Annotated in this window: 55 protein-coding genes (1 of these 55 cut by a window edge); 28 read left to right on the top strand and 27 right to left on the bottom strand. The window is 68.4% G+C overall.

Features of this window, described 5'->3' with window-relative positions:
• A protein-coding gene (gene ndk / locus K2Y56_RS05840; RefSeq protein ID WP_292506031.1) for a nucleoside-diphosphate kinase crosses the window boundary here: on the bottom strand, nt 1-290 show its 5' portion. It extends 133 nt beyond the left edge of the window; 290 of the gene's 423 nt are visible here — the first part of the coding sequence; the start codon lies at nt 288-290; its stop codon lies beyond the left edge, outside the window.
• A 217-nt stretch (nt 291-507) separates the two neighbouring features.
• Between ndk and K2Y56_RS05835 the strand changes: the two genes are divergently transcribed.
• From K2Y56_RS05835 to K2Y56_RS05820, 4 genes are all read left to right on the top strand, one after another.
• Nucleotides 508-975: a DUF2147 domain-containing protein gene (locus K2Y56_RS05835; RefSeq protein ID WP_292506029.1), complete on the top strand. Its 468-nt coding sequence runs from the start codon at nt 508-510 to the stop codon at nt 973-975.
• Nucleotides 976-1,128: 153 nt separating this feature from the next.
• The gene (locus tag K2Y56_RS05830; protein ID WP_292506330.1) at nt 1,129-2,244 is read left to right on the top strand and encodes an ABC transporter permease; all 1,116 of its coding nucleotides are present in this window, start codon (nt 1,129-1,131) and stop codon (nt 2,242-2,244) included.
• Nucleotides 2,241-3,161: an ABC transporter permease gene (locus K2Y56_RS05825; protein ID WP_292506027.1), complete on the top strand. Its 921-nt coding sequence runs from the start codon at nt 2,241-2,243 to the stop codon at nt 3,159-3,161. Before K2Y56_RS05830 ends, K2Y56_RS05825 begins: the two co-directional genes overlap by 4 nt.
• A gap of 45 nt (nt 3,162-3,206) precedes the next feature.
• Complete coding sequence (locus tag K2Y56_RS05820) at nt 3,207-4,226, top strand: formamidase (RefSeq protein WP_292506329.1); 1,020 nt, start codon at nt 3,207-3,209, stop codon at nt 4,224-4,226.
• Between the two features lie 9 nt (nt 4,227-4,235).
• Here K2Y56_RS05820 and K2Y56_RS05815 read toward each other — a convergent pair whose 3' ends face one another.
• Complete coding sequence (locus K2Y56_RS05815; protein WP_292506025.1) at nt 4,236-4,550, bottom strand: BrnA antitoxin family protein; 315 nt, start codon at nt 4,548-4,550, stop codon at nt 4,236-4,238.
• A complete protein-coding gene (locus K2Y56_RS05810) occupies nt 4,525-4,752 on the bottom strand; it encodes a BrnT family toxin (RefSeq protein ID WP_292506328.1) in 228 nt (75 codons plus the stop codon). The genes K2Y56_RS05815 and K2Y56_RS05810 overlap by 26 nt, the downstream gene beginning before the upstream one ends.
• A 124-nt stretch (nt 4,753-4,876) precedes the next feature.
• Here K2Y56_RS05810 and K2Y56_RS05805 point away from each other — a divergent pair, with 124 nt between their 5' ends.
• Together K2Y56_RS05805 and K2Y56_RS05800 are read left to right on the top strand one after the other, a co-directional pair.
• On the top strand, nt 4,877-5,596 hold the full coding sequence (locus K2Y56_RS05805; protein ID WP_292506024.1) for an isochorismatase family cysteine hydrolase: 720 nt from the start codon (nt 4,877-4,879) through the stop codon (nt 5,594-5,596).
• A 59-nt stretch (nt 5,597-5,655) separates the two neighbouring features.
• The gene (locus K2Y56_RS05800; RefSeq protein ID WP_292506327.1) at nt 5,656-7,149 is read left to right on the top strand and encodes an ABC transporter ATP-binding protein; all 1,494 of its coding nucleotides are present in this window, start codon (nt 5,656-5,658) and stop codon (nt 7,147-7,149) included.
• Nucleotides 7,150-7,165: 16 nt separating this feature from the next.
• Here the strand turns inward: K2Y56_RS05800 and tatC are convergent, their stop codons facing one another.
• The 6 genes from tatC to argS all read right to left on the bottom strand — a co-directional run bounded on the left by tatC (nt 7,166) and on the right by argS (nt 13,421).
• Nucleotides 7,166-7,966, bottom strand: a complete 801-nt coding sequence (gene tatC, locus K2Y56_RS05795) for a twin-arginine translocase subunit TatC (protein WP_292506022.1) — start codon at nt 7,964-7,966, stop codon at nt 7,166-7,168.
• A gap of 2 nt (nt 7,967-7,968) precedes the next feature.
• Nucleotides 7,969-8,457, bottom strand: coding sequence for a Sec-independent protein translocase protein TatB (gene tatB, locus K2Y56_RS05790; protein ID WP_292506020.1), 489 nt, complete (start codon nt 8,455-8,457; stop codon nt 7,969-7,971).
• A 110-nt stretch (nt 8,458-8,567) separates the two neighbouring features.
• Nucleotides 8,568-8,834, bottom strand: coding sequence for a twin-arginine translocase TatA/TatE family subunit (locus tag K2Y56_RS05785; RefSeq protein WP_292506018.1), 267 nt, complete (start codon nt 8,832-8,834; stop codon nt 8,568-8,570).
• Between the two features lie 135 nt (nt 8,835-8,969).
• Nucleotides 8,970-9,974 carry a beta-N-acetylhexosaminidase gene (gene nagZ, locus K2Y56_RS05780; RefSeq protein WP_292506016.1) on the bottom strand — a complete coding sequence of 335 codons (1,005 nt, stop codon included), beginning with the start codon at nt 9,972-9,974 and terminating at the stop codon, nt 8,970-8,972.
• A gap of 176 nt (nt 9,975-10,150) precedes the next feature.
• A complete protein-coding gene (locus tag K2Y56_RS05775) occupies nt 10,151-11,644 on the bottom strand; it encodes an SPOR domain-containing protein (protein ID WP_292506014.1) in 1,494 nt (497 codons plus the stop codon).
• Nucleotides 11,645-11,672: 28 nt separating this feature from the next.
• Nucleotides 11,673-13,421 (bottom strand): arginine--tRNA ligase, encoded by a 1,749-nt coding sequence (gene argS / locus K2Y56_RS05770; RefSeq protein WP_292506012.1) that lies wholly within the window; start codon nt 13,419-13,421, stop codon nt 11,673-11,675.
• A 150-nt stretch (nt 13,422-13,571) separates the two neighbouring features.
• On the opposite strand from argS, the gene K2Y56_RS05765 reads away from it, so the two are divergent.
• The 4 genes from K2Y56_RS05765 (at nt 13,572) to K2Y56_RS05750 (ending at nt 15,084) form a co-directional block, all read left to right on the top strand.
• Nucleotides 13,572-13,829: a BrnT family toxin gene (locus tag K2Y56_RS05765; protein ID WP_292506010.1), complete on the top strand. Its 258-nt coding sequence runs from the start codon at nt 13,572-13,574 to the stop codon at nt 13,827-13,829.
• A 2-nt stretch (nt 13,830-13,831) separates the two neighbouring features.
• The gene (locus K2Y56_RS05760) at nt 13,832-14,185 is read left to right on the top strand and encodes a helix-turn-helix domain-containing protein (RefSeq protein ID WP_292506009.1); all 354 of its coding nucleotides are present in this window, start codon (nt 13,832-13,834) and stop codon (nt 14,183-14,185) included.
• Entirely contained in the window at nt 14,182-14,493 is a 312-nt protein-coding gene (locus K2Y56_RS05755) for a hypothetical protein (protein WP_292506007.1), read from the top strand. The genes K2Y56_RS05760 and K2Y56_RS05755 overlap by 4 nt, the downstream gene beginning before the upstream one ends.
• 63 nt (nt 14,494-14,556) lie before the next feature.
• Nucleotides 14,557-15,084 (top strand): hypothetical protein, encoded by a 528-nt coding sequence (locus tag K2Y56_RS05750; RefSeq protein ID WP_292506005.1) that lies wholly within the window; start codon nt 14,557-14,559, stop codon nt 15,082-15,084.
• Between the two features lie 11 nt (nt 15,085-15,095).
• On the opposite strand, the gene hpxZ is transcribed toward K2Y56_RS05750, so the two are convergent.
• From hpxZ to K2Y56_RS05720, 6 genes are all read right to left on the bottom strand, one after another.
• Nucleotides 15,096-15,479: an oxalurate catabolism protein HpxZ gene (hpxZ, locus tag K2Y56_RS05745; protein ID WP_292506003.1), complete on the bottom strand. Its 384-nt coding sequence runs from the start codon at nt 15,477-15,479 to the stop codon at nt 15,096-15,098.
• Nucleotides 15,480-15,484: 5 nt separating this feature from the next.
• The gene (locus K2Y56_RS05740; RefSeq protein WP_292506001.1) at nt 15,485-16,879 is read right to left on the bottom strand and encodes an AtzE family amidohydrolase; all 1,395 of its coding nucleotides are present in this window, start codon (nt 16,877-16,879) and stop codon (nt 15,485-15,487) included.
• A gap of 4 nt (nt 16,880-16,883) precedes the next feature.
• Nucleotides 16,884-17,087: an AtzG-like protein gene (locus K2Y56_RS05735; RefSeq protein ID WP_292505999.1), complete on the bottom strand. Its 204-nt coding sequence runs from the start codon at nt 17,085-17,087 to the stop codon at nt 16,884-16,886.
• 60 nt (nt 17,088-17,147) lie between these two features.
• Entirely contained in the window at nt 17,148-18,740 is a 1,593-nt protein-coding gene (locus K2Y56_RS05730; protein ID WP_292505997.1) for a regulator, read from the bottom strand.
• A 67-nt stretch (nt 18,741-18,807) separates the two neighbouring features.
• Nucleotides 18,808-19,482 (bottom strand): isochorismatase family cysteine hydrolase, encoded by a 675-nt coding sequence (locus K2Y56_RS05725; RefSeq protein ID WP_292505995.1) that lies wholly within the window; start codon nt 19,480-19,482, stop codon nt 18,808-18,810.
• A gap of 167 nt (nt 19,483-19,649) precedes the next feature.
• Nucleotides 19,650-20,384, bottom strand: a complete 735-nt coding sequence (locus tag K2Y56_RS05720; protein ID WP_292505993.1) for a GntR family transcriptional regulator — start codon at nt 20,382-20,384, stop codon at nt 19,650-19,652.
• A 467-nt stretch (nt 20,385-20,851) separates the two neighbouring features.
• Here K2Y56_RS05720 and K2Y56_RS05715 point away from each other — a divergent pair, with 467 nt between their 5' ends.
• From K2Y56_RS05715 to xdhC, 9 genes are all read left to right on the top strand, one after another.
• On the top strand, nt 20,852-21,814 hold the full coding sequence (locus K2Y56_RS05715; RefSeq protein WP_292505991.1) for a hypothetical protein: 963 nt from the start codon (nt 20,852-20,854) through the stop codon (nt 21,812-21,814).
• 70 nt (nt 21,815-21,884) lie between these two features.
• Entirely contained in the window at nt 21,885-23,249 is a 1,365-nt protein-coding gene (locus K2Y56_RS05710) for an 8-oxoguanine deaminase (RefSeq protein WP_292505989.1), read from the top strand.
• Between the two features lie 2 nt (nt 23,250-23,251).
• A complete protein-coding gene (locus tag K2Y56_RS05705; RefSeq protein ID WP_292505988.1) occupies nt 23,252-24,844 on the top strand; it encodes an ABC transporter ATP-binding protein in 1,593 nt (530 codons plus the stop codon).
• A complete protein-coding gene (locus K2Y56_RS05700; protein WP_292505986.1) occupies nt 24,834-25,910 on the top strand; it encodes an ABC transporter permease in 1,077 nt (358 codons plus the stop codon). Before K2Y56_RS05705 ends, K2Y56_RS05700 begins: the two co-directional genes overlap by 11 nt.
• Before the next feature lie 253 nt (nt 25,911-26,163).
• The gene (locus tag K2Y56_RS05695; protein WP_292505984.1) at nt 26,164-27,090 is read left to right on the top strand and encodes an ABC transporter permease; all 927 of its coding nucleotides are present in this window, start codon (nt 26,164-26,166) and stop codon (nt 27,088-27,090) included.
• A gap of 33 nt (nt 27,091-27,123) precedes the next feature.
• Nucleotides 27,124-28,209, top strand: coding sequence for a BMP family ABC transporter substrate-binding protein (locus K2Y56_RS05690; protein WP_292505982.1), 1,086 nt, complete (start codon nt 27,124-27,126; stop codon nt 28,207-28,209).
• A 214-nt stretch (nt 28,210-28,423) separates the two neighbouring features.
• The gene (gene xdhA / locus K2Y56_RS05685) at nt 28,424-29,896 is read left to right on the top strand and encodes a xanthine dehydrogenase small subunit (protein ID WP_292505980.1); all 1,473 of its coding nucleotides are present in this window, start codon (nt 28,424-28,426) and stop codon (nt 29,894-29,896) included.
• Complete coding sequence (xdhB, locus tag K2Y56_RS05680; protein WP_292505978.1) at nt 29,889-32,249, top strand: xanthine dehydrogenase molybdopterin binding subunit; 2,361 nt, start codon at nt 29,889-29,891, stop codon at nt 32,247-32,249. Before xdhA ends, xdhB begins: the two co-directional genes overlap by 8 nt.
• Nucleotides 32,246-33,049: a xanthine dehydrogenase accessory protein XdhC gene (xdhC, locus tag K2Y56_RS05675; protein WP_292505976.1), complete on the top strand. Its 804-nt coding sequence runs from the start codon at nt 32,246-32,248 to the stop codon at nt 33,047-33,049. The genes xdhB and xdhC overlap by 4 nt, the downstream gene beginning before the upstream one ends.
• Here the strand turns inward: xdhC and K2Y56_RS05670 are convergent, their stop codons facing one another.
• From K2Y56_RS05670 to uraD, 4 genes are all read right to left on the bottom strand, one after another.
• A complete protein-coding gene (locus K2Y56_RS05670; protein ID WP_292505974.1) occupies nt 33,050-33,322 on the bottom strand; it encodes a hypothetical protein in 273 nt (90 codons plus the stop codon).
• Nucleotides 33,323-33,474: 152 nt separating this feature from the next.
• On the bottom strand, nt 33,475-33,621 hold the full coding sequence (locus tag K2Y56_RS05665; protein ID WP_292505972.1) for a hypothetical protein: 147 nt from the start codon (nt 33,619-33,621) through the stop codon (nt 33,475-33,477).
• Nucleotides 33,622-33,704: 83 nt separating this feature from the next.
• Nucleotides 33,705-34,958, bottom strand: coding sequence for an allantoate amidohydrolase (locus tag K2Y56_RS05660; protein ID WP_292505971.1), 1,254 nt, complete (start codon nt 34,956-34,958; stop codon nt 33,705-33,707).
• A gap of 2 nt (nt 34,959-34,960) precedes the next feature.
• Nucleotides 34,961-35,842 carry a 2-oxo-4-hydroxy-4-carboxy-5-ureidoimidazoline decarboxylase gene (gene uraD / locus K2Y56_RS05655; protein ID WP_292505969.1) on the bottom strand — a complete coding sequence of 294 codons (882 nt, stop codon included), beginning with the start codon at nt 35,840-35,842 and terminating at the stop codon, nt 34,961-34,963.
• A 223-nt stretch (nt 35,843-36,065) separates the two neighbouring features.
• Here uraD and K2Y56_RS05650 point away from each other — a divergent pair, with 223 nt between their 5' ends.
• The 3 genes from K2Y56_RS05650 (at nt 36,066) to pucL (ending at nt 39,275) form a co-directional block, all read left to right on the top strand.
• Nucleotides 36,066-36,857, top strand: a complete 792-nt coding sequence (locus tag K2Y56_RS05650) for a calcium-binding protein (RefSeq protein ID WP_292505967.1) — start codon at nt 36,066-36,068, stop codon at nt 36,855-36,857.
• A gap of 150 nt (nt 36,858-37,007) precedes the next feature.
• Complete coding sequence (locus K2Y56_RS05645; protein ID WP_292505965.1) at nt 37,008-38,384, top strand: nucleobase:cation symporter-2 family protein; 1,377 nt, start codon at nt 37,008-37,010, stop codon at nt 38,382-38,384.
• A 42-nt stretch (nt 38,385-38,426) separates the two neighbouring features.
• Nucleotides 38,427-39,275 carry a factor-independent urate hydroxylase gene (gene pucL / locus K2Y56_RS05640; protein ID WP_292505963.1) on the top strand — a complete coding sequence of 283 codons (849 nt, stop codon included), beginning with the start codon at nt 38,427-38,429 and terminating at the stop codon, nt 39,273-39,275.
• Nucleotides 39,276-39,291: 16 nt separating this feature from the next.
• Here the strand turns inward: pucL and K2Y56_RS05635 are convergent, their stop codons facing one another.
• The 3 genes from K2Y56_RS05635 to K2Y56_RS05625 form a co-directional block, all read right to left on the bottom strand.
• The gene (locus K2Y56_RS05635; RefSeq protein ID WP_292505961.1) at nt 39,292-39,972 is read right to left on the bottom strand and encodes a hemolysin III family protein; all 681 of its coding nucleotides are present in this window, start codon (nt 39,970-39,972) and stop codon (nt 39,292-39,294) included.
• Between the two features lie 188 nt (nt 39,973-40,160).
• Nucleotides 40,161-40,319, bottom strand: coding sequence for a hypothetical protein (locus K2Y56_RS05630; RefSeq protein WP_292505959.1), 159 nt, complete (start codon nt 40,317-40,319; stop codon nt 40,161-40,163).
• 149 nt (nt 40,320-40,468) lie between these two features.
• A complete protein-coding gene (locus K2Y56_RS05625; protein WP_292505958.1) occupies nt 40,469-41,611 on the bottom strand; it encodes a COX15/CtaA family protein in 1,143 nt (380 codons plus the stop codon).
• A 188-nt stretch (nt 41,612-41,799) separates the two neighbouring features.
• On the opposite strand from K2Y56_RS05625, the gene K2Y56_RS05620 reads away from it, so the two are divergent.
• Together K2Y56_RS05620 and K2Y56_RS05615 are read left to right on the top strand one after the other, a co-directional pair.
• Nucleotides 41,800-42,018 (top strand): DUF2842 domain-containing protein, encoded by a 219-nt coding sequence (locus K2Y56_RS05620; RefSeq protein ID WP_292505957.1) that lies wholly within the window; start codon nt 41,800-41,802, stop codon nt 42,016-42,018.
• 129 nt (nt 42,019-42,147) lie between these two features.
• Complete coding sequence (locus tag K2Y56_RS05615; protein WP_292505955.1) at nt 42,148-42,534, top strand: hypothetical protein; 387 nt, start codon at nt 42,148-42,150, stop codon at nt 42,532-42,534.
• A gap of 10 nt (nt 42,535-42,544) precedes the next feature.
• Here the strand turns inward: K2Y56_RS05615 and K2Y56_RS05610 are convergent, their stop codons facing one another.
• Nucleotides 42,545-43,603 carry a polysaccharide deacetylase family protein gene (locus K2Y56_RS05610; protein ID WP_292505953.1) on the bottom strand — a complete coding sequence of 353 codons (1,059 nt, stop codon included), beginning with the start codon at nt 43,601-43,603 and terminating at the stop codon, nt 42,545-42,547.
• Between the two features lie 203 nt (nt 43,604-43,806).
• On the opposite strand from K2Y56_RS05610, the gene K2Y56_RS05605 reads away from it, so the two are divergent.
• Nucleotides 43,807-45,027 (top strand): GNAT family N-acetyltransferase, encoded by a 1,221-nt coding sequence (locus K2Y56_RS05605; RefSeq protein ID WP_292505951.1) that lies wholly within the window; start codon nt 43,807-43,809, stop codon nt 45,025-45,027.
• A 7-nt stretch (nt 45,028-45,034) separates the two neighbouring features.
• On the opposite strand, the gene K2Y56_RS05600 is transcribed toward K2Y56_RS05605, so the two are convergent.
• Complete coding sequence (locus K2Y56_RS05600; protein ID WP_292505949.1) at nt 45,035-47,446, bottom strand: exopolysaccharide transport family protein; 2,412 nt, start codon at nt 47,444-47,446, stop codon at nt 45,035-45,037.
• A 201-nt stretch (nt 47,447-47,647) separates the two neighbouring features.
• On the opposite strand from K2Y56_RS05600, the gene K2Y56_RS05595 reads away from it, so the two are divergent.
• The 3 genes from K2Y56_RS05595 to K2Y56_RS05585 all read left to right on the top strand — a co-directional run bounded on the left by K2Y56_RS05595 (nt 47,648) and on the right by K2Y56_RS05585 (nt 51,176).
• The gene (locus K2Y56_RS05595) at nt 47,648-48,220 is read left to right on the top strand and encodes a polysaccharide biosynthesis/export family protein (RefSeq protein WP_292505948.1); all 573 of its coding nucleotides are present in this window, start codon (nt 47,648-47,650) and stop codon (nt 48,218-48,220) included.
• Nucleotides 48,221-48,396: 176 nt separating this feature from the next.
• Nucleotides 48,397-49,569, top strand: a complete 1,173-nt coding sequence (locus tag K2Y56_RS05590; RefSeq protein WP_292506326.1) for a glycosyltransferase family 4 protein — start codon at nt 48,397-48,399, stop codon at nt 49,567-49,569.
• Between the two features lie 83 nt (nt 49,570-49,652).
• Entirely contained in the window at nt 49,653-51,176 is a 1,524-nt protein-coding gene (locus tag K2Y56_RS05585) for an undecaprenyl-phosphate glucose phosphotransferase (protein ID WP_292505946.1), read from the top strand.
• 24 nt (nt 51,177-51,200) lie between these two features.
• On the opposite strand, the gene K2Y56_RS05580 is transcribed toward K2Y56_RS05585, so the two are convergent.
• The 3 genes from K2Y56_RS05580 to K2Y56_RS05570 form a co-directional block, all read right to left on the bottom strand.
• Nucleotides 51,201-51,554 carry a hypothetical protein gene (locus tag K2Y56_RS05580; RefSeq protein WP_292505944.1) on the bottom strand — a complete coding sequence of 118 codons (354 nt, stop codon included), beginning with the start codon at nt 51,552-51,554 and terminating at the stop codon, nt 51,201-51,203.
• Between the two features lie 104 nt (nt 51,555-51,658).
• Nucleotides 51,659-52,063, bottom strand: a complete 405-nt coding sequence (locus K2Y56_RS05575; RefSeq protein WP_292505943.1) for an EF-hand domain-containing protein — start codon at nt 52,061-52,063, stop codon at nt 51,659-51,661.
• A gap of 318 nt (nt 52,064-52,381) precedes the next feature.
• Nucleotides 52,382-54,874: a TonB-dependent receptor gene (locus tag K2Y56_RS05570; protein ID WP_292505941.1), complete on the bottom strand. Its 2,493-nt coding sequence runs from the start codon at nt 54,872-54,874 to the stop codon at nt 52,382-52,384.
• Between the last annotated feature and the right edge of the window lie 39 nt (nt 54,875-54,913).

The following is a 54,913-nucleotide window of genomic DNA, read 5'->3' as shown; positions in this document are numbered from 1 at the left end:
TGGGCCGGGTTCGTCGCGCCCATGATCTCGCGGTACTTGGCGACGGCGTTCTCGCCTTCGAGCACCTGCACGACGACCGGGCCGGAGGTCATGAACTCGACGAGCTCGCCGAAGAACGGGCGCTCCTTGTGGATCTCGTAGAACGTCTCCGCCTGCTGGCGGCTCATCTGGATGCGGCGCTGGCCGACGATGCGCAGGCCCGCCTTCTCGATCAGCGCGTTCACCGCGCCGGTGAGGTTCCGCTTGGTCGCATCGGGCTTGAGGATGGAGAAGGTACGCTCGGTGGCCATGGTCGATCCGGTTCTGGTCGGTCAGCCGAAACGGCTTCGGCGCCGGGCTTATAGCCGGCACATCCCAGGGTCTCAACCCGAGCCCGATTTCCCGCCGACCATGGCATGAACGCAACACCGCCGAAAAATCGCCTGAAACTCGCGCTTTCCTCAGGGCTCGACGACGGTCCGGCTGATCGGGCCGTTCCCCCCTTACGTCCCCAAGGAGATCCGAGCCATGCGTGTCGCTCTGACAGCCGCCCTCCTCCTCTCCGGCATCGGTGCCGCGGCCGCGGCACCCGCCCAGGACCCGTCGGGAACCTGGCTCACCGAGGATGGCCGCGCCAAGATCCGCATCGACCGTTGCGGGCCCGGTGCCGCCAATGTCTGCGGCAAGGTCGTCTGGCTGAAGGTCGCGACCACTGAGAGCGGGGCGCCTCGCACCGACATCAAGAACCCCGACCCGAAGAAGCGCACCCGTCCTGTGCTCGGACTGCCGCTGATCGAGGGGCTGAAGCCCGACGACGACAAGTTCTCGGGCGACATCTACAATGTCGAGGAAGGCAAGATCTATCAGGTCAGCCTCGCCCGCGAGAGCGGCACCGAGCTCAGCGTCTCCGGCTGCCTGCTCAAGGTCCTGTGCGGATCGCAGACCTGGACCCGGGTGCCGGACGTGAACCAGCAGGCGGCCAACGCGCCTCGCTGACTCACGCAGTGCTTCAACCGCCGGGCGACGCTTCGACTCGGCGGTTTTCCTGAGGTCGTGCCGCCGGCTTGGCACGGATTTCGCCCCGGCCTCCTCCCACTTTGACCGGGGAGAGAGACCGAATTGGCTGCCGACGCCGCACCATCCGAGGCCATCGTCTCCGACGTGCGGCTGTCGCCGACACGGGAGGCCCGCGCCTGGATCGCGCAACGGGCCGAAGCCTTCGTCATCCCGCTCTGCGCGGCGGCGCTCGGCCTCCTGCTGTTCAGCCTCTTCCTCCTGAGCCTGGGAAAGTCGCCCGCGACCTTCCTCGACCTCGTCCAGCGCGGCGGCTTCGGCTCCGCCTTCGCCCTGCAGAACAGCCTGCAACGGGCGGCTCCTATCCTTCTGGCGGCGCTCTGCGTGGCATTGCCGGCGCGGCTCGGCCTCGTGATCATCGGCGGCGAGGGCGCGATCGTGCTCGGCGGTCTCGCCGCCGCGGCGGCCGCTCTTCCGCTCGCGGGTGGTCCGTCCCTCGTCGCCGTGCCGGTCATGGCGCTCGCCGCCGCGCTCGCCGGTGCGCTCTGGATCGGGGCGGTGGGTTGGCTCAGGGCCTATCGCGGGGTCAACGAGACCATCGCCAGCCTGCTGATTTCCTACATCGCCATCGCCCTCGCGAACCACCTCATCGAGGGCCTGCTGCGCGATCCGGCCAGCCTCAACAAACCCTCGACGAAGCCGATCGACGAGGCCTTCCGGATCGGACCGATGCCGGGGCTCGACGTGCATTGGGGCCTCGGCATCGGCATCATCGCATGCCTCCTCGCCTGGGATCTGACCGAGCGCACCACCATCGGCTTCGCCGCCCGCGTCGCCGGCGGAAACGTGCGCGCGGCGCAGATCCAGGGACTGCCGGTCGGCCGGCTCGTGGTCGGCTTCACGGCGCTCGGCGGGGCCTGCGCGGCGCTGGCCGGCTTCTTCGAGGTGGCGGTGGTGCACGGCAACGCCAACGCCTCGCTGATCGCCGGCTACGGGTATACCGGCATCCTCGTCGCCTTCCTCGCCCGCCAGAACCCGCTCGCCATCATGCCGGTGGCCTTCCTGCTCGGCGGGATCGAGGCGTCGAGCGGGCTGATCCAGCGGCGGATGCACCTGCCGGACGCCACGGTGCTGGTCCTCGAAGGCCTGCTCTTCGTCGTCGTGCTGGTGAGCGAGACCTTCTACGGGCGCTTCAAGGCCTTCAACCCGCATCTGTGGTCGAATGCGCCAAAGGGAGCCGCCGCGTCATGACCGATCTCGGCCTCTGGAGCGTGCTCCTCGCGGTGATCGGCGGCGCCATCCGCGTCTCGACGCCGTTCCTGTTCGTCAGTCTCGGCGAGACCATCACCGAGCGCTCGGGCCGGATCAATCTCGGCCTCGAAGGCACCCTCGTGTTCGGGGCGATGTCGGCCTACGCCACCGCCGTCCTCACCGGCTCGCCCTGGGCCGGCGTCGCGGTGGCTGGCCTGTGCGGGGCCGGATTCGGCCTCCTGCACGGCTGGATCTGCCGGTTCCCCCGCGTCAACGACGTCGCCGTCGGAATCAGCCTGATGCTGCTGGGCTCCGGCCTCGCCTTCTTCTTTGGCAAGTCCTTCATCCAGCCCTCGGCCCCGCCGCTGCCGGCGATCCCGTTCGGGTTCTGGTCCGACCTGCCCCAGGTCCAGGCCGCGCTGCAGGTGAATGTCCTGTTCCTCGTCGGCGCGGCGCTGGCCCTGTTCCTGTGGTGGGCGTTCCGCAACACGAGGATCGGCCTCGTCGTGCGCATCGTCGGCGACAGCGCCGATGCCGCCCGCGCCATGGGCTACGACGTCGACCGGGTACGCCTGCTCTCCACCGCCGCCGGCGGCGTGCTCGCCGGCATCGGCGGCGCCTACCTGTCGCTGTATTATCCGGGTTCCTGGAACGAGGGCATCTCGTCGGGCCAGGGCCTGATGGCGGTGGCGCTCGTGGTCTTCGCCCGCTGGAACCCGCTCGCGTGCTTCGGAGCGGCGCTGCTGTTCGGCGGCGCCGGGGCGCTGGGGCCGGCCCTGCAATCGGTCGGCGTGGCCCAAGGCTACTACCTGTTCTACGCCGCTCCCTACGTCCTGACGCTGGCGCTTCTCATCGCGACCTCATCCCCCGACAGGGCGCTCGCCGGCGCGCCGGGGGAACTCGGCCAGAGCAAATAGGGACGCCACACATGAATGGACTTCTCCAATGAACGGGCTCTCCCAATGAACGGACTTGGCGGCCTCAACAAATCCGAGCACGGCGTCGTCATCGGCCTCGTCCAGCTCAAGAACCCGACCGTCGTGACGAAGGCCGATCTTGCCGCGCAGACGCAGCGCGTGGTCGACCTTGTCGCCAAGGCCCGGCGCAATCTCGGGACGATGGACCTCGTGGTCTTCCCCGAATACGCCCTGCACGACCTCTCGATGGACATGAACCCCGAGATCATGTGCCGGATGGATGGGCCGGAGGTTGCGGCCTTCCAACGGGCTTGTATCGACTACCGGATCTGGGGCTGCTTCTCCATTATGGAGTTCAACCCCGACGGAAACCCGTTCAATACCGGGATCATCATCGACGACCACGGCGCGGTGAAGCTCTATTACCGCAAGATGCACCCCTGGGTGCCGGTGGAGCCGTGGGAGCCGGGCGATATCGGCATTCCGGTGATCGAGGGGCCGCGCGGTGCCAGGCTCGCGCTCATCATCTGCCACGACGGCATGTTCCCCGAGATGGCACGGGAATGCGCCTACAAGGGCGCCGAGATCATGATCCGCACGGCGGGCTATACCGCGCCGATCCGCGAATCCTGGCGCTTCACCAACCAGTCGAACGCCTTCTGCAACCTGATGGTGACCGCCAACGTGTGCCTCTGCGGCTCGGATGGCTCGTTCGATTCCATGGGCGAAGGCATGATCGTCAATTTCGACGGCAGCGTCATCGCCCACGGCACCACCGGCCGGGTCGACGAGATCATCACGGCGGAGGTGCGGCCGGACCTCGTGCGCGAGGCGCGCCTCGGCTGGGGCGTCGAGAACAACATCTACCAATTCGGGCATCGCGGCTACACGGCCGTGAAGGGCGGCGCCCAGGATTGCCCCTACACCTACATGCACGACCTCGCCGCCGGCCGTTACCGTCTGCCCTGGGAAGATGCCGTGAAGGTCACCGACGGGACCTCCTGTGGTTTCCCGGCGCCGGAACGGGCGTTCGGCGAGGCGCAGACGCGAGAGGCTGCGGAGTAGATGCCAGGCTCACCCCTTCTTGAGGGCGGACAGCATCTCGCGGCGCAGGATCGCGTTGATCCGCGTCTGGTAGCCGCGCCCCTGCGAGCGCAGCCAGGCCAGGACGTCGGAATCGATGCGCACCGTCGTCGAGGTTTTCGTCGGCCGGTAGAAGCGCCCGCGAACCGCGTTGTCCCAGAACTCATCGGTGAGGGGCGGGATGTCGCTGTAGTCGATCGCCTCGTCCGGCATCGCGGCAAGGGCTTCGAGTTCGGCTTTCTGCTCGTCGGTCAGGGGCGGAAGGTTCGCAAGATCGAGTTCAAAACTCACGAGATTCTTCTTCATAGCGGCGTCTCTCCGTTCGGTCGGCCGGACGGGCTGAAATGATGCGGATGATCTCGGTCTCCTCTCCATCATCGTTCACCTCGCGGATGGTGTGGACGACGAGCAAGATTTTCATCCCACCCATCGATCCGATCGCCTGCCAGCGCAGCTCGCCGTCCTCGACCCGTTCGGGAGCCATGTTGACGAATGGATCGGCGAAGATGCGTGCCGCCGACTCGAAACGAATTCCAAGCTTGCGCAGCCTTTGCCGGATCCCATTCGAAGCGGATCGTCACGACAAATTCGTTACAACAAATCCGTCCCGCAAGCCAGCATCGGGAGGCAGCATGAGCGTGATCCCCTTTCCCCTCGCCGAGCCGTCTGCGAGCGGTACCTTCGTGGTGGCCGAGCCCTATCCCTGGCCTTTCGACGGCCAACTGCGGCCAGGCAATACCGCCCTCGTGATCATCGACATGCAGACCGATTTCTGCGGCAAGGGCGGCTACGTCGATTCCATGGGCTACGACCTCGCCCTCACCCGTGCGCCGATCGAGCCCATCAAGCGCCTCCTCGCGGCAGCACGGGCGGGCGGCTACCATGTCATCCACACCCGAGAGGGTCACCGGCCCGACCTCGCCGACCTGCCGGAGAACAAGCGCTGGCGCTCGCGCCGGATCGGCGCCGGCATCGGCGATCCGGGGCCGTGCGGGCGCGTTCTGGTGCGCGGCGAGCCGGGCTGGGAGATCATCCCGGAACTGGCGCCGGTCGAGGGCGAGCCGATCATCGACAAGCCCGGCAAGGGCTCGTTCTGCGCCACCGACCTCGAACTGATCCTGACACAGCGCGGCATCCGCAACCTGATCCTCACCGGGATCACCACGGATGTCTGCGTCCACACCACCATGCGCGAGGCCAACGACCGCGGCTACGAATGCGTCATCGTCTCGGACGCCTGCGCCGCCACCGACCGCGGCAACCACGAGGCCGCCCTCAAGATGGTGACGATGCAGGGCGGGGTGTTCGGCGCCGTGGCCGACACGAACGCGATCCTGGCGGCGCTGACGTGAGCGTGATCCCGCCCCCTCCCCCGCTGCCGGCCGGTGCCATCGCGGTCGAGACCATCGGCATGACGAAGCGCTTCGGCAGCTTCGCGGCCCTCGACGACGTCTCGATGCGCATCGAGGCCGGCGGCTTCCATGCGCTGCTCGGCGAGAACGGGGCGGGAAAATCCACCCTGGTGAAATGCATCATGGGCTTCTACGCGCCGACCTCGGGCAGCGTGCTCGTCGACGGCCGCGAGGCGGTGATCACCAACCCGAAGGGCGCTCAAAACAACGGCCTCGGCATGGTCTACCAGCACTTCACGCTGGTGCCCTCGCTCACCGGTGCGGAGAACCTCGTCATCTCGCGGGCCGAGGTGCCGATGGTGATCGACTGGGGGACCGAGCGCGACGCGCTCTCGACCTTCATGGCCGGCATGCCGTTCCGGCTGAACCTCGACCGGCCGGTCGCGGAACTGGCGGCGGGCGAGAAGCAGAAGCTCGAGATCGTCAAGCAGCTCTACCTCAAGGCTCGGTTCCTGATCCTCGACGAACCGACCTCGGTGCTGACTCCGGCCGAGGCCGAGGAGGTGCTCGGGCTCCTGCGCGCCATGACGGATCGCGGCGACCTCACCGTCCTGATGATCAGCCACAAGTTCCGCGAGGTCGAGGCTTTTGCCAGGACCCTCAGCGTCCTGCGCCGGGGGCGGCTCGCAGGCGGCGGCGCGGTCGGCGAGCTCTCGCGCGACGACATGGCGGCGATGATGATGGGCGCGAAAGCCATCCGCACGGTGGCCGAGCGCAATGGCGTGCCCGACCTCTCGCGCGACGTCCTGCGCGTCGAGGGCCTGCGGGCGACCGACGTCTCGGGTCTTCGCCACATCGAAGTGGCGAATCTGACGGTTCATGCCAACGAGATCGTCGGCGTCGCCGGGGTCTCGGGCAACGGCCAGAAGGAACTCGCCGACGTGCTCGGCGGCCAGATCCGCGCCCGGGGCGGCCGCGTCGTGGTGAAAGGCAAAGCCTATGCCGGCACCCGCGCCGAGAGCCGGGCGCACCGGGTCCGCTTCATCCCCGAGGAGCCGCTTCGCAATGCCTGCGCGCCGCGGATGTCGGTCGCCGAGAACCTCGCCTTCCGCGCCTTCGACCGGCGCGGCGAGAACGAGGGCCGGGCGCCGACCCTGTGGCTCGACAAAGGCGGCATGGCAAAGCGCGGCCGCGATCTCATCGCCCGCTTCAAGGTCAAGACCGCCTCGGCCGCGGCGCCGATCGCCACCTTGTCCGGCGGCAACGTCCAGCGCGCGGTGCTGGCGCGTGAGCTCACCGATCCGGTCGACCTCCTGATCGTCGCCAATCCCTGTTTCGGGCTCGATTTCTCCGCGGTCTCGGAGATCCGCGCCCGGATCGTGGCGGCCCGCAACTCAGGCGCGGCAGTGCTCTTGATCAGCGAGGACCTCGACGAGATCCTGGAACTCGCCGACCGCATCGTCGTCATGTCGGACGGCCGCATCGTCCATGAGACGCCCGCCGCGCAGGCCGATGTCGGAATCATCGGCCGCCACATGGCGGGGCATCATTGAACGCGTCATTACGTTCCTAAGGCTCCAGCCCCTCGGCCTTTCGCTGGGCCGCGCGACGGCGCTCGACATGACCGACGGAGAAGATCGAGGCCTCGTAGAGCAGCAGCATCGGCAGGGCGAGGGAGAGCTGCGAGATCACGTCGGGCGGGGTCAGGATCGCTGCGGCGACGAAGACCAGCACGATCGCATAGCGCCGCTTCTCGCGCAGGAAGGCCGTGTCGATGATGCCGATCTGGCCCAGCAGTGTCAGGATGACCGGCAGCTGGAAGGCGAGGCCGAAAGCGAAGATCAGCGTCATGATCAGCGACAGGTACTCGTCGACCTTCGGCAGCAGCGAGATGGTCGCCTCGCCCGGCTCGCCGATCTGCTGCAGGCTCACCGAGAACTGGATGAGCAGCGGCATCGCGAGGAAGAACACCACCAGCGCGCCGAGGAAGAAGAAGATCGGCGTGGCGACGAGATAAGGCAGGAAGGCCTTGCGCTCGTTGCGATAGAGGCCCGGCGCGACGAAGGCGTAGATCTGCGTCGCGATCACCGGGAAGGCCAGAAAGCCGGCACCGAAAACGCTGAGCTTGATGTTGGTGAAGACCTGCTCGAGAAAATGCGTCGCGATCAGCTTGGCATTGGCCGCCCCGACGACGGTGACGTAGGGATAGACCAGGATGTTGTAGATGTGCTTCGAGAAGAAGAAGCATCCGAAGAACATCACGATGAAGGCGGCAAGCGACTTGATCAGCCGTGAGCGCAGCTCGATCAGGTGCTCGATGAGCGGCGCGCGCGAGGCTTCGATATCGGCCTCGTCGGTGGGGGTGCTCATCGTCACGCGCCTGGAGTGGTGGAGCGGGGCTCGGCGGCCGGTTCGCGGGATGGAGGCTCCTGCACGCCGAAAACCGGAGGCGATGGAGGCGTGATCTCGTCGTCCGGCGGAGGACTTGGCGGCGGGGCGGCCTTCACCTCCGCCTCGGCGAGCTGCTCCGCCACGTTCGCTAGGGGCTGCGTGCTGGACTGGGCGGAAGAGCGGCCGTCCACCGCGTCCTTGATCTCGTTGCGGATGGTCTCGACCGGGTCGAAGACCGGCCCCATCGTTCCCGTCGATTGCTTGATGCCGTCGACTTCGCGGCGGACCTCATCGAGCTCGGCCTCGCGCACGGCTTCCTTGAACTGATACTGGAACTCGCCGGCCATGCGCCGCATCTTGCCCGTGACCTGGCCGACGGTGCGCAACGCCTTGGGCAGGTCCTTCGGGCCGATCACGATCAAAGCGATGCCGCCGATGAGCATCACTTCGCCCCAACTCATGTCAAACATGGCGTCGTTCGTCCCGTGGGCCCTTTTCGCGGTCCGGCCGTGCCGGTCCCGCCCGCAGCCCTATGCTCCCGCTCGCCGGCGCCGTCTACCGCCAAACAAAGCGGGGGACCTCAGCCGACCTTGCGGTCGGCGGCGACGGTGTTGGCGGTGGCCGGCTCGCCCTGGTGCGGCAGCGTGCGGACCGGATCGGTGGCGCTGACGGGCGGGGCAGCCTGCGGCGGCTGAGCCGCGGGAGCCTCGTCCTCGGCCATGCCCTTCTTGAAGGCCTTGATGCCCTTGGCGACGTCGCCCATCAGGTCCGAGATCTTGCCGCGGCCGAACAGCAGCATCACGATGCCGGCGACGATGATCCAGTGCCAGATACTCATGCTGCCCATGGCAACCTCCTGCGCCTCGGGATCTTTCCCGGATGCGGCGCTTCATGCGGACGGATTGAACCGAACCTAAGGATCGCATCGCGCGAACACAAGAAGTCGCCGCCGTCGCAGTCACGATCCTGTGGGATGATGTCATCAGGCCGCTTGATGAAGGGCCGCCGCGAAGGTGGCGCGGGCCTCGGCGAGATCGAAATCCGCCGCCGGCTTGAGCAGGGCGAGCGCGGCCTCGGCCCGGCGCAATGACGCGTCGAGGAGTTCCGGCGTGCCCTCGACGACGCCGATCATCTCGGCGATCTCGCCGTTGCAGTGGAGCGCCACGTCGATGCCGGCCGCGAAAGCGGCCTCCGTCCGCTCACGGAACGAGCCGCTGAGCGCGTGCATCGAGAGGTCGTCGGTCATCAGGAGCCCGTCGAAGCCGATGGCACCTCGGACGACATCCGCGATGACACGGGAGGATTGGGTCGCCGGACGCGCAGGATCGATGGCCGCGTAGACGACGTGGGCGCTCATCGCCATCGGCAGGTCGGAAAGCGCCCGGAACGGCGCGAAATCCTGGGCCGCCAGGGCGGCGAGCCCCGACTCGACCACCGGAAGGCCCTTGTGGCTGTCGCAGCCTGCCCGGCCGTGACCCGGGATATGCTTCATCACCGGAAGCACGCCCCCGGCCATCAGGCCCTCGGCCACGGCACGGCCGATCCGGGCGACGGTCTCGGCGCGATCACCATAGGCCCTGTCGCCGATGACGTCGTGGGCACCGGCCACGGGCACGTCGAGGACGGGAGCGCAATCGACGTTGATGCCGACATCGGAGAGGTCATGCGCCATCAGCCGCGCACCGAGCCGGGCGACGGCTTCCGCCGAGCCGTCGAGCCGGCCGAAGACGCGGCCCGGCGGATAGGCCGGCCAATGCGGCGGTCCCATCCGCTGCACGCGGCCGCCCTCCTGGTCGACGAGGACCGGCGCGTCGGCGCGGCCGACGATGTCGCGCAGGGCTCGCGTCAAGGCGCGGACCTCCTGCGGCGTGCCGATGTTGCGCTTGAACAGGATGAAGCCCCAGGGCTGCACATCCTTGAAGAACGCGACCTCCTCCGCCGACAGGGTCCGGCCGGCACAGCCGAGGATGAGGGCGCGGGTGGTCATGAGGCTCGAGGCTCGCGTCGGAGTGGCAAGGCGGTCGGCATGGTCTTCAGAACGGATATCCGCCCATCCCATGGAGGCCGCAACAGCGATCTCCGGCTTGGATGTCGGGCCACGCCGCGGCGTGACCTGGAAGGCTCAGGTCACCGCCGCCTCGCTGACGGCGGATCAGGTCCGTCTCAGTTCTTGGCCACGAAGCACTGGCCGCCCGCGCCCTGGAGCTGGCTGCACAGGCTGGTCGCCTCGTCCTTGCCGAGGGGCCCGACGCGGACGCGGAAGATCGTCTTACCGTTGACCTCGGCCTGGCGGATCAGCGCCGCCTGACCGTTGAGCTGGCCGTACTTGCCCTGCATCTGCTTGAACGCCGCCTGCGCCTCGGCCTGGCTGGCACGTACGCCGAGCTGCACCGAATAGCCGCCGACGGGACCGGACGTGACGGCCGGAGCCTGTGGCGGCTCCTCCGCCGGAAGTGCCGCGACCTTCTGAGGCGGCTTCGGCTTGGCCGCCGGGGGCGTCACCGGCGCCGGAGGAGCAACCGCAGCGGCGGCGACGCGATTCTCAGCCACGGCATCGGCAGCAGGCGTGGTGATCGGCGGGGGAACCTTGGCGGCGCGGGGCCGGAGCGACGCGGTGGTGGCGGTGCCGTCGTTGCCGGCGCCGGGCATCACCATGTTGGGAATCACCGAGGGCGGAGCGGCGTCGGCCGCGTCGGCGGAAGCCTCGCGCTGCGGCGGCACCGGCGTGTCGGGTTTCACCGAGACGGTGCGGACCCGGCGCGGCTCACCGAGGGACTCGTTGAGCGTGCCTTGAGACGCGCTCTGGGGCGTGCTCGGCGTCGCCGTCGTCCCGCCATCGGTCGGCTTGGGGGCCGCGCGGGCAGCCTGGGACACGTCGAGCGGCTGCTCCTCGCGGTTGACGATGCGGATCTGACCTTCCTTCGGATTGCGGTCGTAGATCTGTTTGTTCTGGTCGGGGATCTCGACGCCGTCTGCGGTCTTGGGTGCGATCTTGAGCGGGGCCTGATCGGCCATGATGGTGGGAACGCCGCCCGCACTCGAACCGCTTTGGAGGCCGCGCCAGGTCAGGGCGCCGGTGACGCACAGGACGAGGACGCCGAGGCCGGCTCCGACCGAGACCAGGCGGCTGCGCTGACGCGGCTTCTCGATGCCAGGATTACGATAGGCGGTGGCGTCATCCGCGAAATCGGGCTCGACATGGCCGTCGCGCCCTACACCCTGTGCGTCGTAACGGCCCTGTTCGACGGAAGCGAGATACTGGTTGAAGGCATCGGCGGGAGACGTCTCCGTCGCCGGATCGTAGGACGCCTCGTAGGACTGCGTCTGCGACGGCTGGTGGCCGCTCTCGCTGCCTGAGCGGGGTCGATCGTGGTGGACGTCCCGGTAGGTTTCATGTCCGTGGTCCCGGCGATCGTCCTGGACGGAGGCTCCGTCGCCGAAGGTCGGCTCGATGCGTGCGCCGGCCGGCGAGCCCGCATTGGCGGTCCGCGCATCCCGCGCCTGCAGCAGAGCGCGGAAGGGATCGTCCTGTCCGACGATCCGGGCAAGCTCGGCCAGCGGATCCGCTTTCTGCTGAGCCGGCTTCGAGACCGGCTGCTGCAGGTCGCGTTCAAACGCATCGAAGTCGACAGTCGCCCGCGAAGCGTTCGGCGTCATGGCAGCATTCCTCTACACGCGGCGATCCTCACCGCATCTCGTTCGGCGCGGTGACGCCCAAGACCGCGAGACCCGATGCGAGAACACCCCGCAAAGCCTCGACGAGGGCCAATCGCGCCCGAGTCGAGTTTCGGTCGGTTAGATTAACGAACCGTAATTGCGGCAAGTCTTTGCCCTTGTTCCAGAAACCATGCAGGGAACTGGCGAGGTCGTAGAGATAGAACGCCACACGGTGGGGCTCGTGCGCCGCGGCCGCCGCCTCGACGACCCGCGGGTACTGGGCGATCAGCCGCATGATCTCGATCTCGCCTGGATCGCCGAGGAGCGAGAGGTCGGAATCCCGCAGAAGCGCCGCGGATGAGAAATCCTCGTCCGGCATCGCTTCCCTGGCCTGCCGGAACACCGAGGCGCAGCGGGCATGGGCGTATTGCACGTAGAAGACCGGGTTGTCCTTCGATTGCTCGACCACCTTGGCGAGGTCGAAATCGAGCGTCGCGTCGTTCTTGCGGTAGAGCATCATGAAGCGGATGGCGTCGCGGCCGACCTCGTCGACGACCTCGGCGAGGGTGATGAACTCCCCTGCCCGCTTCGACATCTTCACGGGCTCGCCCGCGCGCAGGAGCCGCACGAGCTGGCAGAGCTTGACGTCGAGGCTGGCCTCTCCGCCGCTCACCGCCTTCACGGCCGCCTGCATACGCTTGACGTAGCCGCCATGGTCGGCGCCGAGCACGTCGATGAGGTCGGTCGCCCCGCGCCGCCACTTGTCGCGATGGTAGGCGATGTCGGAGGCGAAGTAGGTGTAGGAGCCGTCCGACTTGAGCAGCGGCCGGTCGACGTCGTCGCCGAACTCCACCGTGCGGAACAGGGTCTGCTCGCGATCCTCCCAATCCTCCGGCGGCTGGCCCTTCGGCGGCGGCAGCCGGCCCTCGTAGACGAGGCCCTTCTCCCGAAGCTCGGCGAGCAACTCGGCGACCGCATCCTTCAGCGTCGCCTCGGAGAAGAACACGTCGTGGTGGATGCCGAGCCGGGCAAGGTCGCCCCGGATGAGGTCCATCATCGCGCCGATCGCCGCCTCTCGGACCACAGGCAGCCATTCGGCCTCGGGCCGGTCGAGGAGGTCGGCGCCGTGCGTCCGGGCGAGGGCCTGCCCGACCGGCACGAGGTAGTCGCCCGGATAGAGCCCTTCCGGCACCGGCCCGACCGACTCGCCGAGCGCCTCGCGGTAGCGCAGATGAGCGGACCTGGCGAGCACGTCGACCTGCGCGCCGGCATCGTTGATGTAGTATTCGCGCGTCACGTCGCGGCCGGCGAAGACGAGGAGGTTGGCGAGCGCATCGCCGAACACCGCGCCGCGGCCATGGCCGACATGCATCGGCCCGGTCGGATTGGCCGAGACATACTCGATATTGACCGGCCCGCCCGCCATCGCGGCGCGGCCGTAGCCCTCGCGATCCGACAGGGCGGAGCGCAGGACATCCTGGAAGATGCCGGGCGCGAGGCGCAGGTTGATGAAGCCCGGCCCCGCGACGCTGGCCTCGACGATCCGGGGATCGGCGCGCAGCTCCGCCGCCAGGGCTTCTCCCAGCGCCTTCGGGTTCGCCTTGGCCTCCTTGGCGAGCACGAGGGCGGCATTGGTGGCGAGGTCGCCGTGGCTCGGGTCCCGCGGCGGCTCGACGACGACGCGGGAGAGATCGAGACCCTCCGGCAGGTGGCCGGATCGGGAGAGCGCCTGCAACGCCTCGCGGACGCGCGCCTCGAAGGTGGCGAAGATGTTCATGGAATGGAGCCGGGGCATGCAACGCGACGGCCGCGCCGTCATCTCAAGTGCGCGGCATAGCAAGGGCCGGCGGGGGTGTCACGGGAGACGCGGAACGCTGGAGGCATGCTCCTATCTGGCGGAAGGGGCGCTGTGAGCGTATAAGGCTGCATGGAGTTTGGTTGGGATCCGGCCAAGTCCGAGAAAGTGCGATCCGCGCGTGGCTTCGGGCTCGGCACCGCAGCCAGGATCTTTCTCGGGCGCGTGGTGACCTGGCAGGATACCCGCCGCGACTACGGCGAGATCCGAATGATGGCCGTTGGTGAGTACGAGGGGCGTTTCTACACCGTCGTCTACACCGATCGAGGCGACGTCCGTTGGATCATCACCGCTTGGCTTTCGAACCGCAAGGAACGCGCGCGATGGTAAGGATGACCCTGGCAGAGCTCGCTTCCCAGCCCGCCGACGTGGATCACGCCAAGCTCGACGCCACCACGGAGGACGACATCCGGCGCCACATGATCGAGGACGGCTACGATCCGGACGATCCGTCCTACATGGAAGGCGCCGTCGTCGTTCGTCCCCCGCAGATGATCCGCGAGCGCCTCGGCATGACGCAGGTCGAGTTCGCCAAGCTGATCGACGCGCCGCTGGCGACCCTCAAGAATTGGGAGCAGGGGCGCACGGCGGTGCCGCCCTATGTCAGGGTGTTGCTCAACATCATCGATCGCGAGCCGGAGGCGGCCCTTCGCGCCCTCGGGCTCTCACGTCCGCTCGCTGCGTGAGTGGACCGCGCGTCCTTCCGTTGAATCCCGCTCAGGCGGCGAGACGGGCACTCGAACGGCTCGCCGAGCAGGGCTTCGTCGAGACCGCGCGCAACACCCGCGGCGATTCCGTCTACCTCAAGACGGAAGGCTGCGACCTCGCCCTGCGCGTCTCCAACCACGCCCGCACGCCCAAGCAGCGGCGCAATCATCCCGACGCGGTGACGAGCCTCGTCCTGCGTGAGCCGAAGAGCCCTGCCCAGGTCGACGACCTCGTGGCAGCGGCCCTGCGCAACTTCACCGCCGAGCGCGTCCGGCGCGGTGCGTGAGGCTGCCGCGTTTCGGACTCATCGGTCCCCCATCCTGATGGCGACATGCGGGGATAAAGGACGATGACGGCGATCGAGATCGCGGGCGGCGCCTGCGGCCGGGGCGGCGGAACCTACGAGGACGGGCTCTTCACGATGCCCGACGGGACCACGCGCGGCGTCGAGACCGTGCTGAGCCTCGACCTGCCGGAGGCGACTGCGGCTTCCTCACACTGGACCGGCGACCTCCTTCGCGGTCTCCAAGGGGCGCTCGCCAGCGCGCGCACCCTTCCGCGCCCCGTGAGCGTGGCCGCCTCCGCCGTGGGTTTCGGACTCGGCGCATTCGAAGCGAAGCCGCCCACCGTCCTCCTCCGCGTGAGCTTCGCGGACGGGGCCGATGCCGAGATCGAGGCCGCAGCCGATCTGGCGACGCTGCTCGCACGGGACCTCGCCTTCGCCCGCGCCCTTCTCGCCCGTCAGGCGCTGCATGCCCCGCCGCCGGTCTTCGGCGGCGATGACGACGCGGATCGCGCCATGACGGCGATGTTCGAGTACGAGAAGCGCAACGGGCGCCTGCGCCGCAAGGCGCGCAAGGACCCGGTCGAATCCTGATCAGTTCTCGATCAAACTGCCGCGATCAGGCTCACATGGGCTGCGACCACCTTCCAGCCTTCCGGAAAGCGCACCCAGGTCTGGCTCTGGCGCCCGAGCTTGCCGGGGGCGCCCTCGCGCCGGAACAGGGTCATGGCCGTCGCCATGTCGCTGCCATAGGTGGTGATGACCGTCTCGAAGATCGTCCGCGCCAGCCCCTGCGGCGCCCGCGCCCGGCGGAAGGCGCGGATCGCGTCCATGCCATAGAGGTTCTCTCCGATCCCGTAGCGGATCGTGCGGGGGTCGTCGCGAAACAGGTCTTCGAGCACCGGCACGTCGTTCGCATTGAGCGCGACCTCGTAGGCCGCGAAGGCCGCCTCGACCTCGGCCTTCACCCCAGGATCGTCGATCACCATCGTGCTCACAACTCCGCCGACGGCGCGCTGACGACGCCTTCGCGTTCAAGATAGCGCGCCACGCGCAGGGCCACAGCCTCGTTCCAGGGGGCGGCGATGACCTGGACCCCCAGCGGCAGGCCGGCATCGACCCGCACCGGCACCGCCACCACCGGCAGGCCGATGAAGGAGATCGGCTGCGTGAACACGCCGATATTCGCCCGTACCGGCAGGGTCACGCCGTCGAGGACGAAATGCGTCTGGCCGGATTTCGGCGCCCGGCACGGCGTCGACGGCGCCAGGATCACGTCGACGTCCCGGAAAAGTTCGGCCACCGCATCCCGGTACCAGCGGCGAAAACGCTGCGCCCGCTCGATCCAGGGTGCCGGGATCATGGCGCCCGCAAGGAGGCGGTCACGTACGGCCGGATCGAAATCGTGGGAGCGCGTCCGCAGGCGGTCGAGGTGCAGGGCGGCGCCCTCGGCCGCGGTGATGAGATAGGCGGCCGAACGGGCGCGTGCGGCCTCCGGGATCTCGACGCGCCGGTCGCAACCGAGAGCGTTTGCGAGGATCTCCACCGCGGCGAAGGCCTCGGGGTCGCCGCCGGTGGCGAAATAGCCACCCGCCATCGCGATGCGAAGGTCGCCGAGTCCGTTCTCGAGGTTCAGAAGTGAAGGCTCGGGCGGCCTTGTGGTTGCCGCCGCATCCTCCGGGTCGGGACCCTGCATGGCGTCGTAGGCGAGCGCGAGGTCTGTGATGCTGCGCGCCATGGGCCCGAGATGATCAAAGCTTCCGACGAAGGGAAAGCTGCCGGCCCGCGTCAGCCGCCCATAGGTGGGCTTGAGCCCGAAGCAGCCGCAGAAGGCGGAAGGCACCCGGATCGACCCGTTGGTGTCGGAGCCGAGCGCGATCGGAACGAGACCGGCGCCGACGGCGCCGCCCGAGCCGCCGGACGAGCCCCCCGACATGTGGCCGAGATCGTGCGGGTTGCGGGTGGCGCCGTCATGGACGTTCTCGCCGGTGAAGTCGTAGGCGTATTCGCCCATGTTGAGACCGCCGACGAGGATGGCGCCGGCATCCTCCATCCTGCGCAGGACCGCGCCGTCGCGAGAGGCGGGTGCCCGCTCACGGTTGATCTTCGACCCGGCGCGGGTCGGAAGGCCCTCGATGTCGATCAGGTTCTTGACCGCGAAGGGGGCTCCGGCGAGCGGCCCCAGGGCGTCGCCGCGCTTGCGGGCCGCGTCCACATCCGCGGCCCTGGCAAGGGCGCGCTCGGCGACCACGTCGGTGAAGGCGTTCACGCTGCCGTCGACACGCTCGATGCGGGAGAGGGTGGCGGTGATGACCTCGGTCGCGCTCAGGTCCCCGTCCCGCACGGCAGCGGCGATGGCATGGCCGTCCATCAGGCTCGGATCAGGCATCGGCTCAGGCCTCGAACACGGGTGCCGGCTCCGCCTCGTCCGGCAGCGGGAAGGCGGCAACGCGGGCTGCTGCTGCGGTGAGCACGGCGAGGTTGTCGCTGACGCTCGCCGTCCAGGACGCATCGATCGTCAGATCGAGGAGCTTGGCCGCGGCAGCGATGTAGGCGGCGCGATCGCCGGTGGTCGGCGGGTTCGGTGGCTCTGCCATGGGACACTCTCGAAACGTGGGGTGCTGCCCTTGCGAGAACGATGCCGCGGCAGCGCAGCGCTACTCGGCCGGTACGGTGGCAGCGTGCGGCAGCGAAGGGGCGACCTCGCCGGAACGGGAGGCCGCGTAGAGGAGGCCCGACACCATCAGGTAGGCGACGGCAAGCGAAGGCGAGACCGCAAAACCCACCGCCGGCCCGTGCATGAAGCCGAAAAAGGTCATGACCCCGCCGGCAGCCGCGAAAGCCGCCGCCTTCGCGAACTGGCGCTCGATGATGAAGACCGCGATGGCGCCGAGGATCAGGCCGCCGAGGATGGCGCCCTCTCCGAGGACTTCGAGGCCGTGATAGAGAACCCCGACCTGTCCGAGCTTGTCGAACCCCACGGTCGCCGCGTTGGTGCCGGCTGCGCCGAGTGCCCCGTCGATCAGGGTCTTGGCCCAGGCGGCGAGATGCGGCGCGAAGGCCAGCACGATGGCCGGAGCGTGGCTGTGCGGCGTCTCCTGGAACGCCTGCGCCCCGATGAGCATGCCGATGTAGAGCAGGATCGGCGCGATCGCGACGATCGGCACGAGGCTCGACATCAGCGAGATCAGGTTCAGCCAGGCGAGCAGCAGCACGACGACGCCCGTGGCGAGGGAATAGCCGATGCGCCCGCCCATCGCCTTCCAGCCGGGATGGCCGATATAGACCGCGTTGATGAAGGGGTTGCCCATCAGGCAGCCGATGAGACTCACCACTCCGTCGGCGGTGAGCACGCGCGTCGTCGGATACGCATCTCCGGCGACCTCGGCGCTCTCGACGTTGTCCATGGCCTCGACGAGGTCGTAGATCCCGAACGGGATCGCGGTGACGAGGATGATGCCGAGGAAGGCGAATCCACCGAAGACGTGGTCGACGGCCGGCAGCGGCACCGAGAAGCCGATGCCCGAGATCGCCGCGAGAAAGCCCGGGCCGCTGACACCGCCGATATCGAAGCCGACGAGCTTGGCACCCCAGGCGACCACCATGCCGAACAGGATCGCGACGAGGCCGGCCGGCAGGCGGCCGGGATAACGCAGGCCGCCGAACCAGGACAGCAGGATGATGGCGAAGGCGACGACCCCGATGATCGGCGTGGTGATGAGTTCGAGCGCCGGGCGCATGGCGATGAAGGTCACCGAGACGCCCGCCAGCGTCCCAAGCAGCGCTGCGCGGGGCGTGATCCGGCGGATGAACGGGGCGATGAAGCCGCCGATCATCAGGATGAAGCTCTGGATGAAGACCCAAGTCAGGCCCGCCTCCCAGCCCTTGATCGGATCGCCGGTGGTGAGCTTGATCGGCAGCATGATCACGAAGACGACGATGAACATGTGCGGCACGCTGATGCCGGAAGGCAGCGCGCAGACGTCGTCGCGGCCGGTCTCCTTCGCGAGTTTGTAGGCGAGCCAGCCGTAATAGGCAGTGGAGAGAAACAGCATCAGGCCGATCGCCGGCAGGATGCGTCCGAAGGTGATCGCATCGGGCATTCCGAGGACGAATTTGAGGAGGCCCGTCAGCACCAGCAGGTTGACGAGGATGTTGGTGCCGAAGCCGAAGAAGGCGTTCCAGTCGCCCGAAACCCAGAGGGCGGGCTTGAAGGCCCCGCCGCCGCCCATGTTGGTCCTCGCCACCATGATCCTGCCCCCCGCTACCGCCCTGCCGATCGTGTTTCGCGCGTGAACTCCCGACGCTTCGCGCCCCTCACCCGGCTCCGCGCAAAGCTGCCACGGCGGAGGCCGAATCCGAGACCCAGCCGAAGATGCCGCCCTGCGCCTTGATCATGGCGAGGCCCGCGGCGTGGAACTCGGGGATGTAGGAGGCGCAGGCGTCGCCGATCACGACGCAGCGGAAGCCGCGGTCGTTTGCCTCGCGCACCGTCGTATGCACACAGACCTCCGTCGTGACGCCGCAGACCAGGAGCGTTGCGATGCTGCGATCCGCCAGGACGGCGCCGAGCGCGGTGGCGTAGAAGGCACCCTTGCCGGGCTTGTCGATGACGATTTCCCCGGCGGCCGGGGCGAGTGCCGGGATGATGTCGTGGCCCGGCTCGCCGCGGATCAGGATGCGGCCCATCGGCCCCGGAGCCCCGATCCGCGCCGTCGGCTCGCCGCGGTCGAGCTTGGCCGGCGGCGCGTCGGACAGGTCGGGCTCGTGGCCCTCTCGCGTGTGCACGACCAGCAGGCCGGCGGCACGCGCCGCATCGAGGATCGCGCGGCAGGGCGCAATCGCCGCGGCAAGCAGCGAGACGTCGTTGCCGAGAGTCTCGCCGAAGCCGCCGGGCTCGATGAAATCGCGCTGCATGTCGATGATCACCAGCGCGGCGGTGGCGGGATCGAAGGTGAGGGGCGAGGGTTCAGCCGCGATGGTAACGTTCATAACAAGCCCCCCGCGGCATGCGATCCAGGGTTCGCCCTGCGCTTCCAAGACCACACTACGACTCGGTTCTCTCAGCGAAGCATGTATGCAAGATGCGCCAATACAGCGCCCAAATAATACTCAAGCCTGTGGAGATGCGATGCAGGTTGCGCAGGCCCTGGCCGGCTTCAGCGGCGAACCCGCTCGGTCCTTGCCTGGTCCGGCTTCGCGCGGCCGTTGAGGCTACGGTCGGCGAGGGCACGAAACTCGGCCGGGGCGGCATCGACTGTCTCGAACACGTCCTCGACGATGCTCATATGGATGAGCATCGCCGCATTGGCTCCGGCCGCGTCACGGGCCAGGACGGCCCGCACGACGGCACCGTGCTCGGCATGCGAGCGCGTCAGGCGACCCCCGGCCTGGAATTGGGCCCGGCGAAAGGGCGTCAGCCGGCGCCGCAGCGACAGGGCGATCTCCTCGACGACGGTGTTGTGGGCGCCGGCATAAAGGAGCGCGTGGAATTCCTGGTTCGCAGTGATGTAGCTCTCGCGGTCGCCGTCGGCGGCGAGGCGCGCCATCCCCTCGTGGAGGTCGCGAAGGCGGCTGCGCTCGGCCGGCGTCATGCTCAGGGTCGCGAGACGGGCGCAGCTCGCCTCGACCTCCCCCATGGCGATGAACAACATGTCGAGTTCGTCCGGCGTGATCGTCCGGACCGTGGCCCCCGCCCGCGGCCGGAGGTGGATCAGGCCGGTGCCGCTGAGAAGCCTCAGCGCGTCGCGCACCGGGGTTCGCGAGACTCCGAAACGCCTGGCCAGCACCTGCTCGTCGAGATGAAGTCCCGGGCGCAGGTCCCCGCTGAGGATCGAGGCGGCGATCTGGTCCGCCAGATGTTCGGCGCGGGTCTGGATCGCGGTCACCGGCATCTCTGGTTCGAGGAGGGCTTGGCCGAGGACGGACGAAGACGGCTTTGGGCTGCTTCCGGCCCGCACCGCTCCCGGGCTTGTGCCACAACGAGAGCGCGCAATCGGACCCTAGCCGCCGCCGCTTGTCGATAGCTGAGCGTCCGCTTTTCGGCACCGCACCGACGCCTTTCCTGCACCGGTAGCGTCGAACAGGCAAAAACACGCTTTCGTGACCAATCCCGAGGCAGCCCATCCAGCTCGGCAGGGGCTTTACGGCACGGCTTGGCCGCCGCTCAAGGGCGAAACCAGATCGAGCCTCGCCCTGCAAGGTCCGGCCTGGGCCGATATGCATCCTCAAGCTGCAGGAATGTTGCGCTTCTGCACCATGGGCTGAAGGAGACTCACGCTCTCGGAGGCTGATCCCTCGATGGCATACCGGTTGCTGAAAAGCCGGCAAAGAGGGCGCCCAGGCCCTAGGGGGACGATCGATGACGAGACCATACCTCAGTGCCGCGGCATCGGCCGCCGCAGTCCTCTGCGCCATGCCGGCCCTCGCTGCGGACCTGGATCGGAGAGCTTCCGCGCTGCCGCCGGAGGTTCCGAGCTCGTTCTTCCTGTTCTCCGATACGCAGGTCAGCTACCGCTGGGTGATGGATGCTCGCGAGCCGGGCATCCCGGCGACGCGCGGCAACCCGCTCGAAGGGCGCAGCATCCCCAAGAACGTCCTCAACATCAGCCATGCCAATGCCTGGGCCTACGGCACCAACTTCTTCTCGCTCGATATCCTGAAATCCGGCTCGCAGGATCCGAGCGGCTACGCGTTCCCCAATCTCGGCATCCAGACCGGCGTCGGTGCGACGGAGGCCTACGGGCTCTATCGCGGCACCCTGAGCGGCAACGCGCTGACGGGCACCAAGGCGTTCTCCTTCCCCGGCTTCGTCAAGGACGTCTCGCTGTCCTACGGCACCGACCTCAACTCGAAGAACACGAGCTTCGGCTCGGAGAAGCGCCTGGTCGTCGCCGGCCTGAACTTCGCCTTCGACGTCCCCGCCGGCTTCTTCAATCTCGCTGTCCACGCCTCCAAGGAGTTCAACCGAAACGGGATCGTCCCGCTCCCGGCGCGGGACACCGAGTTCAACTTCACGCCGGAATTCGAGATCGTCTACAACATCCCCCTGCCCTTCACCGGGTTGCCGCTGAGCCTCGCGGGCTTCAACAACATCGTCATGCCGAAGGGCAAGGACGGCTTCGGCGCCGAAACCGTCACCGAGTTCCTGTCGCGGACCAACCTCGTCCTCGACCTCGGCAAGCTCGTCTACGACCAGCCGAACAGGGTCGATGTGTTCGTCGGGTTCCAGTACTGGCGCAACAAGTTCGGCAACAACGCCGCCAGGGTGGCCGGCTCCGAGGAGAAGACCTTCCTGGCAGGTGTGTCTTTCCATATCTTCTGAGCCGGAATGGGTCGCGAGCCGGAACGCTGGTCGCATCGCCATGCCGTCTGACCCCGGAATGAGGAGCGGCATGGACGATCGCAGCGCAAGGCCGGGTCGCACCTGGATCAAGAACCCCCTGGCGATCCTCGCCCAGAATGCCGGGGGCGGGATCGTCGTCGAGGGGACCCGCATCGTCGAACGGGTCGCCTCGGGCGGGCAGCCCTCGGCGCCGGTGGGTTCCGTCTTCGACGCGAGCCGGCACGTGGTCATCCCCGGCCTCGTCAACACCCACCACCACTTCTTCCAGACCCTGACCCGCGCCCACCCGGTCGCGATCAACAAGCCGCTCTTTCCCTGGCTTCAGGCGCTCTACACGGTCTGGGACAAGATGAACCCGGAGGCGTTCCGCCTCGCGACCCGGCTCGCCTATACCGAGCTCCTGCTCTCCGGCTGCACCACCGCTGGCGATCATCACTACCTGTTCCCGAAGGGCCTGGAGCGATCCGTCGACATCCAGGTCGAGGAGGCGGGCCATGTCGGCATCCGCGCCTTCGTCACCCGCGGCTCGATGAGCCTTTCGGTGAAGGATGGCGGGTTGTCGCCCGAATGCCTGACGCAGGACGACGACACCATCCTCCAAGACAGCGAGCGCGTGCTGCGCCTCTTCCACGACCCGAAGCCCGGCGCGATGGTGCAGATCGGGCTCGCGCCCTGCTCGCCCTTCAACGTGACGAAGCGCCTGATGCGCGAGAGCGCCGCCATGGCCGACGCCCACGATTGCCGCCTGCACACCCATCTCGGCGAAACGCTGGACGAGGACCGCTACTGCCTGGAGATGTTCGGGCAGCGCCCGGTCGACTACCTCGAAGAGGTCGGCTGGATGACGAACCGGGTCTGGCTCGCCCACGGCATCCACTTCAACGATGCCGAGGTGGCGCGTCTCGGCAAGGCCGGGGTCGGCGTCTGCCACTGCCCGACCTCGAACATGACGCTCGCCTCGGGCCAGTGCCGGACCTGTGAGCTCGAAGCCGCCGGCAGCCCGGTCGGCCTCGGGGTCGACGGATCGGCCTCCAATGACAGTTCGAACCTGATTGAGGGCGTGCGCCACGCCCTGATGATCAACCGCCTCACCTACGGGGCGGAAGCCGTCACCCATCTCGACGCCCTGCGCTGGGCGACCGAAGGCTCCGCCGCCTGCCTCGGCCGCTCGGATATCGGCCGGATCGAGGAGGGCCGCGAGGCGGATCTTGCCCTGTTCACCTTGGACGAGCTGCGCTTCTCCGGCGCCCACGATCCCCTCGCGGCCCTCGTCCTGTGCGGCGCCTACAGGGCCGACCGCGTCATGGTCGCGGGACAATGGCGGGTCATCGACGGCCAGCCCATCGGCATCGAGACCGGGCAATTGCGCGAGGCCCATACCCGCCTCGCCCACAGCCTGTTCGGCACGGCCTGAGGGTGGAGGCCAAGGCCCCCGTTCCCGGACGAGACGGGCCGGTACCGCTCTTTGCAGCCTACGGCATCGTCAAACGCTTCGGCAGCTTCACCGCCAATGACGGGATCGACCTCGAGATCAGGGCCGGCGAGATCCACGCCCTGCTCGGCGAGAACGGAGCCGGCAAGTCGACCCTGATGAAGATCCTCTACGGGCTCCTGGAGCCGACGGAGGGCGTCGTCACCCATCGCGGGGACGTCGTGCGGCTCGCCAATCCCGAGGCCGCGCGGGCTCTCGGCATCGGCATGGTGTTCCAGCATTTCTCTCTCTGCGAGAACCTCACCGTCGCCGAGAACATCGCCCTCGTCATGCCCAGGAGCCTGGGGCCCAAAGCCCTGAAGCAGAAGATCGCCGGCGTCGGCGCCGCCTACGGCCTGAAGCTCGATCCGGACCGGCCCGTCTGGTCCCTCTCGGCGGGGGAGCGCCAGCGCATCGAGATCATCCGCTGCCTGCTTCAGGAGCCGCGCCTGATCATCCTCGACGAGCCGACTTCCGTCCTGACGCCGAGCGAGGCGGACGGGCTGTTCGTCGTGCTGGAGCGCCTGCGCGACGAGGGCCGCGCGCTCCTCTATATCTCCCATCGCCTCGACGAGGTCCGACGCCTGTGCTCGCGCGCCACCATCCTGCGCGGCGGCAAGGTCGTGGGCGCCTGCGACCCGCGCCAGGAGAGCGCGCGCTCCCTCGCCGCCATGATGGTGGGCGCGCAGATCGGCGAGGTGAAGCCGGCCTCGAAGAAGGCGCTCGGGCGCGAGCGGTTGGTGATCGACCATCTCGCCCTTCCCGCTCCGGGCCTGCACGGGACCGCCCTGCGCGATGTCTCGCTGACGGTGTCCGGCGGCGAGATCGTCGCGATCGCCGGCATCGCCGGCAACGGCCAGGCGGAGCTGTTCGATGCGCTGTCGGGCGAAGCCCTCGCGCCCAAGCCCGGCATGATCCGCATCGACGGCACGGCTGCGGGACGGCTCGGCATCAATGCCCGCCGCCGCCTGCGCGCTGGCTTCGTGCCCGAGGAGCGCAACGGCCATGCCGCCGCCCCGAGCCTCAGCCTGTCGGACAACGCCGTGCTCTCGCGCCACGCCACCGGTGGCCTTTCCCGCCTCGGCATCCTGCGCGTGGCCGCCGCTAAAGCGCTCGCGCAAGCGGTGATCGGCGCCTTCGACGTGCGCAAGGCGGGACCCGACCCCGCCGCCGGCACCCTGTCGGGTGGCAACCTCCAGAAATTCCTCGTCGGACGCGAGATCCTGGCCGAGCCCGGGGTGCTCGTGGTCAACCAGCCGACCTGGGGCGTCGATGCGCTCGCCGCCGCCCATATTCGTCAGGCCTTGATCGACCTTGCCGCTCGCGGCGCCGCCATCCTGGTGATCAGCCAGGACCTCGACGAGGTCTTCGAGATCGCCGGCCGCATCGCGGTCCTCAACCACGGTGCCCTGTCCTGGGCTATGCCGGCCTGCGAGACCAGCCGCGAGGCCGTGGGGCTCCTCATGGGCGGCGAGGCGGCTGCCGAAGAGCCCCCTCTCCGCCAGGCCCGCACCGGCACGCTCGCCCATGCGCGTTGACCTCAACCCGAGGGCCAGGCGCTCCGTCCTCATGGACGCGCTATCGCCCATCCTCGCCTTCGCCGCTGCGGTGGCGATCGGCGGCATCGTCGTGGCGGCCATGGGCCGATCGCCGGCCGCCGCCTTCGTCACCTACTTCATCGCGCCCTTGAGCGAGATCTGGTCGCTGCAGGAGGTCGCCCTGAAGGCCGCCCCGCTGGCGCTGATCGCCACCGGCCTCGCCTTCTGCTTCCGCGCGAACATCTGGAATATCGGCGCGGAGGGGCAGTTCGTCGTCGGCGGCCTCTTCGGCGGCTGGATCGCGGTGGCGACCCACGGCATGGCCGGCCCGACCTTCTGGGTCCTGCCCGCAATGCTGATCGCCGGTACCCTGGCCGGCGCCGCCTACGCGATGATCCCGGCCCTGCTGAAGGTGAAGCTCGGGGTCTCCGAGATCCTCACCAGCCTGATGCTGGTCTACGTCGCCGAGCTGCTGCTCGACTACATGGCCCGCGGGCCCTTGCGCGATCCGGCCGGATATAACTTCCCCCAGAGCGTCACCTTCGATGACGCCGCCCGCCTGCCCTACCTGATGGAGGGCGACAGCCTCCATGCCGGGGTCTTGATCGCCCTCGCCGCCGTGGTGATCGCGACCTTCGTTCTCGCCCGCACCCTGTTCGGCTTCGAGGTGCGGGTACTCGGCGCGAGCCCCCGCGCGGCGCGTTTCGCCGGCTTCAGCGATGCGCGCCTCACGATGGCGGTCTTTGCGATCTCCGGAGGCGCCGCCGGGCTCGCCGGCATCGCCGAGGTGGCGGGCAAGATCGGCCAGCTCCAGCCCTCGATCTCGCCGGGCTACGGCTTCACCGCCATCATCGTCGCCTTCCTCGGGCGGCTCTCTCCGGTAGGAATCCTCGTCGCTGCCCTCGTCATCGCGCTCACCACCATCGGCGGCGAGGGCGCGCAGATCGACCTCAAGCTGCCGCTGGACCTCACCCGCGCCTTCCAGGGCTTGCTCTTGGCACTCGTTCTCGGGGCGGATGCGCTGTCGCGATATCAGGTGCGGCTGGTGCCGGGGGTGGTGCGATGAGGGGAGCTTCAGTCGCAAGCGACGTTGATGCGCGCCCATCCCCTCTCCCCGCCGGGCGGGGAGAGGGTCGCATGGACCCCGTCGTCCATGCGACGAGCGGAGCGAGGGTGAGGGGGTCTCTCCGGATGGGACTCGTCCGGCGACGCCCCCTCACCTCCGGCTGCCGCCTTGCCGCGCTCCCCGACGAGGGGGAGACGCGGCCCTCTCCCCGCAAGCGGGGCGAGGGGTGCGCACGGCGCGCGAGGACCACCCCATGACCCTCGACATCGCCCAGATGATCGTCGTCACCATCCTGGCCGCCGCCACGCCGCTGATGATCGCGGCGCTCGGCGAGCTCGTCGTCGAGCGGTCGGGCGTACTCAACCTCGGGGTCGAGGGGATGATGGTGCTCGGTGCGGCCGCGGGCTTCGCCGTCGCCGTCGAGACCGGCTCGACCCTCATCGGAGCGATGGCCGGTGCCGGCACGGGCCTGGCTCTCTCCGCCCTGTTCGGCATTCTCACCGTGGGTTTGGCGGCCAACCAAGTCGCCTCAGGCCTCGCCATGACCATCCTGGGGCTCGGGCTCTCGGGCCTCGTCGGCGCCGGCTATGTCGGCCTCAAGCGCGAGCCGGCGCCGCACCTCTACATTCCCGGCCTCACCGACCTGCCCGGCATCGGCCGGCTCGTCTTCGGGCAGGATGGCTTCGTCTATGCCGGCCTCGCGCTGGTGGCCGGCGTGTCCTGGTTCCTGTGGCGGACGCGCGCCGGCTTGATCCTGCGCGCCATCGGCGACGACCACACCGCGACCCACGCCCTCGGCCTGAAGGTGCGCAAGGTCCGCTTTCTCGCGGTGCTGTTCGGCGGTGCCTGCGCCGGGCTCGCCGGGGCCTACCTGTCGCTGGCCTATACCCCGTTCTGGGCGCCCGCCATGACGGCGGGACGCGGCTGGATCGCGCTCGCGCTCGTGGTCTTCGCCTCCTGGCGCCCGCTGCGCGTCCTGGCCGGCGCGATGCTGTTCGGAGGGGCGACGGTGCTCCAGCTCCACGCCCAGGCCGCCGGGCTCGGACTGCCGGGCCAGGCGCTCTCGGCCCTGCCATATCTCGCCACGATCCTGGCCCTGGTCTTGCTCTCACTCGGCCGACGCCAGGGCGGATCGCTCGCGCCGGCCGCGCTCGGCCGCGTCTTCACCCCGCACCGTTGAGGCGGGGACCACCCGAGAAGGATCGAGGGGATCATGCGGATCATCTACGGCGCCCTCGTCGGCGCCCTCGCGCTGGGCCTTGCGGGTATCCAAGGCCCGGCGCAGGCCCAAACCAAGCCGGGCGACAAGCTCAAGGTCGGCTTCGTCTATGTCGGGCCGGTGGCCGATTACGGCTATTCCTACCAGCACGACGAGAGCCGCAAGGCCCTGGCCGCCGCGCTCGGCGACAAGGTCGAGACCAGCTTCCTCGAGAACGTGCCGGAGGCCGACAGCGAGCGCTCGATCGAGAGCCTGGCGCGCTCGGGCCACGGCCTCATCTTCACGACCTCGTTCGGCTTCATGGAGCCGACCCTGAAGGTCGCCAAGAAATTTCCCAAGGTGAAGTTCGAGCACGCCACCGGCTACAAGCGCGCGCCCAACGTCTCGACCTACTCGGCCCGGTTCTACGAGGGCCGCTACATCTGCGGCGAGATCGCCGGAAAGCTCTCGAAGACCGGCACGGTCGGCTACATCGCCTCGTTCCCGATCCCGGAGGTCGTGAGCGGCATCAACGCCTTCATGCTCGGCGCCCAGTCGGTGAACCCCAACATCAAGGTCAAGATCGTCTGGGTGAACACCTGGTTCGATCCGGGCAAGGAGGCGGAGGCCGCCAAGGCCCTGCTGGCGCAAGGTGCCGACATCCTCTCCCAGCACACCGACTCGGCCGCGCCGCTGCAGGAGGCGGAGAAGCAAGGCAAGCTCGCCTTCGGACAATCCTCCGACCAGATGCGCTTCGCACCGAAAGCCCAGCTCACCTCCATCGTCGACGACTGGAACGCCTACGTCATCGACGAGGCCAAGGCGGTTCTGGCCGGGACGTGGCAGAGCAAGGACACCTGGCACGGCATCAAGGAGGGCATGGTCGTCCTCGCGCCCTTCGCCAACATGCCCGACGACGTGAAGGCCAAGGCCGAGGCGTCGACGAAGGCGATCGCGGAGGGCAGACTACACCCCTTTAAGGGACCGGTGGTGAAGCAGGACGGCACCGTGATGGTGAAGGAGGGCGAGAGCGCTCCCGACCCGATGATCCTCGGTATGAACTGGTACGTGAAGGGCATCGACGACAAGCTGCCGCAATAGGCTCCTCAGAAAAGCGGCGTACTCTCCTCACCACCCTCATCCTGAGGTGCCGCGAAGCGGCCCCGAAGGTGGATTCCAGAGGCCCCTGCTTCGGCTGGAGGGCTCCTTCGAGGCCTCCGCTTCGCTCCGGCGCCTCAGGATGAGGTCGGAGAGAAGGAGCAGGGGGATCTTCTCTCCGCACGTGAGTGCGTAACGCTGTCCACGGAGACGACCGTTGAGACACGAGATCCGCTTCCTCCTTGGCCATGAGCCCCGCACCATCACGGGCTGCGACCCGACCGCGACGGTTCTCGACTGGCTGCGCGGCCCCGAGCGGCTGATCGGCACCAAGGAGGGCTGCAACGAGGGCGATTGCGGTGCTTGCACGGTTGTCGTCGTGCGACCCGAGGAGGGCCGCCTCCGTTATCGCAGCGTCGATGCCTGCATCACATTCCTCGGTCAGCTCGACGGCTGCCAGCTTCTCACCGTCGAGCACCTGCGCGGGACGGACGGCGCCCTGCACCCTGTCCAGCAGGCGATGGTCGACGAGCACGGCTCGCAATGCGGCTTCTGCACGCCGGGCTTCGTGATGTCGCTGTTCGCCATGACCAAGGACCCGGCCTCATCGAGCTTCCCGACGACGAGTCCGATCGACGATGCGCTCGCGGGCAATCTCTGCCGTTGCACCGGCTATGCCCCGATCGTGCGTGCGGCCGAGAAGGTCCTGGCCGCGCCCTCCCCCGATCGGTTCGACGCCAGCGAATCCGAAACCCTGGCCGCGCTCCTCGCCCTGCGCGACGACGAGACCGTCGCCGTGACGGGCTCGGAAGGCCGCTTCTTCGCCCCCGCCACGGTGGATGCTCTCCTCGATCTGAGGGCGGAATATCCCGACGCGACGATCGTCGCCGGCGCTACGGACGTGGCGCTCTGGGTGACCAAGGGCCTGCGCATCCTCGATCCGGTGATCTGGCTCGGGCGCGTGCGCGGTCTCGCCACGATCGCGAGAACACCCGAGGGCCTTCGTATCGGTGCCGGCGTGACCCTCGCCGACGCGGGCGCGGCACTCGCCGAGCTGCATCCCGACCTCGGCGAGCTGTTCCGCCGTCACGGCGCCGCCCAGACCCGCAATGCCGGGACCCTCGGCGGCAACATCGCCAACGGCTCGCCGATCGGCGACGCCGCGCCCGCCCTCATCGCCATGGGCGCCACCCTGCACCTGCGCAGCCGCGCTGGCCGGCGCGACATCTCCCTGGAGGATTTCTTCGTCGCCTATGGCCGCCAGGATCGTGCGGCGGACGAGATCGTCGAGGCGGTCACCGTGCCCGAACCCGCCGAGCAGGCGCTGCGAATCTACAAGGTATCCAAGCGCTTCGACGAGGACATCTCGGCGGTACTCGGTGCCTTCGCCCTCACCTTCGACGGCGACAGGATCGCGTCGGCCAGGATCGCCTATGGCGGCATGGCCGCGACCCCGAAACGCGCGCTCGCGGCCGAAGCGGCTTTGATCGGCCGGACGCTGGACGGCGCCGCCATCGCGGCCTTCAAGACGGCCCTGGTGCAGGATTTCACGCCGCTCTCGGACATGCGCGCCTCCGCGAGCTATCGTCTGAAAGTCGCCGGCAATCTGATCGAGCGCCTCGCCTTCGAGCTGGCGCCGCAGGCTCACGAGACCCGCCTCGCGCAAGTGGGGAATCTGATCCATGCTTGACCGTACGCCCCCTGCCCTCAAGGCAGCCGACCGGATCGAGGGCGGCGCCCACACGTCGCGCGTCCACGACAGCGCCGCACGCCACGTGTCGGGCACCGCGATCTATATCGACGACGCGGCCGAGCCCGAGGGCATGCTGCATATCTGCCTGGGGCTGAGCGAGCGCGCCCATGCACGCCTCGTCTCGCTTGATCTCGCTCCCGTGCGCGCCGCGCCGGGCGTGGTCCTCGTCGTCACCGCCGCCGACGTGCCGGGGATCAACGAGATCTCGTCCTCGCACCGGGACGACGAGCCCCTGCTCGCCGAGGACGTCGTCTCGTTCCTCGGCCAGCCGATTTTCGCGGTGGCGGCTAAGACCCGCGACGCGGCCCGGCGCGCGGCGCGGCTCGCGGTGATCGCCTACGAGGACCTTCCGCCCATCCTCACCTTCGACGATGCCCGCGCCGACGGCGCCCTTGTCTGGCCGCCGATGACGCTGAAGCGCGGCGACGTGGAGGAGGCGCTTGCAGAAGCGCCGCAGACCCTGAGCGGTCGCCTCGCCATCGGCGGCCAGGAGCATTTCTACCTCGAAGGCCAGATCGCGGCTGCCTTCCCGGGCGAGGACGACGAGGTCACCGTCCAGACCTCGACGCAGCACCCGGCGGAGGCGCAGGCCCTGATCGCCAGGGTTCTCGGCACCGTGAACGCGGCTGTGACCACGGAGGTGCGCCGCATGGGCGGGGGGTTCGGCGGCAAGGAGAGCCAGTCGCATCCCTTCGCCTGCATCGCCGCCCTCGTCGCCAAGCTCACGGGCCGGCCTGCCAAGATCCGGCTCGACCGCGACGACGACATGGTCGTCACCGGCAAGCGCCACGATTTCGAATGCGATTACACGGTGGGCTTCGACGAGGACGGCCGCATCCGCGCCGTCGACATGCTGCTCGCCGCCCGCTGCGGCTGGGCCGCCGACCTCTCGGGGCCGGTCACCGACCGCGCCCTGTTCCACGCCGACAATTGCTACCACTACCCGGCGGTCCACCTGACCTCGCGGCCCTACAGGACCAACACCGTCTCCAACACCGCCTTCCGGGGGTTCGGCGGACCTCAAGGCATGGTGGCGGCCGAACGTGTGATCGAGGAGGTCGCCTTCGCCTGCGGCCTCGACCCGCTCGAGGTGCGGCGGCGCAATTTCTACGGGACCGACGCGAACAACGTCACACCCTACCACCAGACTCTCCGCGACAATTGCATCGCCGACCTGGTGGAGAAGCTCAGCCTCGATTGCGACTATCCCGGCCGCCGCGCGGCGCTCCATGCCGCAAACCGGAAAAGCCCGGTGATCAAGCGCGGCATCGCCCTGACGCCGGTGAAGTTCGGCATCTCCTTCACCTCCACCGCCTACAACCAGGCCGGCGCGCTGGTCCATATCTACAACGACGGTTCGGTCGGGCTGAACCACGGCGGCACCGAGATGGGCCAGGGGCTCTACGTCAAGGTCGCCCAAGTCGTCGCGGAAGAATTCCAGATCGATGCGGACCGGGTCCGCATCACTGCGACCACGACGGGAAAGGTGCCGAACACCTCCGCCACGGCAGCCTCGTCCGGCGCCGACCTCAACGGCATGGCGGCGCGCAACGCGGCCCAGACGCTCAAGAGCCGCCTCGTCGAATTCGCGGCCGAGGCCTGGAGCGTCGATCCCGATACGGTGCTGTTCCTGCCAAACCGCGTGCGGGTCGGGAACCAGGAGATCCCCTGGGCCGGGTTGATCCACAAGGCCTATCTCGCCCGGATCCAGCTCTCGGCCACCGGCTTCTACAAGACGCCGACGATCCATTGGGACCGGGCCGCCGGCAGGGGACACCCCTTCTACTACTTCGCCTACGGCGCCGCCTGCGTTCAGGCCGCGGTGGACACCCTGACGGGCGAGTACCGGATCGAGCGGGCCGACATCCTCCACGATTGCGGGCGCTCGCTGAATCCGGCGATCGATATCGGCCAGATCGAGGGCGGGTTCATCCAGGGGCTCGGCTGGCTCACCACCGAGGAATTGTGGTGGGACTGCACCGGCCGCCTGCGCACCCACGCCCCCTCCACCTACAAGATCCCGGCCTGCGGCGACCGCCCGCGGGTGTTCAACGTGGCGCTCTACGACAACGAGAACCGGGAGGAGACGATCTACCGCTCGAAGGCGGTGGGCGAGCCACCGCTGATGCTCGGCATCGCCGGGCTGCACGCGATCTCCGATGCGGTGGCGAGCGTCGCCGACCACGCGCTCTGCCCGCGCCTCGACGCGCCCGCGACTCCTGAACGGGTGCTCGACGCTGTAGGCCGGATGAAGGCGGCGGTCTCCGGGGTCGCGCCGTCGCGGCCATGAGCGAGAGCATCGCCGAGGCCCTCGCGGCGGTGCTGGCGGCGGGCGAGCCTGCGGCGATCGTCACCCTCTCGGAGGCCAAGGGCTCGACGCCGCGCGAGGCTGGCGTCGCCATGCTGGTCACCGCGACGGGCCTCGTCGGCACGATCGGCGGCGGGACCTACGAATGGGAGGGTATCGCCGCGGCGCGGCGGCTGCTGGCGAAGGGCGGCGATCCTGTCACCCTGCGCATGGCTTTGGGCCCCGAGACCGGCCAATGCTGCGGCGGGCATGTCACGCTTCGGATAAAGATCGCCGACGAAACCGTTCTGGCGGAACGCAGAATTCGGGAAGACGCTACCTTGCGCGCGCGGCCGGAGGTCATCATCTACGGGGCCGGGCATGTCGGCCGGGCGCTGGCGCTCGCCCTCCACCCGCTCCCATTCAGCACCCGCATCGTCGATTCGCGCGCGGATGAGATCGCGGCCGTCGAAGGCCCGACCGTTCTGCGCATCGTCGATGCACCGAGCCGGATCGCCGAAGCGGCTCCGGCGGGGGCGGCCCATGTCGTCCTCACCCACAGCCATGCCCTCGACAGCCTCATCTGCGCGACCGTTCTGGAGCGCGGCGACTACGCCTATCTTGGGCTGATCGGCTCGGAAACGAAGCGGGCGAGCTTCGTGAGCGCGTTCCGCGATCTCGGCCTGCCGGAGGCGCGGATCGCCCGCCTGGTCTGCCCGATCGGCGGGACGACGGTTCGGGACAAACGACCGTCCGTCATCGCCGCGCTGGTGGCGGCCGAGCTGATCGCCGTCTTCGCCTGATCAGGGCCGAGACGTCGGCCGCTCGGTCGGCGTCGTCCCGGTCGCCGTCGAGGGCGGGACCCGCACGCCGCCCGCACCGGGCGGAACCGGAATCGCGTCGCCGCTACGAATCGCCTCTGCTTCGTTGCGCGGGCCGGCTGCGCCGGTGGTTCCGCCTGGTGCCGTAACGGGATCGCGGCCCGCCGGAGCGCCGGTGCTTTGAGCGAGTGAGGCGCCGGCGATGCCGGCGGTCAGGAGCAGAGCGAGCGTGCACGTCGTCATCGGCCGATGCATTGCGGGAACTCCTTGAGATCATTGACAATGATCCCGACCCCCGAGCGTTCCGACGCGTGATGCTATTCCCACGCTCAACGTCGCCGGTGATGAAGGCGTCGATGTCGAAGGGCCGCCTGTCCACGCAATCCACCCGGCGCCGTCACCCGTGACTATCCGGCAGGTGCGGTCAGCGTGCCCTCTGCGTGAGCCGGCGGCACGGTCGTGATCGAGGTTGCGGTCCAGACGACCCACCCGGCCGCAAGGACCGCTGCCGAGCCGAAGCGGACGGTGAATGCGAGACGGGGAATGCGCGGCATGGCGACTCGTGCGGGCCGAGCCCGCTCCTGCGTTCCGGCTGTAGCGCAAGGCCTATGCCGCCGTGCTTCGTCGTGCCGCGGCGTTACTCGCCAGGCGTTCCCTCGGCGGCGAGGTCGCGCAGTGTTCGGAGCAGCACGCGGGTGCCGGCCTCGATGTCGTCGAGGCTCGCGAATTCGGCCGGGTTGTGGCTGATGCCGCCGCGGCAGCGCACGAAGATCATGGCGACCGGGGCCAGCGCCACCACCGCCATGCCGTCATGCCCGGCGCCGCTCGGCAGGCGGAAGACCGGATGTCCCTCCGCCGCGATCGCGCCCGCGATGCGCTCGGCGAGGACCGGGTCGCAGGGCACGCTCGGGGCGTCGTGGACGGCGCGCCACGTCAGGCCGAGCCCGCGCATGGCGGCGATCGTTCTCCAGGCGGCCTCGATATCGGCCAAAGCCGCCTGCCGCTGAGCATCGTCGGGCGCGCGCAGATCGAGGCTGAAGCCGACGCGGCCCGGGATGACGTTGGTGGCGCCCGGCGCCGCGTCGAGGCTCCCCACCGTGCCGACGAGCCCGGCTTCGCCACGGCAGCGGGCCTCCACCGCGAGGATGCAGGCGGCGGCTCCCGCGAGGGCGTCTCGGCGACCCTCCATCGCCACGGTGCCGGCATGGCCCGCGACGCCCTCGACGGTGACCGCGAGACGGGTCGCGCCGCTGATGGCGGTGACGAGCCCCACCGGAAGGTCCGCCCGTTCCAGGGCCGGCCCCTGCTCGATGTGAAGTTCGAGATAGGCGATGATCCCGGCCGGCGATCTCGCGGCCTCATGGAAGCGGGCCGGATCGAGGCCCGCCGCCCGCAGGGCCTCGGCGATCGTGACGCCGTCGCGGTCCTGGCAATCGAGCTTGTCGTGGTCGAATGTCCCGGCGAAGGCGCGGCTGCCGATCAGCGTGGCGTTGAAGCGCGTGCCCTCCTCGTCGGCAAAACCAACGACTTCGACGGCGAAGGGCAGGCGCGCGCGCTCCCGCACCAGGACCTCGACGCAGGCGATGCCGACGACGACCCCGAGCGGCCCGTCGTAGCGCCCGGCATCGCGCACGGTATCGAGATGCGAGCCGATGACGAGGGCCGGCGCGCCGGGTATCTCACCCTCGATGCGCCCGATGACGTTTCCGGCCGCGTCGACGCGGGCTGTCATCCCGGCTTCGCGCATCCAGCCCATGACCAGGGCGTTGGCGCGAGCCTGCTCGGGCGTGAGGTAGAGCCGCGTGATCGCGTTCGCGTCGGCGCTGATGGCAGCGAGGGCGTCGAGCCGAGCCTGGATGCGGGGGGGCAATGCGTCAAGGAGGGAGTTCACGGTCAGCTTCCCCGATAGGTCTGGTAGCTCCACGGTGTCGCGACGAGTGGCACGTGATAATGCCCCTCCGGGTCCGAGACGCCGAAACGCAAGGGGACGATATCGAGGAAAGGCGGTTCGGTGACCGGAAGGCCGCAAGCCCGGAAATGGTCGCCGATGTGGAAGCGTAGCTCGTAAGATGCGATCGGCACCGGCCGTCCGCCGATGAGCGGCGCGTCCGTGCGCCCGTCCGCGTTCGTGACGGTCTGCGCCACCAGGACGGTCTCGGCCGCCGAGACCCATTCGAGAAGGTCGATTGCGATTCCGCCGGCGGGTTTGCCGTGCACGGTGTCGAGGACATGGGTCGAGATCCGACCTGTGGTCCGCAGCGGCCCCTCCCCACTCACCAGCGCGTTCAGCCGGATCGCGGCGATGCGCAGAACCTCGGCCTCGGCCGTGGCGCGTTCTGTGGCGGCATCCGAGGCCGCCCGCGCCTCGAAGGAGCGCAGCAGAGAAGCCCGGCCGTGGCGCTTGATGCAGAGGATGAAGGGAAACCCGAATGTTTCGCGGTACGCGGCGTTCAGGGCTTCGAAGCGGGCGTACTCGGCTTCAGAGAGTCGGTCGAGGCCTGCCGAAGCCTGCTCGGCGATGGACTCGGCCGCGATCGCGCCGGCCCTCGCCGCATGGCCGGCGAGTTCCGGATGGCCGGTGAGCAGGGTGAGACGCAAGGCGTCGGGAGCGGCCTCGACGGCTCCGCGCATGGCGGCGAACAGGCCCTCAACCGTGGCATGGGGTCGTTTTCTCGCCGCCGCCTCGGCGACCCAGGGCGCATCCTCGAACACCGCGCCGAGGGCGGCAACAAAATCGTGTCCGCTGGCCCCATTCAGGTCGTCGAGCGAGAGCATCGTCGGATTCCCGTGATCGCGAGGGCGGGCTGGTGACCAGTCGGGCGAGGCCATAGCAGGCTCCGCGCCAAGACGTCGCCTGCCACGACCCGACGGAGAGCCCGCAAGGCCTGCTGCGGAAGAATCCTTGTGTGATCCGGATCACGGAAGAGGCCCGTCGCGAGGGCCATGGTGATCTCACGCTAGGCGATCAGCCGGCCGGGCCGACCCACAGGAGCCTATCATGACCACGATTTATCCGATGCAGACCATCCAGATCGTCGGCTTCAGCGACGGGATCGGTCGCTATTTCGATAACGCCGACCGCTCCGGCTACCAGAACCTCGACGACGACAGAGACGTCCTCTTCCTGGCGCCCTCCACGACAAACCTCTTCATCAACGCTCAAGGCGGCGATGACGTCATCGATATCGGCTCGACCTCCACGGCCCAGCAGGGCAACCATACCGTCCATGGCGGCACCGGCAATGACACCATCCAGCTCGGCTCGGGCAACGATACCGTCTATGCCGGCTACGATGACGACAGCGTCGAGGGCGGGCTCGGCAACGACCTCATCTACGGCGGCCAAGGCAACGATTACCTCGTCGGCGACTCGCTGGTCTTCGTGGCCGGCGGAAACGACAGGATTTTCGGCGGCACCGGCAACGACACCATCATCGGCTTACGCGGCGCCGACGAGATGACGGGCGGCGCCGGCAACGACACCTTCGTCTACTACAATCGCCTCGAATCGACCCTCACGGCCCGTGACGAGGTGCTCGATTTCAACGGTGCCGAGGGCGACCGCATCGATCTTCACGGCATGGATGCGAACCTGACGCGCACAGGCAACCAAGACTTCACGTTCGAGGGCACCGTTGCCAGCAATGCGGCTGGAACGGTCTGGGCCACCGGCTCCGGCACGCAATGGACGGTCTTCGTCAACGTCGACGGCGGGGCGGCCGACATGGCGATCGACGTGACGCTCGCCGGCGGTGCCACCGATATGTCGTGGGGCGATTTCATCCTGTGACGCACCGGCCGCCCAGCGGCCTCGCACCGGCCCGCCCGCCACCCCGATACGGAAAGTGGGCGGAACGCGATGCCAGCCCGCCGGGCCGTGGCATATGGCTTGCTGAACCGACGACCGGCGGCCTCGATGGGCGCCGGGAGGTTCCGGACCATGAACCCTCATTCCTCGCCGAGCGGTTCGGCCTCGGACACCGCAACGATCTCCGAGGTCGGTCCCGCCGCTCTCGGCCTGCTCGGTCTCCAGCACGTCCTCGTGATGTATGCAGGGGCCGTGGCGGTTCCGCTCATCGTAGGCCGGGCGCTCGGCCTCTCGCCGGAGCAGGTCGCCTTCCTCGTCAGCGCCGACCTCTTCGCCTGCGGCCTCGCCACCCTGGTCCAGAGCTGGGGTATGCCCGGCATCGGCATCAAGATGCCCGTGATGATGGGCGTGACCTTCGCGGCGGTGACGCCGATGGTGGCGATGGGCACCAATCCCGATGTCGGGCTGACCGGCATCTATGGCGCCGTCATCGTCTCGGGACTGTTCGCCTTCCTCGTCGGCCCGATGGTCGGGCGGCTGCTGCCGCTTTTTCCGCCCGTCGTCACCGGCACGGTGATTCTGGTGATCGGCGTTTCGCTGATGCGCGTGGGGGTGAACTGGGCCGCAGGCGGCGTCGGCAACCCGGATTACGGGGCGCCGCTCTTCCTCGGCATCGCCCTGTTCGTGCTCGTCGTGATCCTGGCGCTGACACGCTACGCCACCGGCTTCCTCGCCTCGGCTTCCGTCCTCATCGGGATCGTGGCGGGGATGGTCTTCGCCAGCCTGTTCGGCCTCGTTCATCTCGACCGCGTCGCCGCCGCGCCGTGGTTCGACGTGATCCGACCCTTCGCCTTCGGCTGGCCGAAATTCGAGATCGTCTCCAGCCTGACCCTGTGCCTCGTCATGGTCGTGGTGATGATCGAGTCCACCGGCATGTTCCTGGCGCTCGCCGAGATCACCGACGATCCGGTCGACGAGGTCCGGCTCGGCAAGGGCCTGCGGGCGGATGGCCTCGGCACGCTGCTCGGGGGCGTGTTCAACACCTTCCCGTACTCGTCCTTCTCGCAGAATATCGGCCTCGTCGGCGTCACCGGCGTGCGCTCGCGCTGGGTCGCGGTGGTCGGCGGTGTCATCATGCTGGCGCTCGGGCTGATCCCGAAGCTCGCCGCCCTGGTGGAGGCGGTGCCGCAATGCGTACTCGGCGGCGCCGGTCTCGTCATGTTCGGGATGGTGGCGGCCACCGGCGCCCGGATCCTCGGTTCGGTGGACTTTGCCCGCAACCGCAACAACCTCTTCATCGTCGCGGTCTCGGTGGGTTTCGGCCTGATCCCCCTGGTGGCGCCGAACTTCTTCAAGCAGATGCCGCATGCGCTGCATCCGCTACTGGAATCCGGCATCCTGCTCGCGGCGATCTGCGCCGTCGTCCTGAACCTGTTCTTCAACGGGTTGGGCGATAAGGCCTCGGCCCGGGCCGAGGCCGCCCGCGTCGCCCACGCGGCCGAGGCTTGAGGGCGGGGCTTGAGGGCGGGGCTTGAGGAAAGGACCGACACGATGGCTCTGACGGCGTCGCGCTACGGCAAGGGGCGGGTGCGGGTGATGCGGCTCGCCCGCGACGGCGAGCATCATACCCCGCGCGAACTCACCCTCGAAGTCCTGATGACGGGCGACTTCGACCGCGCCTGGACCAGCGGCGACAACCGCCTCTGCGTCGCCACCGACAGCGTCAAGAACATCGTCAACGTCACCGCGGCGAAGCACATCGAGGCCGACAAGGAGGCCTTCGCCGGCCACGTCGCCGCTGTCTTCCTCGACACCTATCCCCAGGCGAGCGAGATCAGCGTCGAGGCGCTGGAGACGCGCTGGCTACGCCATTCGATCGCCGGCACCCCGCACGGCCACACCTTCACCCTGGACGGCAACGGCACCGGATACGTCAAGCTCGTGGCGAGCCGTGCCGGATCTGTGCTGCAATCCGGGCTGCGCGGCTACACCTTCATGAAGACGACCCAATCCGGCTGGGCCGATTTCGTCGACGACGGCTACCGCACGCTTCCCGACACACACGACCGCATCGCCGCCACCAGCATGGACGCGACCTGGACTTGGGTTGCGGCGCCGGCCGATTGCGGAGCCGCGAATGCGACGGTGCTGGAGATGCTCATCGCGGTGTTCGCCGCAACCTACAGCCCGAGCGTGCAGGACAGCATGTACCGGATGGGCGAGGCCGTGCTGGCCGCGATACCGGAGATCTCGGAGATCCGCTTCGCAATGCCGAACAAGCACTACATCCCGATCAACCTGTCGCCCTTCGGCCTTCCCAATGACGGTGAGGTCTTCCTCCCGACCGACGAACCTCACGGACAGATCGAGGCGACGATCGGGAGGACTGATCCGAACTGATCAATCAGAACCGACCTCAAGCACCCGCCCCGACCACAGTCAAGGTCACCGTGCCGTAATGGCAGGCGGTCGCGGCTAGGACGAAGGCGTGCCAGATCGCGTTCTGGTAGGGCAGGCTCCGCCAGACGTGGAACACCACGCCGACCGAGTACAGCACACCCCCGATACCGAGCAGCCAGAGGGCGTCGCTGCTCAGGGTCGCGATGACCGAATCGTAGGCGAGGACGCCGCTCCAGCCGAGGAGGAGATAGAGGCCGATGGCGACGCGATCGAAGCGGCCGGGCAGCAGCAGCTTGATCGCGATACCGATGCCCGCGACGAGCCAGACCATCGTCAGAAGAGCGAAGGCGCGGGCATCGGTGCCGACCAGCGTCACGAGCGGCGTGTAGGTCCCGGCGATCATGAGGTAGATGAGGGCGTGGTCGGCCCGCCGCAACAACCATTTCCGCCGTCCGACCGGCCACATGTTGTAGGTGGCGGACACGCCGAGCATCGACGCCAGCGCCGCGGCATAGACCGCGACCGAGAGCCATGCGGCCCATCCCAGCGGTTGAAGAGCCGCCAGGATCGCTACGGCGATGCCGCCGGCCAATCCGAAGACGACGCCGAGGAGGTGGATCGTCCCGTCCGCCAGCATCTCACGGCGGGTGTAGTTCCAAACGAGACCCGCAGGGCGCCCATCTTCCGCCAGCAACATCGTCGGACTTCTCCTGCCGCTCCGGGTGCCCCGCATCGACCGGGCCGTGTCCGCTGCCGGAGACTCGATCGACGCAACAGCTTAAGCGCGAAAGTGCTTTCGCGTTCCGGATGCAGGCAGCCTCACGTGCAGTGATCCCCACAAACCTCCGTGATGGTGAACGTGCTTCCCTGTGGCCGTGGCCGCGATCAGCTCGGGAGCAACTCGGGATAGCGGCCGACGACCATCACGACCCAGGCGATTCCAAGAAGGCCGGTCAACGCAATGGCGGCGGCGCGCGCCCGGCGCTCGCGACGCTCCCGCGAGCCGCCTCGGAAGGCGGTCTTCGTATCGCCGGGGTTTGACATCGAGCCCTGTACCTCATGGCCGACCTTCGATGGCCGAGTTCAGAACGTCGCCGATCCCAGAGGGTTCGCTGCATTGCAACTTCATGTGCGCTGCGGCACTCGGCCTTCCACCGCTGTCGCCGGTTGCTGCGTCGAAGCCCGACCCGGGCTCAGGAAGCAGGACTCATCCGCTCGAAGCCGAAGGCCGGGCTCGGAGTGCCGACGACGGCCGGCAGGCTCTGCTCGGCGACGGTCAACCGCGCATGGACCGTGGCCATGATCAGGACCGCCATGGCGAAGACCTGGTGGCTGAGACCTGCCCAGAGCGGTACTGCCAGGAGCAGGGTGACCACGCCGAGAACGCCCTGAGCGAGAGCGAGCCCCGCCACGCCCCAGGCCCTGCGGGCGGCGCCGGTGCCCGGCACCCGCCAGGTGGCATGGACCGCGTGGAGGAAGGCGATGGCCACGAGGAGGTAGGCACCTATGCGATGGTCGAACTGCACCAGGGTGACGTTGTCGACGAAATTCTCGAACCAGGGCGTGACGGCGAAGAGATCGGCGAAGGGCGGAACCCAATCGCCGTTCATCCGCGGCCAGGTGTTGTAGACGAGGCCGGCCTTCGAGCCCGCGACCAGCCCGCCCAGGGCGATCTGGACGAGGACCAGCCCGGCAAGAACACGGGCCGTGAACTTCACGCCGAACGATGCGGGTTCGGCAGGACGTGCGCGGATGTCGGCGGCGAGCCAGACGAGGCCGGCGAGGATCAGGCTCGCGGTGGTGAGGTGCAGCGCGAGCTTCAGCGGCGCCACCGCCGTCATCCCCGGCTGCAGGCCCGAGGCGACCATGATCCAGCCGATGGCACCTTGCAGGCCGCCGAGTGCGCCGAGCGCCAGGAGGCCCGCGCCGAGACGCCGGTCGAGGGCGCCGCGCCACCAGAACCAGATCAGTGGCAGGAAGAAGATGAGGCCGAGGATGCGCCCGAGCATCCGGTGTCCCCATTCCCAGGCATAGATCACCTTGAAATCCGCGAGCCCCATGCCCTGGTTGAGGATCTGGTATTGCGGCGTGCCCTTGTACTTGTCGAACTCCGACGCCCAGGCTTCGGCCGAGAGCGGAGGGACCGCGCCCGTCACCGGCCGCCACTCGGTGATCGAGAGGCCCGACCCCGTCAGCCGGGTCGCGCCGCCGACAGCGACCATGCAGACGACGAGGAAGGCGAGGAGGTAGAGCCAGGCACGTACGCCGCGCCGCCCCGCGGGCAACGGCTCTGCGTTCGGGTGCACGGGAGCGGTGGCCGCCTTGCTTTGAACCATGGCGCGGGACCTCCGGTGCCCCTGGTCTCTATCGAACTGCCCGCCACTTAAGGAGATGCTGCGCGCGCGACAACGTTCGGCGGTGCCGCACCGGCATCGAGCCGCATGCGGCGGCAGGCGGCGTTGCCAGGCTCGCCGCCTGTCTCTAACCCCGAAGACGCTCTGGCACAGATTGAGAGGGAAGGCCGATGCGCCGCCGCACCCGTGCCCTGATCGGCACCATCGTGATCCTCGGTTTCGTGATCGTCTACGCGCCGCTCGCCATGGCGCTGGCCGATAGCCGCATCTCGCAGGCGCCGGCTCCGGTGCAGACCATTCTCTACTGCATCCTCGGTATCGCCTGGATCTTTCCGCTGATGCCGGTGATCCGCTGGATGGAGCGCCCGGACCCCGATCCGGCGCCGTGACCGCCGGGATTTCGCCGCACTCCACCCGCAGAGACGATCCAACGGTTAACCGACGGTATGCCTGTCGTGCCGACCGCCCCGTGAGGGGCGCCGCATAACTCTCACGCCCGAAGGTCGTCCCCCCGCTTCATGTCCAGCATCCGGCCGTTCTCCCCCGTTCTGGGCTTTGCCCTCCTGTCCTTTGGGTTCGTCGGCATTGCCCAGGCGCAGGGCAGCCCGCGGTCGGTGTCCGAATGCGAGCGGTTGAAGAACGATCTCGCCTACAATCAATGCCTGTCGATGTTCGGCCCGGCGGCCAGGAACGTGGCCGGCGGCGAGACAGGCTCCACTGCCACAGCCGTCACCGCCGTGCCCCCAGCCATGGCGGCGATGCCGATGGCCGAAGAGCCCTCCCAGGCAGTCCGTCGAGGGAGCAGGTCCCGGCGCGGCTCCTACACGCGGGGCGGCCGCCAGAGCGCCAGCTTCGCGGTTGGCGGCGAGAGCAAGTCCTATCGCCGCCATCGCCGCAGGCGCTGACGGGCTTGCCTCACGCGACGTCGAGTCGCCGGAAGCGGTTCCAGGCCAGGAACGGGACGCCCGAGAGCAGGGCATCGAGCGCGGCCTCGCTCTGGTAGAGGCCATTGATCGAGACGCGCGGTAGGGCGTGCAGGTGCCGGGCATGGCCGGCGAAGAGATGGCCCGGCCGCGTTGTCACCGCCGTGGCGAAACCGAGACGCTCGGACAGAGCGAATTCGCGCGAGGCCGCCGACGTACGATCTCCGACCGGATAGGACAGGTGGCGCACGGGCGCGCCGAGCTGCCCCTCGATCCGGCGGCGGCCTTCAGCGATCTCGAAGACGACGGCATCCTCGCCATGCTTGGCGAGCATCGGATGGCTGACGGTATGTGCGCCGATGGTCACGGAGGGGTCGGCCGCAAGGACGCGAAGCTCGGACCACGACAGGCAGAGCTCCGCCGCGACTCTCCCCGTGGGTTGGCCTGCCTCCTCGCTCAGGGCGGCGATGTGCGCGAGCAGGTGATCCTCGCCGCCCGCCCTCAGGTGCCGATACAGTGCCGCGAAGACGGTTTCCTTCTCGCGCGCGTCCCTGGCGGGATGATCGAAGACCTCCGCCGCATCGGCGGACGGGGCGAGCCTGATCCGATCGAGCCGCGCGATGGCGCGTTCGAGCTCGATCCACCACAGCCGCCCGCGTCCCTCGGCGAACTCGCTGGTGACGAACAGCGTCCAGGGAAGCTCGTGGCGGGCGAGGATGGGCGCGGCGTGTTCGAGGTTGTCGCGGTAGCCGTCGTCGAAGGTCAGGACGGCGAAGGGTGCACCGTCCTCGTGCAACCGCGCCGGCAGCTCGTCGAGGGCGACGATGTCGAAGCCCTTCGCCTCGAGACGCAGGATCACCGCCTCGAGGAAGGCGGGCGTGATCGTCAGGAGCCGGTTCGGAGCGTAGGCACCGGGCGGATCGGGGTGGACGTGATGGAAGGTCAGGATCACCCCCCTGCCCTGCGCCAGCGGCCGCAGCCACCTGTCGGCACGCGAGGCGCCGATGGCGCGGAACCCGGCTTCGATCACCCTGTGGCGGGCTGCGGTCATGATCTCGCTGTCCTCCGGGTCCTCGCCCCAAGCTCGTTGCGTGCCGATGACGGAAACCTAGCCCGCGACCCTGCAAGGTTCCGTTACCCACGACGGACGATCGCCGGCCGGCTCGCTGCACTTTTCAAGCGTGGTTTACGGCTATTCCTCTAAATGGTCGCTCGTCGGACCGGGCTTGCCGATCCGAAACCGAAGAGGTGGCCGTGGCGGTGCTCGTCGATGATCTGGCTCAGAAGCGCATGACGCGGGACCGGGTCCGATCGGATCTGAGCGCCGAGGTCTTCGATGACCTGACGGCGGTCGAGACGCTTTGGCGGGGGATCGAGACCGATCCGGGTGTTCTCGCCACGCCCTATCAGCGCTTCGACTGGGTTTCGGCCTTCCTAGAGGGCAGTTTCGGCGCAGACCGCGAGCGTCTGGGCCAAGCCCTGCGGGTCGTCGTCCTGCGAGAGGCGAGCGGCGCGGTGCGCCTGATCCTGCCGCTGCTTCGGCAGCGTGAGCGCGGCGTCATGGTCGCGCGAGTGGTTGGGGCAACCCACGCCAACTTCCACATGCCGCTCTTCGCCTCGCGCAGCGCCGCTGCCACGTCGGGCGAGGAGATCGTCGAGGCCCTGCGCGTGGCTGGCGCTGAAGCGGGGATCGATGCCTATATCCTCGGCCATCAGCCGCGGTTCTGGGACGGCGCCGTCAATCCGCTGGCGATCCGCGGAGAGCCCTCTCCCAGCGATGCCTACGGCCTGCTCCTCGGACCCGATGTCGAGACCACGGTGAAGCGCGTCTTCAGCGCCGATGCGCGCAAGAAGCTGCGCGCCAAGGAGAAGAAGCTCGCCGAAGCGGTCGGCCCGGTCGGCTTCCGCGTCGCACAGGATGCGGCGGAGGCCGCGTCTTTCCTCGGTGCCTTCTATCGACACAAAGCGAGCCGTTTCGCTGCGCTCGGCATCCTCGATCCCTACGCGGCAGAGCCGGTACGCCGCTTCCTTGCGGAAGCTGCAGGCGCGAAGGAATCCGTGTTCGATCGCAGGTCGATCGAAATCTGCGCCCTCGTCGGCAACGAGGATGGCCGGGTCTATGCCGTCTTCGCCGGTGCCGTCGACGCGGTGCGCTACAGCGGGATGATGACGGCCTTCGACCAGGACCCTGCTCTCGCCCGGTTCAGCCTCGGGGAGATCCTACTCCAGCACCTCGTCCGGTATCAGGCGGCTCAAGGGCGGCGGGCTTTCGACCTCGGCGTCGGCGAGGCGCGCTACAAGGCGAGCATCTGCGACGAGACGATCGAGCTGCGCCAGGTGGCGATTCCGGTAAGCCTTAGCGGCTGGCTCGTCGTCGCCCAGGCCCAGTGCCTGTTCCGGCTGAAGCGGCGGATCAAGCGGAGCCCCACCCTGTTCGGTCTCGTCAACGCCCTGAGGCGCCGGGCCGCGTCCTAGTATCCCGTCACGCGGCCGAGAGGCGCAGCTCCGGGACGGAAGCAATCGCGGCAGGGCGATCCTGCGCCACGAGGACCAGGGCCGCTCCCGCATCCTCGGCGCGGGCATAGAGCGCGACGAGGTCGGCATCGTCCGCGTCGGCGTTCGAGGCGATGACCACCGCGGTGGTCGGGCCGATGCTTCCAGAGAGGATCTCGGCCGCAGGCCAGCCACGGGTCGCATCGAGGTTGCAGACCACCCACGCATAGGCCTCGTCGAGGGCGTCGAGGGTGATGGTGAGCGCCTGCGGCTCCTCGATCAGGATCTCGGCGGGAATCGAGCCCCTGGCGATGACGTGGAGCCGCGAGCCGGGGATCGGCTGGATCGCGTCGAGGAAGGCGATGTCGCCAGCCACGAGATCGGTGAGGCCGGGCTCGTCGAGGGCGTCGCCGGGACCGTTCAGGTCGACCACCAGGGTACGGCTGCCATTCGCCGACAGGGTCGCGGCAAGCGTCTGAGCCAGATTTTCCTCGGATGCCGCGCCCGTACCCGTCTCGACGACGACGATGCGCGGGCCGGTATGTCCCTCGCCGCCCTGACGAAGTCGAGCGATCAGCACGTCGAGCTGGAATGACGGCGTTTCTGCCGGGCTGTGGTCTGAGGTTTCGTCCCGGTCGGCATCCGTGTGCGTGGACGAAGCAACCTCCGTGCGGGTGGGCAAGGCGGCCTGGGGCAGCTCGCGCGCCTCGTAGCGCGCTGCCGCGACTTCGGCCGCTTGCCAATCGCGACGGTTGATCTCGGATTCGGCTGCGACTTCCTCGTGTGCCTCGTTCTCGGCGGGCGCCACCGAGGCCGTCCAGGCATTCGGCCGTGCGGCGAAGATGGTAGAGCCGTGGGCAGTGCCCGACGGCACGACGGCAGAGGACGCCTCCGGGAACTCGTAGCGCCGAGAATCCTGCGTCATGGGCCAGCCTCCGCCGGAACGCTCGCCATCCTCGTCGCGGCGACGGGACGGCTCGCTCACAGGCGGGTTGGCGAGGAGATGGCGGGCGATGATGGCGCCGATGGACAGCAGCAGGGTCAGGATCGTCGCGAGCGCGATGATCGGTAGCTTTTTCGGGAAGGACGGCATCTCCGGCACCACCGCACGGGAGACAACGCGGGCGTCGGCGGGGGTAGCGCTCTCGGCATCCCGCGCGCTCGCCTCGCGATAACGCGAGAGGTAGGATTCGAGCTGCTCGCGCTCGGCCTTGGCCTCCCGCTCCAACGCACGGAGCTGGACCTCGCTGGAATTGCCCAGGGCGACCACGTCGCGCTGGGCCTCGACCGCCGCGGTCAGGCTTTCGACCCGCGCCTCTGCGATCCGGGCGTCGTTCTCCATGGTGCGCACGACGCGATCCGCCGTCGCCTTGATCTGGGCGTCGAGATCGGTGACCTGGGCCACCAGTTCCTTGATCCGGGGATGCGCCGGCAGCAGCGTGCGGGATTCGAGGGCAAGCTGCGCCTTCAGCGTGATGCGCTGCTCGACGGCCCGGCGGATGACCTCGTTGTTGGCGACGTCCGGGATCTCGAAGACGCGGCCGTCCCTGATCATCTCCTTGATCAGCTTGGCCCGGCCGGTCAGGTCGGCCTTGATGGTGCGAGCCTGGGACAGCTGAGTCGATAGCTCCCCGAGCTGCTGGGCGCCCAGCGGCTGGTTCGAGGTGCCGCCGGTGGCGATGAGGCCGTTGCGGCTGCGATAGGCCTCGACCTTGGCCTCCGCCTCGGCGACGCGCTTGCGCAGGGATTCGATGTTGCCGCCGAGCCAGGTCGAGGCGTAGCGGGCCGTGTCGACCTTCGCGGCCTCCAGCGAGACGATGTAGAGTTCGGCGATGGTGTTCGCGGCCCGTGCCGCGAGTTCGGCGTCGCGCGAGCGGAACTCGACCGTGAGGATGCGCGACTTGCCGGCGGAGTAGACCAGCAGCCGCTCGAAATAAGTCTCCAGCACCCTGTCCTCTGGGGTGCGTTCGAGCGGGTTCTTGGCGAGCCCGGCCATGATCAGCGCGCTCTGGAGCGGGCCGACGCCGTTCACGCTCGGATCGAACTCGGCGTTGCCGGCGAGCTTGAGGCGGCGGATCGCTTCCTTCGCGAGGTCGCGCGACATCACGACCTGAACTTGGCTCGCCACCGCCTGCTCGTCGATGGGCAGCGTCGCGTCGGCACGGTCGGTGCCCGAGCGGCTGAAGGCCGCCTCGCGGTTCTCCAGGAGGATCTTGGCCTCGCCGGTGTAACGGGGCGGCACGATCTGCACGAAGGCGACCGCACCGGCCGCCGCGATCAACGTCGGAAACGCGATCCAGGCCCAGGACCGGCGAAGCAGCCCGCCGACCTGCGCCAAGCCGAGGCCCTCGCCAGTGTCCCGGACAGGCTGCGATGGTGCGAGATGCGGCGTGCGAGGCATGGCGAGATCTTTACACAAGGTAAAAACGAACGATCACCAGCAGGACGCCGACGATCGATCTCGCCGTCATCAGACATCGTTAGGGTTGACCAGAGGTTAAGAGGGCGCGGCAGGAAGGCCGTTCCTTGAAGACTTTATCGTTCTTTAACCATGGCCGCTTAGATCTCGTTCATCGTATGAGTCCTAAAGGCGGCAGTGCTGATGAACCGGCGCGCACTACTCCTCGCTCTCTCCTCCAGCCTCGCCTTGGGCGGGTGCCTGCGTCCGGATTTCCGGACCGAGCTGCTCGATTCCACCGGCACCGGCTCCATCGGCGCCCGCTACACCCTCTCGGCCGGCGACCGTCTCAGGGTCATCGTCTTCGGCCAGGACAACCTCTCGAACATCTACGCCGTCGACGGCGCCGGCCAGATCGCCATGCCGCTGATCGGTACCGTCAAGGTGGGCGGACAATCCACCATTCAGGCCGCCAGGACGATCGAGGCCAAGCTGTCGTCGGGCTTCGTGCGCGAGCCGCACGTGACGGTGGAGGTCGACGCCTACCGGCCGTTCTACATCCTCGGCGAGGTCACGACCTCGGGCCAGTATCCCTACGTCAACGGTATGGCGGTCGAGACGGCCGTGGCGATCGCGCAGGGCTTCGGGCCGCGGGCGGCGCGCGACTACGCGGTCCTCACCCGCGACGGCCCGAATGGCCTCGTCTCCGGCATCGTGCCGATGACCTACCCGGTGCGGCCGGGCGACACGATCGTGATCAAGGAGCGCTTCTTCTGAGAGCCCGATCCGGCCGATCCTCGGGATCGCCTTAACCGCGCGCCCATCTTTGTCCGCTAGCCCTGTCACGTTGCGATCGCTCACGATCGCGCGGAGGGCTTGCCGTGATCGCCTCAGCACTCGACGTCGACTCTCCCGAGGGTCCGGCTGAGGCCGGCGGCGAGCCGCGCCGCCGCATCCTCCACGTGTTCCGCGCGCCAGTCGGCGGCCTGTTCCGCCACGTCTCCGATCTTGTGCGCCTTCAGGCAGCGGCCGGCCACGCCGTCGGCATCCTGTGCGACTCCACCACCGGCGGAGAGCGTGCCGAGCGGGCCTTGGCCGACCTGGCACCGAACCTTTGCCTCGGCGTCGTCCGCATTCCGATGCGCCGCAACCCCCATCCCTCGGACCTCGCCGCGATCTGGCATCTGTCGCGCCACGCCGCCGTGCTCGGGGCGGAGGTCGTGCACGGGCATGGCGCCAAGGGCGGCGCCTATGCGCGCCTCGCCCTCGCCTCCGGGGCAATCCGTGCCTACACGCCGCATGGTGGCAGCTACAATTACAAGCCCGGCCACCCGCTGCATCGGCTCTACATGAGCGTCGAGCGCCTGCTCGCCTCTCGAACCGACGTCTTCCTCTTCGAGAGCGCCTATGTCGCCGGGCGCCATCGCCTCTATGTCGGAGAGACGACGCGGGCGCGGGTGGTCTATAACGGCATCGATCCGGCCGAATTTGAGCCGATCACCCGCGCGGCGGATCCCTGTGATCTCGTCTATGTCGGCGAATTGCGGGCGGCCAAGGGCATCCCGACCCTCCTCGATGCGCTGCATCGCCTTCGCGAGCAGGGCCGCTCCCTTCGCCTGCTGATGGTCGGTTCTGGGCCCGATGCCGAGGAGATCGCCGCCCATGCCGCGCAGCTTGGCCTTGCCGACGTCGTCACCTACGAGCCGCCTCAGCCGATCCGCGCCGCCCTCGCGCGCGGCCGGGTGATGGTGGTGCCCTCCTTCGCGGAATCGCTTCCCTACGTGGTTCTCGAAGCCGCGGCCGCGAGGCAGCCGCTGGTGGCTACCGATGTCGGCGGCATCCCAGAGATCTTCGGAGCCGCCGCCCACGAACTGGTGCCGCCCCGCGATGCCGAAGCCCTCGCCTCGGCCATTGCAGGCGTCCTCGACGAGACGGAGGAAGCGCGGTCCGTCAGGATCGGCCGTCTGGCCGAGACGGTTCAGGCCCGCTTCTCGCTCCAGCGAATGGGTGCCGAGGTACTGGCGGGCTACGCTGCGGCGGCGTCAGCCAAATTGCGCCCTGTTCGGGAATCCGCGCTGTCCGGTACCGGCGCGGCGACTTCCGTTCCCCTGCCGCTGCGGCGTTAAGCCTTCCGTGAGGCTCGCCTGACACGATCCCGCCGCGCGCCGAGGAATGCGGGCTGCAGGATCTTCGTCCAGGATCTCCCTCCATGAGTGCTTTCGACGTCCGTGACCTCCTCAAGGTGGCAGGCGCCCCCGGCGCGGCTTCGGCCGGCTACGAGGCCGCACCCGCCGCGCCGCCCGCCGAGACGACCTACCCGGCTCGAGCCGCGGTCTCGACGGTGGTCCTGACGGGCACCGTCCGGCTCGTGGAATTCGCCCTTGTCGTCGCTGTCGGTGCCGTCGTCTTCTCACTCCAGCCCGATCGGATCGGTCCGTTCGGTCTTCGCTACCCCGTTGCCATCCTGGGGACCGCCTGCCTCGTGGTCGGGCTGTTCCAGGCATCGGCGACGTACCGGATCGCCGCCTTTCGCGGGTTCTTCCGGACGCTGCCGCGCCTCGTCGGCGCTTGGTGCCTCGCCTTCCTGCTGGTTGCCGCGATCTTCGTCTTCGCCAAGGTGTCCGATCTCTACTCGCGCGTCTGGCTCGCCGGCTTCTTCGCCGGCGGCCTCGGCAGCATCCTGATCGCGCGTTTCGTGCTGTCCCGGCTCGTCGGCGCGCAGATGCGGGCCGGCCGCTTCGACCGGCGTACCGCCATCGTCGGCGGAGGACCCCTCGCTGAGACCCTGATCCGCTCCCTCGAAGGGCAGGCCGATATCGGCATCCGCGTGGTCGGGTTCTTCGATGACAGGGCCGACGATCGGGCATCGAGCGTGATCGCCGGCTACCCCAAGCTCGGAACGGTGAGCGACCTCGTCGCCTATGCCCGTTCGACCCGCCTCGATCTCGTGGTGTTCACACTGCCGATCGCTGCCGAGGAGCGGCTGATGCAGATGCTCACCAAACTCTGGGTCCTGCCCATCGACATCCGCCTCTCGGCGCAATCGACCCGCCTCAAGCTGCGTCCGCGCGCCTATTCCTACCTCGGCGAGGTCCCGGTCCTCGACGTCTTCGACAAGCCCATCGCCGATTGGGACGTGGTTGTGAAAGGGATCTTCGACCGTGTCGTCGGGACGCTGATGCTGATCGCCCTGGCGCCGCTGATGCTGGCGATCGCCCTCGCCGTCCGTCTGACCTCGCCTGGCCCGATCCTGTTCCGACAGAAGCGGCACGGCTTCAACAATGAGATCATCGAGGTTCTGAAATTCCGCTCCATGTATGTGGAACAGTGCGACTATACCGCTGCCAAGCAGGTGACACGAGGCGACCCGCGGGTGACCCCGGTCGGCCGGATCATCCGCAAAACCTCCCTCGACGAGCTTCCGCAGCTCTTCAACGTCCTCAAGGGCGAGCTTTCGCTCGTCGGCCCCCGCCCCCATGCGTTGAGCGCGCGCGCCGCCAACGTCCTCTACGATCAAGTCGTCGACGGCTATTTCGCCCGGCACAAGGTCAAGCCGGGCATCACCGGCTGGGCCCAAGTCAGGGGCTGGCGCGGCGAGACCGATACCGACGAGAAGATCCAGCGCCGCGTCGAGCACGACCTCTACTACATCGAGAACTGGTCGGTGTTCTTCGACATCCGGATCATGCTCGCTACGCCGATCTCGCTGGTGCGGACGCGGAACGCCTATTGAGGCGTTCCGCCGGAATTGACCCCGTCAGGGAAGGGCGCCGGCTTTCTCCTTGGCCTGCGTCATGGTCGCCTCGCAGCCTTTCGCATCTCCGGCAGCTTCCTGGGCCTTGGCGCGCTTGATGAGATCGCGGGCCTCGCTGACGCCGGACGATGTCGGCTTGGCGGAGGGATCGGTCGGCTTGACGTTCGGCGCCATCTCCAAAGCTTTGGGCGAGTTCGACGAGGTCGTGCCGCCGGGCGGGACCGTTCCGGTCACCGAGGCTGCGCCGGCGCTGTCGAGGCGCCGCTCGATCGTTGCAATCTGGTCGGCGCATTGGGTCGCGAGGGCGGGTCCGGCAATGGTGACGAGGGCGGCCGCGAGGCCGAGGACGAGACGCATCTGAAACTCCCGAGTTGATGTCGTTGAAACGAACAACGCCGGACGCGAGTCCGGCGTTGCTGCGACATCGTCGGTCGGGAGACGGCCTCGAGTGCCGCCGGCCGTCAGCGGATCAAGCGAAGCAGGGCTTTGCCGGCCGGGGTTCCCAGCTCCTTCTTGTCGAGGGTGCCGTCGTTGTCGGGGTCGGCCGCCTTGAAGCGCTGCTCGACGATCGCGAGGTATTCCTTCTTGTCGAGGGTGCCGTCGTTGTCTGGATCGGCAGCCTTGAGCTCGCTCGCCTTCACCCGACCCTTCAGTTCCCTCTTGTCGAGGGTGCTGTCCTTGTCGGGGTCGAGGGCGTCGAAGCGCGCAGAGGCGCCGGCCAGGGCCTCCTTGAGATCGACGGTGCCGTCCTTGTCGGGATCGAGCATTTCCAGGGCCCTCTGAGCCGATGGCGCGGCGAAGGCGGGAGCGGCGACGCCGAGGGCGAAGAGGCTTGCAAGGAAGACGGGGGTGAGACGAGGGGGCATGAAGGGGATCTCCGGCAGTCACTTTGGAGAAAGCGATGATTCCCCAATATGGACTGGGCGACTCCTCTTGGGCAAATCTGATCTACCCGAGTCAAGCCATATTTCAGGCATCCGTCCCGCTATCTATTCGGGAGACTCGGGTCGGGAGAATCTGGCAACATTTCATTCCACTTTGCCTCACGAGGCATCGAGACACTCCCGCACGGTGCGGTCGACAAGCTCTTGCGAGGGTTCTGGCCGTCCCCCCTATGGCATCGAAAACGAATAACGGCGCGGCCTCTGGGGCCACGCCGTTCGCGTCGTTCGAAGGAGGCTCGATCAGTATTTGCGGATGATCGGCTCCGGCATCGGAGCGGGCGCGGCGCCGAGGACGTAGCGGATGCCGCCGTAGATCGAGAGCGGCTGGACGATGGTCGTCGTGCGCGGGTCGTTGAGCGCGAAGCGGTTCGCGAAGAGCTCGCCAGGCTCGGTCCGCTCCAGGAAGGTTCCGAAATTGGCGTGGCGGCTGTTGAACAGGTTGGTCACCAGACCGAAGACCTGCAGGTTCGGCGTGACCTGGTAGCTCGTGTTGAGATTGACCGTGTAATAGGCCGGAAGCTTCGGGTTCAGGTTCGACTCGTCGCCGCGATAGTAGGAGGACGAGAACGCCGCGAGGTTGGCGCCGAACCGCCAGAGCGGCGTGATGGCGTAATCGAACCCGACCTTGATCTGGTGATCGGGTACGAGCGGCAGCTTGTTGCCCGGACGCACCGTGATCAGGCCGTCGTTGGAGAGGGGGTTGTTGGGTGAGGACAGGTCGCCCCTGAACTGGAACGTGGCGTCGATCAGGGCATAGTTCGCATAGAGACTGAAGCGCTCGGACACGTACTCGCCCGAGACCTCGATGCCCTGCCGCTGGGTCGCCGGCACGTTGACGAAGTAGCCGCGGGCGGAGTTGCCGGGCACCGCGACCTGCAGGATGTCGTTGGTCAGGTCGGTGCGGAAGGCGCCGATCTTGTAGTTGAACAGGCCGCCGAGACCGTAGAAATCCGGAATTCCGCCGCGGAAGCCGACCTCGTAGGTGCGGGCGACGACCTGCTCGAGGGGGGGATCGGCGACGAGCGAGTTCGGCAGCAGGCAGGGCCTGTCAGGGTTGGCGCAGGCGAGTTCCAGGGGCGTCGGAGCGCGGTTGGATTCCGAGTAGCCACCATAGAGGTTGAGTCCGGGGGCGAACTTGTAGGTGAGGCCGGCGACCGGGTTGATGCGGTTGAAGTAATGCGTGCCTGTGACGTCCGGCGAGAAGCCGGTCTGGTCGACCGTCGAGATCTTGGCGAAGTTCAGCCGGGCGCCGGCCGTGAGCGACAGGGCATCCGTCACGTCGAAGGTGTCGAGGGCGAAGAGGCCCATATAGAGGTTGGTGCCGATGGCGTTGCTTGGCGCGATGCCGAGGGCGGCCGCCGTGCGCAGCTGGTCCGTGCCGACTCCGGGGACGAAGCCGTAGGCCGGGTTGTTCGGGTTGGTGGTGACGCTCAGGTCCGGGTTGATGATTCCGAGCGTGCTCTGGGACTTGTAGGTGAAGTGCGACTGCTCGATGCTGCCGCCGACGATGAAGGTGTTGCCGCGATCGAAGATGCGCTCGCGGTTCACCGCCTGGAGGGTGCCGCCGTAGCTCTCTGCCTCGGTGCGGATCGTGTCGAGGGTGCCGTAGGGAACGCCGGGGGTGAAGGGAATGCGCTGGGCGTTGCGGCCCTGCATCAGGAACTGGTTTCGGAAGGCCTGGTTCGACAGGTTGCCCTGCTGGAACCCGTCATCCTCGAAGCAGAGCGAGCCGCGGAAGGAGGATTGCCGGCTGCAATTCTCGAACTCGGCATCGTTGCCGTCGATCACGAACTGGCTGAAGCGCCGGTAATAGGCGTTGCCCTGCAGGTCCCAGGTCGGGGAGAGGCTGACCTTGCCGTTGACCTGGATCTGGCCCATCCGCGTGTCGATGCTCTGCGGGTAGGTGAAGATCGCCCGGTCGTCGAGATGGGTGAAGTCCACCGGTGCGGCCGCGGCGGCGCCGAAGAAGGTCTTGGCGCCCGAGGCGATGATATGGAACTCGGAATCGAGGCTCTTGTAGCCGAGGTCGGCGTAGACACGGCCGATCTCCGAGGGCGACTCGAAGCGCCAGCCGCGGTCGCGCAGGCCCTCGCCGGCGAAGTAGAAGCTCCAGGGTCCGATCACCTGGCCGTGCTGGAGGGTGCCGAGGATGCGCCCGTCCGAGCCGCCGAGCACCGACACCTCGGTGCCCTGCCAGGTGAAGCCGTTCTTCATCTCGATGTTGACGGCGCCGCCGAGGGCGTTGAGGCCGAAGATCGGGTTGCCGGTGACGATGTCGATGCGGTTGATGGCGACGGAGGGGATCAGGTCCCAGTTCACCACGTCGCCGAAGGCCTCGTTGATGCGAACGCCGTTCTGGAACACGGCGAGTCCCTGCGGCGCGCCCTGAAGCGGCGAGGCGTCGAAGCCGCGATAGGTCAGGGTCTGTCGGAAGCTGTTGCCCTGGCCGTCGGAGAGGCTCACGCCGGGAGTTGTGCGGGCGAGGGTGAAAGTCGGGTCGAGGGTCGCCCGGTCGATCTCGAGCTGGCGCGCGCTCACGGTCTCGACGGTGAAGGGCACCTTGTCGATCCGCTGGCCGCCGCCTCCGCCCGTGCCGCTCGCCGGCGTCGTCGCCACGACGTCGAGTTCGGGCAGGGTCACCGCCTGCGTACCGGCAGCGCCCTGAGCGAACGCGGCACAAGGCAGCAGCGCGACAGTCGCCAGCAGGGTCACGCGCAAGGAGCACGGTGTCATCAGTAGTCCCCCAAGGAAATCAGGCCGCATTCTCTTTTG

The sequence above is a fragment of the Methylobacterium sp. genome, assembly GCF_019745455.1.
Taxonomy (GTDB): domain Bacteria; phylum Pseudomonadota; class Alphaproteobacteria; order Rhizobiales; family Beijerinckiaceae; genus Methylobacterium.
This window is presented reverse-complemented; position numbering and strand designations above follow the sequence as displayed.

Excerpts from the sequence above, each read along its gene's own strand:
- pucL (WP_292505963.1), top strand. The coding sequence starts at position 38,427 with ATGGCTCTGACGGCGTCGCGCTACGGCAAGGGGCGGGTGCGGGTGATG.
- K2Y56_RS05730 (WP_292505997.1), bottom strand. The coding sequence starts at position 18,740 with ATGGTGGCGAGGACCAACATGGGCGGCGGCGGGGCCTTCAAGCCCGCC.
- K2Y56_RS05720 (WP_292505993.1), bottom strand. The coding sequence starts at position 20,384 with ATGCCGGTGACCGCGATCCAGACCCGCGCCGAACATCTGGCGGACCAG.
- hpxZ (WP_292506003.1), bottom strand. The coding sequence starts at position 15,479 with ATGGTGATCGACGATCCTGGGGTGAAGGCCGAGGTCGAGGCGGCCTTC.
- K2Y56_RS05710 (WP_292505989.1), top strand. The coding sequence starts at position 21,885 with ATGGACGATCGCAGCGCAAGGCCGGGTCGCACCTGGATCAAGAACCCC.
- K2Y56_RS05670 (WP_292505974.1), bottom strand. The coding sequence starts at position 33,322 with ATGCATCGGCCGATGACGACGTGCACGCTCGCTCTGCTCCTGACCGCC.
- K2Y56_RS05785 (WP_292506018.1), bottom strand. The coding sequence starts at position 8,834 with ATGGGCAGCATGAGTATCTGGCACTGGATCATCGTCGCCGGCATCGTG.
- K2Y56_RS05765 (WP_292506010.1), top strand. The coding sequence starts at position 13,572 with ATGGAGTTTGGTTGGGATCCGGCCAAGTCCGAGAAAGTGCGATCCGCG.
- tatC (WP_292506022.1), bottom strand. The coding sequence starts at position 7,966 with ATGAGCACCCCCACCGACGAGGCCGATATCGAAGCCTCGCGCGCGCCG.
- K2Y56_RS05825 (WP_292506027.1), top strand. The coding sequence starts at position 2,241 with ATGACCGATCTCGGCCTCTGGAGCGTGCTCCTCGCGGTGATCGGCGGC.
- K2Y56_RS05805 (WP_292506024.1), top strand. The coding sequence starts at position 4,877 with ATGAGCGTGATCCCCTTTCCCCTCGCCGAGCCGTCTGCGAGCGGTACC.
- K2Y56_RS05625 (WP_292505958.1), bottom strand. The coding sequence starts at position 41,611 with ATGGTTCAAAGCAAGGCGGCCACCGCTCCCGTGCACCCGAACGCAGAG.
- tatB (WP_292506020.1), bottom strand. The coding sequence starts at position 8,457 with ATGTTTGACATGAGTTGGGGCGAAGTGATGCTCATCGGCGGCATCGCT.
- K2Y56_RS05650 (WP_292505967.1), top strand. The coding sequence starts at position 36,066 with ATGACCACGATTTATCCGATGCAGACCATCCAGATCGTCGGCTTCAGC.
- K2Y56_RS05760 (WP_292506009.1), top strand. The coding sequence starts at position 13,832 with ATGACCCTGGCAGAGCTCGCTTCCCAGCCCGCCGACGTGGATCACGCC.
- K2Y56_RS05740 (WP_292506001.1), bottom strand. The coding sequence starts at position 16,879 with ATGCCTGATCCGAGCCTGATGGACGGCCATGCCATCGCCGCTGCCGTG.
- K2Y56_RS05645 (WP_292505965.1), top strand. The coding sequence starts at position 37,008 with ATGAACCCTCATTCCTCGCCGAGCGGTTCGGCCTCGGACACCGCAACG.
- xdhB (WP_292505978.1), top strand. The coding sequence starts at position 29,889 with ATGCTTGACCGTACGCCCCCTGCCCTCAAGGCAGCCGACCGGATCGAG.
- K2Y56_RS05635 (WP_292505961.1), bottom strand. The coding sequence starts at position 39,972 with ATGTTGCTGGCGGAAGATGGGCGCCCTGCGGGTCTCGTTTGGAACTAC.
- K2Y56_RS05630 (WP_292505959.1), bottom strand. The coding sequence starts at position 40,319 with ATGTCAAACCCCGGCGATACGAAGACCGCCTTCCGAGGCGGCTCGCGG.
- K2Y56_RS05585 (WP_292505946.1), top strand. The coding sequence starts at position 49,653 with ATGAGTGCTTTCGACGTCCGTGACCTCCTCAAGGTGGCAGGCGCCCCC.
- K2Y56_RS05750 (WP_292506005.1), top strand. The coding sequence starts at position 14,557 with ATGACGGCGATCGAGATCGCGGGCGGCGCCTGCGGCCGGGGCGGCGGA.
- K2Y56_RS05595 (WP_292505948.1), top strand. The coding sequence starts at position 47,648 with ATGAACCGGCGCGCACTACTCCTCGCTCTCTCCTCCAGCCTCGCCTTG.
- K2Y56_RS05775 (WP_292506014.1), bottom strand. The coding sequence starts at position 11,644 with ATGACGCCGAACGCTTCGCGGGCGACTGTCGACTTCGATGCGTTTGAA.
- K2Y56_RS05580 (WP_292505944.1), bottom strand. The coding sequence starts at position 51,554 with ATGCGTCTCGTCCTCGGCCTCGCGGCCGCCCTCGTCACCATTGCCGGA.
- K2Y56_RS05800 (WP_292506327.1), top strand. The coding sequence starts at position 5,656 with ATGACGAAGCGCTTCGGCAGCTTCGCGGCCCTCGACGACGTCTCGATG.
- K2Y56_RS05700 (WP_292505986.1), top strand. The coding sequence starts at position 24,834 with ATGCGCGTTGACCTCAACCCGAGGGCCAGGCGCTCCGTCCTCATGGAC.
- K2Y56_RS05665 (WP_292505972.1), bottom strand. The coding sequence starts at position 33,621 with ATGCCGCGCATTCCCCGTCTCGCATTCACCGTCCGCTTCGGCTCGGCA.
- K2Y56_RS05695 (WP_292505984.1), top strand. The coding sequence starts at position 26,164 with ATGACCCTCGACATCGCCCAGATGATCGTCGTCACCATCCTGGCCGCC.
- K2Y56_RS05820 (WP_292506329.1), top strand. The coding sequence starts at position 3,207 with ATGAACGGACTTGGCGGCCTCAACAAATCCGAGCACGGCGTCGTCATC.
- K2Y56_RS05570 (WP_292505941.1), bottom strand. The coding sequence starts at position 54,874 with ATGACACCGTGCTCCTTGCGCGTGACCCTGCTGGCGACTGTCGCGCTG.
- K2Y56_RS05690 (WP_292505982.1), top strand. The coding sequence starts at position 27,124 with ATGCGGATCATCTACGGCGCCCTCGTCGGCGCCCTCGCGCTGGGCCTT.
- uraD (WP_292505969.1), bottom strand. The coding sequence starts at position 35,842 with ATGCTCTCGCTCGACGACCTGAATGGGGCCAGCGGACACGATTTTGTT.
- K2Y56_RS05575 (WP_292505943.1), bottom strand. The coding sequence starts at position 52,063 with ATGCCCCCTCGTCTCACCCCCGTCTTCCTTGCAAGCCTCTTCGCCCTC.
- K2Y56_RS05715 (WP_292505991.1), top strand. The coding sequence starts at position 20,852 with ATGACGAGACCATACCTCAGTGCCGCGGCATCGGCCGCCGCAGTCCTC.
- K2Y56_RS05600 (WP_292505949.1), bottom strand. The coding sequence starts at position 47,446 with ATGCCTCGCACGCCGCATCTCGCACCATCGCAGCCTGTCCGGGACACT.
- K2Y56_RS05725 (WP_292505995.1), bottom strand. The coding sequence starts at position 19,482 with ATGAACGTTACCATCGCGGCTGAACCCTCGCCCCTCACCTTCGATCCC.
- K2Y56_RS05835 (WP_292506029.1), top strand. The coding sequence starts at position 508 with ATGCGTGTCGCTCTGACAGCCGCCCTCCTCCTCTCCGGCATCGGTGCC.
- argS (WP_292506012.1), bottom strand. The coding sequence starts at position 13,421 with ATGAACATCTTCGCCACCTTCGAGGCGCGCGTCCGCGAGGCGTTGCAG.
- K2Y56_RS05735 (WP_292505999.1), bottom strand. The coding sequence starts at position 17,087 with ATGGCAGAGCCACCGAACCCGCCGACCACCGGCGATCGCGCCGCCTAC.
- K2Y56_RS05610 (WP_292505953.1), bottom strand. The coding sequence starts at position 43,603 with ATGACCGCAGCCCGCCACAGGGTGATCGAAGCCGGGTTCCGCGCCATC.
- K2Y56_RS05615 (WP_292505955.1), top strand. The coding sequence starts at position 42,148 with ATGTCCAGCATCCGGCCGTTCTCCCCCGTTCTGGGCTTTGCCCTCCTG.
- xdhC (WP_292505976.1), top strand. The coding sequence starts at position 32,246 with ATGAGCGAGAGCATCGCCGAGGCCCTCGCGGCGGTGCTGGCGGCGGGC.
- K2Y56_RS05815 (WP_292506025.1), bottom strand. The coding sequence starts at position 4,550 with ATGAAGAAGAATCTCGTGAGTTTTGAACTCGATCTTGCGAACCTTCCG.
- nagZ (WP_292506016.1), bottom strand. The coding sequence starts at position 9,974 with ATGACCACCCGCGCCCTCATCCTCGGCTGTGCCGGCCGGACCCTGTCG.
- K2Y56_RS05620 (WP_292505957.1), top strand. The coding sequence starts at position 41,800 with ATGCGCCGCCGCACCCGTGCCCTGATCGGCACCATCGTGATCCTCGGT.